At 54.8% G+C, this 47219-nt stretch carries 49 protein-coding genes; 22 read left to right on the forward strand and 27 right to left on the reverse strand.

Features of this window, described 5'->3' with window-relative positions; translation table 11 throughout:
* Positions 1-139: 139 nt before the first annotated feature.
* From Q4A85_RS07355 to leuC, 4 genes are read right to left on the reverse strand one after another with little or no spacing between them, the layout of a single operon-like run.
* The gene (locus Q4A85_RS07355) at positions 140-604 is read right to left on the reverse strand and encodes a YbjQ family protein (protein ID WP_303109025.1); all 465 of its coding nucleotides are present in this window, start codon (positions 602-604) and stop codon (positions 140-142) included.
* 9 nt (positions 605-613) lie between these two features.
* On the reverse strand, positions 614-928 hold the full coding sequence (locus tag Q4A85_RS07360; protein ID WP_303109027.1) for a YbjQ family protein: 315 nt from the start codon (positions 926-928) through the stop codon (positions 614-616).
* Positions 929-982: 54 nt separating this feature from the next.
* Entirely contained in the window at positions 983-1264 is a 282-nt protein-coding gene (locus tag Q4A85_RS07365) for a hypothetical protein (protein WP_303109029.1), read from the reverse strand.
* 9 nt (positions 1265-1273) lie between these two features.
* The gene (gene leuC, locus Q4A85_RS07370; RefSeq protein ID WP_303109030.1) at positions 1274-2680 is read right to left on the reverse strand and encodes a 3-isopropylmalate dehydratase large subunit; all 1407 of its coding nucleotides are present in this window, start codon (positions 2678-2680) and stop codon (positions 1274-1276) included.
* Between the two features lie 492 nt (positions 2681-3172).
* Here leuC and Q4A85_RS07375 point away from each other — a divergent pair, with 492 nt between their 5' ends.
* Positions 3173-3328 (forward strand): hypothetical protein, encoded by a 156-nt coding sequence (locus Q4A85_RS07375; RefSeq protein ID WP_303109031.1) that lies wholly within the window; start codon positions 3173-3175, stop codon positions 3326-3328.
* On the opposite strand, the gene Q4A85_RS07380 is transcribed toward Q4A85_RS07375, so the two are convergent.
* The 4 genes from Q4A85_RS07380 to Q4A85_RS07395 all read right to left on the reverse strand — a co-directional run bounded on the left by Q4A85_RS07380 (position 3313) and on the right by Q4A85_RS07395 (position 6039).
* Positions 3313-3891 carry a hypothetical protein gene (locus Q4A85_RS07380; protein ID WP_303109032.1) on the reverse strand — a complete coding sequence of 193 codons (579 nt, stop codon included), beginning with the start codon at positions 3889-3891 and terminating at the stop codon, positions 3313-3315. The two genes, Q4A85_RS07375 and Q4A85_RS07380, sit on opposite strands and share 16 nt — an antisense overlap.
* A 2-nt stretch (positions 3892-3893) precedes the next feature.
* The gene (locus Q4A85_RS07385) at positions 3894-4220 is read right to left on the reverse strand and encodes a hypothetical protein (protein WP_303109034.1); all 327 of its coding nucleotides are present in this window, start codon (positions 4218-4220) and stop codon (positions 3894-3896) included.
* Positions 4221-4582: 362 nt separating this feature from the next.
* Positions 4583-4792: an SEL1-like repeat protein gene (locus tag Q4A85_RS07390; protein WP_303109036.1), complete on the reverse strand. Its 210-nt coding sequence runs from the start codon at positions 4790-4792 to the stop codon at positions 4583-4585.
* Positions 4793-5061: 269 nt separating this feature from the next.
* Positions 5062-6039: an RluA family pseudouridine synthase gene (locus Q4A85_RS07395; protein WP_303109038.1), complete on the reverse strand. Its 978-nt coding sequence runs from the start codon at positions 6037-6039 to the stop codon at positions 5062-5064.
* A gap of 534 nt (positions 6040-6573) precedes the next feature.
* On the opposite strand from Q4A85_RS07395, the gene Q4A85_RS07400 reads away from it, so the two are divergent.
* The 4 genes from Q4A85_RS07400 to kdsA all read left to right on the forward strand — a co-directional run bounded on the left by Q4A85_RS07400 (position 6574) and on the right by kdsA (position 11901).
* Entirely contained in the window at positions 6574-9297 is a 2724-nt protein-coding gene (locus Q4A85_RS07400; protein WP_303109040.1) for an Rne/Rng family ribonuclease, read from the forward strand.
* A 384-nt stretch (positions 9298-9681) separates the two neighbouring features.
* Entirely contained in the window at positions 9682-10170 is a 489-nt protein-coding gene (locus Q4A85_RS07405; protein WP_303109042.1) for an adenylyltransferase/cytidyltransferase family protein, read from the forward strand.
* A gap of 341 nt (positions 10171-10511) precedes the next feature.
* On the forward strand, positions 10512-11012 hold the full coding sequence (locus Q4A85_RS07410) for a YbhB/YbcL family Raf kinase inhibitor-like protein (protein ID WP_303109044.1): 501 nt from the start codon (positions 10512-10514) through the stop codon (positions 11010-11012).
* A 49-nt stretch (positions 11013-11061) separates the two neighbouring features.
* Positions 11062-11901: a 3-deoxy-8-phosphooctulonate synthase gene (gene kdsA, locus Q4A85_RS07415; RefSeq protein ID WP_303109046.1), complete on the forward strand. Its 840-nt coding sequence runs from the start codon at positions 11062-11064 to the stop codon at positions 11899-11901.
* A gap of 34 nt (positions 11902-11935) precedes the next feature.
* Here the strand turns inward: kdsA and Q4A85_RS07420 are convergent, their stop codons facing one another.
* Positions 11936-12094: a hypothetical protein gene (locus Q4A85_RS07420; protein ID WP_303109048.1), complete on the reverse strand. Its 159-nt coding sequence runs from the start codon at positions 12092-12094 to the stop codon at positions 11936-11938.
* Between the two features lie 132 nt (positions 12095-12226).
* On the opposite strand from Q4A85_RS07420, the gene Q4A85_RS07425 reads away from it, so the two are divergent.
* From Q4A85_RS07425 to lptA, 4 genes are all read left to right on the forward strand, one after another.
* Positions 12227-12391 carry a hypothetical protein gene (locus Q4A85_RS07425; protein ID WP_303109050.1) on the forward strand — a complete coding sequence of 55 codons (165 nt, stop codon included), beginning with the start codon at positions 12227-12229 and terminating at the stop codon, positions 12389-12391.
* 112 nt (positions 12392-12503) lie between these two features.
* The gene (locus Q4A85_RS07430) at positions 12504-13043 is read left to right on the forward strand and encodes an HAD family hydrolase (protein WP_303109052.1); all 540 of its coding nucleotides are present in this window, start codon (positions 12504-12506) and stop codon (positions 13041-13043) included.
* A complete protein-coding gene (lptC, locus tag Q4A85_RS07435) occupies positions 13040-13615 on the forward strand; it encodes an LPS export ABC transporter periplasmic protein LptC (RefSeq protein WP_303109054.1) in 576 nt (191 codons plus the stop codon). Before Q4A85_RS07430 ends, lptC begins: the two co-directional genes overlap by 4 nt.
* Positions 13596-14120 carry a lipopolysaccharide transport periplasmic protein LptA gene (gene lptA, locus Q4A85_RS07440; RefSeq protein ID WP_303109055.1) on the forward strand — a complete coding sequence of 175 codons (525 nt, stop codon included), beginning with the start codon at positions 13596-13598 and terminating at the stop codon, positions 14118-14120. Before lptC ends, lptA begins: the two co-directional genes overlap by 20 nt.
* Positions 14121-14238: 118 nt before the next feature.
* Here lptA and Q4A85_RS07445 read toward each other — a convergent pair whose 3' ends face one another.
* Complete coding sequence (locus Q4A85_RS07445) at positions 14239-14394, reverse strand: hypothetical protein (RefSeq protein ID WP_303109057.1); 156 nt, start codon at positions 14392-14394, stop codon at positions 14239-14241.
* 75 nt (positions 14395-14469) lie between these two features.
* On the opposite strand from Q4A85_RS07445, the gene lptB reads away from it, so the two are divergent.
* The 3 genes from lptB (at position 14470) to raiA (ending at position 16935) form a co-directional block, all read left to right on the forward strand.
* Complete coding sequence (lptB, locus tag Q4A85_RS07450) at positions 14470-15201, forward strand: LPS export ABC transporter ATP-binding protein (protein WP_303109059.1); 732 nt, start codon at positions 14470-14472, stop codon at positions 15199-15201.
* An 11-nt stretch (positions 15202-15212) separates the two neighbouring features.
* On the forward strand, positions 15213-16574 hold the full coding sequence (rpoN, locus tag Q4A85_RS07455; RefSeq protein ID WP_303109061.1) for an RNA polymerase factor sigma-54: 1362 nt from the start codon (positions 15213-15215) through the stop codon (positions 16572-16574).
* A 67-nt stretch (positions 16575-16641) separates the two neighbouring features.
* The gene (gene raiA, locus Q4A85_RS07460; protein WP_303109063.1) at positions 16642-16935 is read left to right on the forward strand and encodes a ribosome-associated translation inhibitor RaiA; all 294 of its coding nucleotides are present in this window, start codon (positions 16642-16644) and stop codon (positions 16933-16935) included.
* Positions 16936-17062: 127 nt separating this feature from the next.
* On the opposite strand, the gene dnaG is transcribed toward raiA, so the two are convergent.
* The 3 genes from dnaG to Q4A85_RS07475 all read right to left on the reverse strand — a co-directional run bounded on the left by dnaG (position 17063) and on the right by Q4A85_RS07475 (position 20886).
* Positions 17063-18847 (reverse strand): DNA primase, encoded by a 1785-nt coding sequence (gene dnaG, locus Q4A85_RS07465; protein WP_303109066.1) that lies wholly within the window; start codon positions 18845-18847, stop codon positions 17063-17065.
* Positions 18848-19291: 444 nt separating this feature from the next.
* Positions 19292-20065: a hypothetical protein gene (locus tag Q4A85_RS07470; RefSeq protein WP_303109068.1), complete on the reverse strand. Its 774-nt coding sequence runs from the start codon at positions 20063-20065 to the stop codon at positions 19292-19294.
* Positions 20066-20181: 116 nt separating this feature from the next.
* Positions 20182-20886 (reverse strand): hypothetical protein, encoded by a 705-nt coding sequence (locus Q4A85_RS07475; protein ID WP_303109070.1) that lies wholly within the window; start codon positions 20884-20886, stop codon positions 20182-20184.
* A 258-nt stretch (positions 20887-21144) separates the two neighbouring features.
* Here Q4A85_RS07475 and Q4A85_RS07480 point away from each other — a divergent pair, with 258 nt between their 5' ends.
* Complete coding sequence (locus tag Q4A85_RS07480) at positions 21145-21276, forward strand: hypothetical protein (protein WP_303109071.1); 132 nt, start codon at positions 21145-21147, stop codon at positions 21274-21276.
* 104 nt (positions 21277-21380) lie between these two features.
* On the opposite strand, the gene hisG is transcribed toward Q4A85_RS07480, so the two are convergent.
* On the reverse strand, positions 21381-22031 hold the full coding sequence (hisG, locus tag Q4A85_RS07485) for an ATP phosphoribosyltransferase (protein WP_303109073.1): 651 nt from the start codon (positions 22029-22031) through the stop codon (positions 21381-21383).
* Here hisG and Q4A85_RS07490 point away from each other — a divergent pair.
* Complete coding sequence (locus tag Q4A85_RS07490; protein WP_303109075.1) at positions 22012-22263, forward strand: hypothetical protein; 252 nt, start codon at positions 22012-22014, stop codon at positions 22261-22263. The genes hisG and Q4A85_RS07490 overlap by 20 nt on opposite strands.
* Here the strand turns inward: Q4A85_RS07490 and Q4A85_RS07495 are convergent.
* The 4 genes from Q4A85_RS07495 to aroE all read right to left on the reverse strand — a co-directional run bounded on the left by Q4A85_RS07495 (position 22241) and on the right by aroE (position 26362).
* Positions 22241-22969 carry an SCO family protein gene (locus tag Q4A85_RS07495; protein WP_303109077.1) on the reverse strand — a complete coding sequence of 243 codons (729 nt, stop codon included), beginning with the start codon at positions 22967-22969 and terminating at the stop codon, positions 22241-22243. The genes Q4A85_RS07490 and Q4A85_RS07495 overlap by 23 nt on opposite strands.
* A 105-nt stretch (positions 22970-23074) precedes the next feature.
* Positions 23075-24700 carry a bifunctional UDP-sugar hydrolase/5'-nucleotidase UshA gene (ushA, locus tag Q4A85_RS07500; RefSeq protein ID WP_303109079.1) on the reverse strand — a complete coding sequence of 542 codons (1626 nt, stop codon included), beginning with the start codon at positions 24698-24700 and terminating at the stop codon, positions 23075-23077.
* Between the two features lie 160 nt (positions 24701-24860).
* Positions 24861-25547 carry a monofunctional biosynthetic peptidoglycan transglycosylase gene (gene mtgA / locus Q4A85_RS07505; protein ID WP_303109080.1) on the reverse strand — a complete coding sequence of 229 codons (687 nt, stop codon included), beginning with the start codon at positions 25545-25547 and terminating at the stop codon, positions 24861-24863.
* Positions 25544-26362 (reverse strand): shikimate dehydrogenase, encoded by an 819-nt coding sequence (gene aroE, locus Q4A85_RS07510; protein WP_303109082.1) that lies wholly within the window; start codon positions 26360-26362, stop codon positions 25544-25546. The genes mtgA and aroE overlap by 4 nt, the downstream gene beginning before the upstream one ends.
* 44 nt (positions 26363-26406) lie before the next feature.
* On the opposite strand from aroE, the gene Q4A85_RS07515 reads away from it, so the two are divergent.
* The gene (locus Q4A85_RS07515) at positions 26407-26535 is read left to right on the forward strand and encodes a hypothetical protein (protein ID WP_303109084.1); all 129 of its coding nucleotides are present in this window, start codon (positions 26407-26409) and stop codon (positions 26533-26535) included.
* Here the strand turns inward: Q4A85_RS07515 and hemE are convergent.
* The 3 genes from hemE to Q4A85_RS07530 all read right to left on the reverse strand — a co-directional run bounded on the left by hemE (position 26491) and on the right by Q4A85_RS07530 (position 29756).
* Positions 26491-27552, reverse strand: coding sequence for a uroporphyrinogen decarboxylase (hemE, locus tag Q4A85_RS07520; protein WP_303109086.1), 1062 nt, complete (start codon positions 27550-27552; stop codon positions 26491-26493). The genes Q4A85_RS07515 and hemE overlap by 45 nt on opposite strands.
* A gap of 375 nt (positions 27553-27927) precedes the next feature.
* Positions 27928-29544, reverse strand: a complete 1617-nt coding sequence (locus tag Q4A85_RS07525; RefSeq protein ID WP_303109088.1) for a YdgA family protein — start codon at positions 29542-29544, stop codon at positions 27928-27930.
* Positions 29545-29579: 35 nt separating this feature from the next.
* Positions 29580-29756 carry a hypothetical protein gene (locus Q4A85_RS07530; RefSeq protein ID WP_303109090.1) on the reverse strand — a complete coding sequence of 59 codons (177 nt, stop codon included), beginning with the start codon at positions 29754-29756 and terminating at the stop codon, positions 29580-29582.
* Positions 29757-29758: 2 nt separating this feature from the next.
* On the opposite strand from Q4A85_RS07530, the gene Q4A85_RS07535 reads away from it, so the two are divergent.
* The 4 genes from Q4A85_RS07535 (at position 29759) to Q4A85_RS07550 (ending at position 33925) form a co-directional block, all read left to right on the forward strand.
* Positions 29759-30184, forward strand: a complete 426-nt coding sequence (locus tag Q4A85_RS07535) for a LysR family transcriptional regulator (RefSeq protein WP_303109092.1) — start codon at positions 29759-29761, stop codon at positions 30182-30184.
* Positions 30185-30760 carry a substrate binding domain-containing protein gene (locus tag Q4A85_RS07540; RefSeq protein ID WP_303109094.1) on the forward strand — a complete coding sequence of 192 codons (576 nt, stop codon included), beginning with the start codon at positions 30185-30187 and terminating at the stop codon, positions 30758-30760.
* A 182-nt stretch (positions 30761-30942) separates the two neighbouring features.
* Positions 30943-31884, forward strand: coding sequence for a ribonuclease Z (rnz, locus tag Q4A85_RS07545; protein WP_303109096.1), 942 nt, complete (start codon positions 30943-30945; stop codon positions 31882-31884).
* A gap of 586 nt (positions 31885-32470) precedes the next feature.
* A complete protein-coding gene (locus Q4A85_RS07550) occupies positions 32471-33925 on the forward strand; it encodes a DHA2 family efflux MFS transporter permease subunit (protein WP_303109098.1) in 1455 nt (484 codons plus the stop codon).
* Positions 33926-34335: 410 nt separating this feature from the next.
* Here Q4A85_RS07550 and Q4A85_RS07555 read toward each other — a convergent pair whose 3' ends face one another.
* The 5 genes from Q4A85_RS07555 to proC all read right to left on the reverse strand — a co-directional run bounded on the left by Q4A85_RS07555 (position 34336) and on the right by proC (position 40938).
* Complete coding sequence (locus tag Q4A85_RS07555; protein WP_303109100.1) at positions 34336-35571, reverse strand: aromatic amino acid transporter; 1236 nt, start codon at positions 35569-35571, stop codon at positions 34336-34338.
* Between the two features lie 110 nt (positions 35572-35681).
* Positions 35682-35921, reverse strand: coding sequence for a hypothetical protein (locus Q4A85_RS07560; protein ID WP_303109102.1), 240 nt, complete (start codon positions 35919-35921; stop codon positions 35682-35684).
* A 94-nt stretch (positions 35922-36015) separates the two neighbouring features.
* A complete protein-coding gene (gene ubiA / locus Q4A85_RS07565; RefSeq protein ID WP_303109104.1) occupies positions 36016-36912 on the reverse strand; it encodes a 4-hydroxybenzoate octaprenyltransferase in 897 nt (298 codons plus the stop codon).
* A 789-nt stretch (positions 36913-37701) separates the two neighbouring features.
* On the reverse strand, positions 37702-39954 hold the full coding sequence (locus tag Q4A85_RS07570) for a prolyl oligopeptidase family protein (protein WP_303109106.1): 2253 nt from the start codon (positions 39952-39954) through the stop codon (positions 37702-37704).
* A gap of 186 nt (positions 39955-40140) precedes the next feature.
* A complete protein-coding gene (gene proC, locus Q4A85_RS07575; protein WP_303109108.1) occupies positions 40141-40938 on the reverse strand; it encodes a pyrroline-5-carboxylate reductase in 798 nt (265 codons plus the stop codon).
* A gap of 148 nt (positions 40939-41086) precedes the next feature.
* Between proC and hpnD the strand changes: the two genes are divergently transcribed.
* From hpnD to hpnE, 3 genes are all read left to right on the forward strand, one after another.
* Positions 41087-41938: a presqualene diphosphate synthase HpnD gene (gene hpnD, locus Q4A85_RS07580; protein ID WP_303109109.1), complete on the forward strand. Its 852-nt coding sequence runs from the start codon at positions 41087-41089 to the stop codon at positions 41936-41938.
* A 163-nt stretch (positions 41939-42101) separates the two neighbouring features.
* Positions 42102-42281: a hypothetical protein gene (locus Q4A85_RS07585; RefSeq protein ID WP_303109111.1), complete on the forward strand. Its 180-nt coding sequence runs from the start codon at positions 42102-42104 to the stop codon at positions 42279-42281.
* Between the two features lie 453 nt (positions 42282-42734).
* Positions 42735-44027 (forward strand): hydroxysqualene dehydroxylase HpnE, encoded by a 1293-nt coding sequence (gene hpnE / locus Q4A85_RS07590; protein ID WP_303109113.1) that lies wholly within the window; start codon positions 42735-42737, stop codon positions 44025-44027.
* 569 nt (positions 44028-44596) lie between these two features.
* Here the strand turns inward: hpnE and Q4A85_RS07595 are convergent.
* A partial coding sequence (locus Q4A85_RS07595; RefSeq protein ID WP_303109115.1) for a family 20 glycosylhydrolase occupies positions 44597-47219 on the reverse strand: 2623 nt, incomplete at its 5' end.

Genomic DNA, 47219 nt, shown 5'->3' on the forward strand with positions numbered 1-47219 from the left:
ATTTTAAAACAATTGGTAAGAAGTAATTTATCCTAGTTATCTAGGACAGCCCCAAGATTTATATGCTTCACTTATACCCAAATCAAAGATTTGGGCAAAGGGGCAAGGCTGCCTATTTATACACGATGCGCGTCTTGCCTTACCGCTTCATCTTACCTGCCGTGCCGTAAGCCAGCACTTCCACCGTGCCGACTGTGCCGCCCTGCTGGCGCGCGTGTATGTTGTCCAGCGACACGGTGTCAAATTTCATATTGAACACGATGTCTGCGCCGATGGCTTCGGCTTCGGCTTTCATGCGCAGGATGGCTTCGCGGCGGGCGCGGTCTAGCAGCGTTTCGTAGCTGCGGATGTTGCCGCCGAAAAAGTTGCGAAAGCCTGCCAGCATGCGGGTGAAATAATTGCTGGAAATCACCACGCTGCCGCGCACCAGTTCTTGCGTAACAAAGTTTTCGGGCGGGCGTTTGAGCGGCACCAACATGATGTTGTGCAACGCTTCTTCGCGTTCAAGAATGCTGGCGTAGTGCTTTTTTTCGTTACGGTTGCCAACAAAAAAGGCGATGATAAGCAGGATGGCGGTGAATATAAGACCGATTAAAACATCCATGTCGCGCTCCTATTCCAGCACGACTGCTGTGCCGTAGGAGAAGATTTCGGCTGCGCCTGCGGCAACGGACGATGCGGAAAAGCGCACGTTCAACACGGCGTTGGCACCTGCTTGGCGGGCTTGCTCCATCATGCGGTCTAGGGCTTGGTCGCGCGATTCGTTGAGCAGCTCGGTATAGCCTTTGAGCTCGCCGCCAACAAGGTTTTTCGGCCCTGCCATAAAGTCGCGCCCAACGTGTTTGGCGCGGACGGTTGAGCCTTGCACCAAGCCTAAATGTTTCACGATGCGGCGGTTGGGGATGGTTTCTAGGTTGCTTAACAGCATGGGGGTCTCCTGTTTGAGTGGGTTGGGAAAAGGGGAACTGCGTGAGCCGATATTTTATGCGATGGCGCGCTTTTGCGGGACAAGGCAGCCTGAAAACGGGCAAAGTGCGGGATTGCGCAGCGAAAATGAGACAGGAGTGGTGGAGTGGGGCGGCGCAACAAAGGATTGGGGATGGTTTTGAGCAGCGTTGAACTTCGTTTCAGGCTGCCTTGGATGTGGCGCAAGGCTGTTTTGCGTTTTGCTGTTGGCAAGAATAGGCAGCCTGAAAACGAGTAAAGCGCGTTTCTGCGAAGTTGAAACCACTAGGCAGCCTGAAACGGCATTCAGCGCAGCCAAAACCATTCATCACATTGTGCGCACGTCCACAAAATGCCCCGCCACCGCTGCCGCTGCCGCCATCGCGGGGCTGACCAAATGCGTGCGCCCGCCGTTGCCTTGTCGCCCTTCAAAATTGCGGTTGGATGTGGATGCGCAGCGTTGTTGCGGCTGCAAGCGGTCGGCATTCATGGCGAGACACATGGAGCACCCCGGTTCGCGCCATTCAAAGCCCGCGTCCATAAAAATTTTGTCCAAGCCTTCGGCTTCGGCTTGGCGTTTCACCAAGCCCGACCCTGGCACGATTAACACGCGCTGCACGTTGTCGGCTTTTTTGCGCCCTTTGGCGATGGCGGCGGCTTCGCGCAAATCTTCAATGCGACTGTTGGTGCATGAGCCGATGAACACAATGTCCACGGGGATTTCGGTGAGCGGCGTGCCTGCGGTTAAGCCCATGTATTCTAGGGCGCGTTCCATGCCGCTGCGTTTGACTGCGTCGGCTTCATCGGCGGGGTTGGGCACTTTGCCGTTCACGTCCAACACCATTTCGGGCGATGTGCCCCATGTGATTTGCGGCTCAATATCGGCAGCCTGAAAACGGTAAACCTTGTCAAACGCTGCGCCTTCGTCTGATACCAAGGTTTTCCAATAGGCGACGGCTTTGTCCCAATCCGCGCCTTTGGGGGCGAAGGGGCGGTCTTTCACATAATCAATCGTGGTGTCGTCCACCGCCACCATGCCGCTGCGCGCGCCCGCTTCAATCGCCATGTTGCACAGCGTCATGCGCCCTTCCATGCTCAGGCTGCGGATGGCTTCGCCGCCAAATTCAATCGCGTAGCCCGTGCCGCCTGCTGTGCCAATTTGTCCAATAATATACAACGCCACGTCTTTGGCGGTTACACCCGTTTTCAGGCTGCCTGAAACTTCAATCAGCATGGATTTGGACTTTTTGGCGGTAATGCATTGCGTTGCCATCGTGTGTTCCACTTCGCTTGTGCCAATGCCGTGCGCCAATGCGCCAAACGCACCGTGCGTGCTGGTGTGCGAATCGCCGCAGACCACGGTCATTCCCGGCAGCGTTGCGCCTTGCTCGGGTCCCATCACATGCACAATGCCTTGCCCTTTGTCCATAAACGGAAAATAGGCCAGCGCGCCAAATTCTTTGATGTTTTTGTCCAAAGTGTCCACTTGCAGCTTGGAAATCGGGTCTTGAATGCCCTGATCCCAATCGCCAGTGGGCGTGTTGTGGTCTGCGGTGGACACCACGCTGTCTATGCGCCACAGCTTGCGGTTCGCCATTTTCAAGCCTTCAAAGGCTTGCGGGCTGGTTACTTCGTGCACCAGATGGCGGTCAATATACAGCAGCACTGTGCCGTCTTCTTCTTCGCGCACAACGTGGCTGTTCCAAAGTTTGTCGTATAGGGTTTGCGGGGTCATGGTTTGTGTCTTTCTTGAATGGTTGAAATGATAAAACGGAGTGTATTTTAGACTTTTTGGATAGTTATTTCAACTATTAAATTGAAATTGTTGGATTGTGATTATTATTTTTGGACAAATTGTCTTATTTGTTTTATATGGATTTGTGGATTGAATGTGTGGGATGAGCTGTTGGCGAACAAACCAAGGCAGCCTGAAAACGAGATTTAGCAAAATTCAAAGGACATTGCTTGTGCTTCGGTTAATGTTGCTGATGGATGAGCCTTTGCGCCTTATCGCGGCGCGGACAATGAATACAGGTTCAAAGCAAAAGAAAGGCGACCCCGACGTGCAGGTTTGGCTGCGCCAAACTTCCCTCACTGCGCATCCTTTCGGCGCGTGCGAACTAGCCGCACTTCGTGCGCCGTCGAACAAGCGCACGCTTTTTCCCGAAAAAAGGATGCTTCGTTCGGCTGGACGTAGGGGAATAGGCAGTAGCATCAACCCAATGCGATGAGATTAGGCAGCCTGAAACCTTTGCAAAACCCTAAAAACAGCCTACTCCAATCCCCCAACAAAAAAACCATTTGCCGCAAGACAAAATGGTTTTGTTTTTCAGGCTGCCTTTGGGGCGTGCACACGTTTCAGGCTGTCTATTGCCGCGCCTGAATTGCTTCCAGCAGCTTCAACGCATTGGTATTCAGCTCTTGCGCATCCAGCCAGCCGCTGGATACAAACATCAACAAAAACACAAACAGCAGCAGCGAAGAAACCAGCCAATACACCAAATAAGCCCCCGCCACGCGCAAAGGACGCTGCCCGCTTATCGCCACCGCGCCCGCAAACTGCGCCCAAAAACACCAAGTGTTCCACAAGCCCACCCACGAGCGCGTTTCAGGGTAGGGCAGCGCAAACAGCGTGGGAATTACCAAGGCTTCGGTTGCCAACACATAGCCCCAAAACGGCACACGCTCGCCATCGCTCGCCCGCAACATATCCCAAAACACGCGCGTCAGCACCAAAAAGCGCGTAACCGCCGTCAAAAAACCAAAAGCAATCGCCGCATCGCTCGCGCCCAAAAACGGCTTCAATGCCACCGCGTTCACCACGCCCACCGCTGCCCACACCAATACAAACACAGGCAACCCATACGCATAAAACCGCGCAGGGCGAAAACGCAAAATTGCCGCCGTGCCCGCCTGCCGCACCAATAACCACAAATTCATATTCATTTTCAGGCTGCCTTAATCGTGCGCACAGCCGCAACCGCAGCCATGCGCGTGGGGGGGGCATCGGCATTGGCGGTATCATCCGCCAGCAAGGCTTCATAATCGCCGCTTTCAATCAGGCTAACCAATTCCACCAAACTTTCCGCGCCTTCCACCCAATCGCAAGGCTCATCGGCAGGCAAATCGGGAGGCAACACGGCAGCGATTTCAGGCTGCCATGCAATCCAATAACCATTGGCGGTGTGGTAAAACTGCGCGCTGGGCAGAAGCGGCGTGGCTGCACTTTCGTTGATACGCGCGGCGATTGCGGCGGGATAGGGGTGGGGTGTCATGGGAAATCCTTGTTGATTGGGGTGTTTTAGGCATTAGGCAGCCTGAAACCTTTGCAAAGCCCCTAACAGCAGCCTGAAAAATAAGAAATGCCGTCATTCCCGCGTAGGCGGGAATCTTGTTTGATATTCAAAAATCTGTGTAGAAACAAGCTATTGTGTAAATTTAACCAAGATTCCCGCCTACGCGGAAATGACGGAGAATTGACTATTTCTTGTGGCGTTTTTAGGTTTTGCAAAGGTTTCAGCCTGAAAATAAAAGGGCGGATTATAGTGGCAAATGGGAGCGGTGTTGTAGGTGGTTACGCATAAGGCAGCCTGAAAACCATTTTTTGGGTTTTCAGGCTGCCTAAATGGAAAAGCGGTTAGCGAACACCTTTGTTTTTTAATTCTTGCAAACTCTTGCGGGCTTTTGCCTTGGCTTCGGCATTCTCTGGCGTATCAGGCTGCGCCAGCACTTTTTGATACCATGCTTTGGCTTGTTGATAATTTTGCGCTACGCCAAAACCATTTTGATACATAAAGCCCAAATTGTTTTGCGCCAGAGCATCGCCTTGTTGTGCCAGCGGCTGCAATAATTTAAAGGCTTGGGCGTAATCACCTGATTGATAAGCTGTTACCGCCTGTTGAAGCTGAGTAGCATTATCCGCCCCGCGGGCATAGCCACAGCCAAAACCAACGCCGCCAACACCCCATTCAACAGTTTAAAAATCTTGCGTAAATCAAACATCATTGTCTCTCCAAATTCAAAATTAAACGGCATACAGCCGCCATTGAGCTAAATCACATTTCAGCCAGGCATCCAAAGACAGCCTGAAAGTTGGGTTTTGTGTTTTCAGGCTGCCTATTCCCCCGCTTCCAACCGCGCCAAAAACGCCCCCAACTCTGCAGGCAACCCCGCCACTAAATCCATCATTTCCCCCGACAACGGATGCGCCAACACCAGCCGATGCGCGTGCAAAAACATTCGCTTCAAGCCCAGCTTTTGCAGCCGCTTGTTCGCCTGATAATCGCCATAGCGTTCATCGCCCGCAATCGGGCAGCCGCTCGCCTGCATATGCACGCGAATTTGATGCGTGCGCCCCGTTTTCAGCGTCGCTTCCACAAGGCTCAACGCCGAAATGCCCACCGAATGCGTTAGGCAGCCTGAAAACGTGTCCAGCAGGCGAAAAATCGTGTGCGCCGACTGCCCCTCATCGCCCACGCGCACCATCTTCTCGCCAGCCGCGCCCGTGTATTTTACCAGCGGCAGCCGCACATGGCGGTTTTCAGGCTGCCACGCGCCCACGCCCAGCGCAAGGTAAACCTTTTTCGGGTGGTCGTTGCGCAGCATCTCATGCAGCTTCACCAACGCGCTGCGCTTTTTCGCAATCATCAGCAAGCCGCTGGTGTCCTTGTCCAGCCGATGCACCAGCTCCAAATATTTCGCTTCGGGGCGCGATTGGCGCAGCTGCTCAATCACGCCAAAGCTCACGCCGCTGCCGCCATGCACCGCGATGCTGCTGGGCTTGTTGATGACCAACAGCGCATCGTCTTCAAAAATAATTTCAAATTCGCGCGGCGGCGCAGTTTTCAGGCTGCCTGAAACGCTTTTTTCCGCCACGCGAATCGGCGGAATGCGAATATGGTCGCCATCTGCCACGCGATAATCGGGCTTGGCGCGGCGTTTGTTTACGCGCACTTCGCCCGCGCGAATAATGCGCTGAATATGGCTCTTGGGAATGCCTTTTAAAATTTTAATCAAATAGTTATCAAGGCGTTGCCCCGCTTCATGCTCGGCGATGCGGATATGATTGACTATTTCTTTGCTAAACGATGCCATTTTCTCTATAATCCGAAACTTGTTTTGGGCGGTTTCAGGCTGCCTAAAACGCCCTTTTCAGCGCATACGGCTTTGAAATAAAAGATGAATGAAACCAAACACATCGGCAGCCTGAAAATTGAATTGATTGCATACAAAGCCGTAGCCGCCCATTTTACAAAATAACGCACTTTGACGTTTCACTTTATTGGCAAACAGCCTAACCAATAAACCCAATAATCAAGTTGAACCCTAAGCCATAAGCCCGAAGACGACGGCTAACCCATTTTCTATTTGTTGCAACACAAATCAACACCCGCTCCAACCCAGCAAACCCAAGCTTTTCTATTGTTGGCATCACGAGCAGCAGCAAATCATCCCAAGGCAGCCTGAAAATCTCGTTACCCGCGATTTCAACCGCGCCGCCATCCCAGTTCTTTAATATCGCTCTTCACGCCCACACGCCGCACCGTATCGTTTTGTTTACGGCAGCACGCGGCAGGGCGGTTCAAAACTGATTATCTCAAAGTGCCCATTCATAAGGTACTGAAAAAAATGAAAAGAATGCTATTTAACGCCCGCCAAGCAGAAGAATTGCGCGTGGCGATTGTGGACGGTCAAACCCTGATTGACCTAGACATTGAAACGCTCGGCAAAGAGCAACGCAAAGGCAATATTTACACAGGCACCATCACCCGCATTGAGCCATCGCTGGAAGCCTGCTTTGTGGATTACGGCATGGACAGACACGGCTTTTTGCCGTTTAAAGAAGTCTCCCGCGCCTATTTTCAAGACTACGAAGGTGGCAAAGTGCGCATTCAAGACGTGCTCAAAGAAGGCATGCAAGTGATTGTGCAAGTGGAAAAAGACGAGCGCGGCAACAAAGGCGCGGCACTGACCACCTACATCAGCCTAGCAGGGCGTTATCTGGTGTTGATGCCCAACAACCCGCGTGGCGGTGGCGTATCGCGCCGCATTGAAGGCGAAGAGCGCGCCGAGTTAAAAGAAGCGATGGCGCAGCTAGACGTGCCGCACGGCATGAGCCTGATTGCCCGCACCGCAGGCATTGGGCGCACCGCCGAAGAATTGGCTTGGGATTTCAATTATTTATTGCAACTTTGGCGCGCCATTGAAGAAGCCGCCGCCGCCCATCCCGAGCCTTATTTGCTGTTTATGGAAAGCTCGCTGGTGATTCGCGCCATCCGCGATTATTTCCGCCCTGACGTCGGCGAAATTTTGGTGGACAACCCCGAAGTTTACGAGCAAGTGTCTGAATTCATGAGCTATGTGATGCCCAATAATTTAGGCAGGCTGAAACTGTATGACGACCATATTCCGCTGTTTTCGCGCTTGCAAATTGAGCAACAAATTGAAACCGTGTTCTCGCGCGAAGTAACGCTGCCCAGCGGCGGCGCGATTGTGATTGACCACACCGAAGCCTTGGTGTCGGTGGACGTGAACTCCGCCCGCTCCACACGCGGCGCAGACATCGAAGAAACCGCATTCCGCACCAACATGGAAGCGGCAGAAGAAGTTGCCCGCCAAATGCGCCTGCGCGACTTGGGCGGCTTGGTGGTGATTGACTTCATTGACATGGAAGACGCGAAGCACCAGCGCGAAGTGGAAAACACGCTTAAAGACGCGCTCAAACGCGACCGCGCCCGCGTGCAAATGGGCAAATTGTCCAAATTTGGCTTGCTGGAATTGTCGCGCCAACGCTTGCAACCCGCGCTGGCAGAATCCAGCCACATCGCTTGCCCACGCTGCGCGGGCACAGGCGTGATTCGCAGCATTGAATCCACTGCGCTACACGTTTTGCGCCTGATTCAAGATGCGGCGATGAAAGAAAACACGGGTGAAGTGCACGCGCAAGTGCCTGTTGATGTGGCGACGTTTTTGCTCAACGAAAAACGCGCCGAGCTGTTTGGCATGGAAGAGCGGCTGGATGTGTCGGTGTTCCTGATTCCCAATCCGCATTTAGAAAACCCGCATTACGAGATTTCGCGCATTCGCGTGGACGATTTGGACGACAACGCCGCGCCCAGCTACAAGCGCGTAACGCAGCCTGAAAGCAGCGAAACCGTGCCGTTTGCCAACAAAAAAGGCGAAAAAGCCACGCGCCCCGAGCCTGCGGTGAAAGGCGTGCATCACGCTTCGCCGCCGCCCGTGGTGGCAAGCAGCAGCCAATCTTGGTGGGAGAGCTTTAAAGGCTGGCTGAAAAAACTGTTTGGCGGCGGCGCAAGCGAACCTGCCGCGCCTGCGAAAAAATCATCCAGCCGCAACGAACGCAGCGGCGGCACAAGCAACAAACGCAGTAACCGCCGCAATAAACGCCGCGAAAACAACGCCGAAAAAGCCGACAACAGCAATGCGGGCGACAGCAGCAACGGCGAACGCAAAAATTCGCGCAATCGCAATAATGCTAACAACGCCAATGCCAACGCAGAAAACGCCGCCGCGCAAACCTTGATGCAGCCTGAAAACGCTGCCAAAGCGGAAAAAGAACCGCGCAACAGCCGCAACAAGGGCGAGCAGCGCAACCGCAATCAAACAAACGCCAACCAAGCGGCGGATGCAGCAGCAGACAACAGCGTTGCCAACGTTGCCCAAGTTGCCGAAGCACAAGGGCAGCCTGAAAAAGAGAGCGGCAAAAAATCCAGCCGCAACCGCAAGCAAAAACCTGTGGTGGTGCGCTTGGGCGATGATGGGCGCAGCGAAAGCCCCGACAACGCGCGTGAAAACAAACGCCGTCGCCGTCCGCAAAAACAAAACGATGGCGAAGCCGTGCGCGTAACCGTTGCACCTGCGCCTGATTCGGTTGCCGCGCTTGCCCAGCGCGTGCGCGATGCCGTGGCGCACGTTTTGGCGATTGAAGCGGGCGAAGTGCCGCCCAGCCACGCATCTGCGGATGAAGTAGGCAGCCTGAAAACCGAAGTGGCGGTGGAAACCGTTGCAACAACTGCCCAAGTGGAACAGGCGCAAGCGGCGGTGTTACAAGGCAGCCTGAAAGCCGAACAGGGCGACGAAACGCAAGCCGACACGGCTGCGCCCGCCATCGCCCCAGCAGCGGAAACTGCGCCCGCTGCGCCACAGTTTAATCTTGCCGAAATCGTTGCCGCATCGGGCTTGCAGTTTGTGGAAACCGATGCCGCCGCGCTGAAAGCCGCCGCCGAGCGCGTGCAACCCGAGATGGAACCCCGTTTGCGCCGCAGCGATGTGCCGCGCGTGGAAGCGGTGACTGCGCCTGCGGAGATGGTGCAAGTGGAAACGATTAAATAGTGAACACAGAAACCGCGTTGCTGGGATGGCAGCGCGGTTTTGTTTGGGCAGGATGAAAATGGGTTTTTGCTTTTGGCAACGCTCAAAGGCAGCCTGAAACCTTTGCACCTCCACAGCGGCAGCCTGAAAAATAAGAAATGCCATCATTCCCGCGTTTATGCCCGAACGGGTAAAGGCGGGAATCTGGTTTAATATTCAAAAATCGCCTTAAAAACAATTTATTGCATAAATCCAACCAAGATTCCCACCTGTACCCGTTCGGGCATAAACGCGGGAATGACGGAGAATTAACTATTTCTTGCTTTATTTTAGGTTTTGCAAAGGTTTCAGGCTGCCTAAACCCCGTTCTCCCGCTAAAATACGCCTTTTTACCAAGGACAAAACATGACCGATTACGCCCCGCCTAGCTTTGAGCAAAAAATTATCCCGCCCGAGCAGCTTGCCGCCGCGCTGGCGCAACTGCCGCGCCCGCTGGTGTTTACCAACGGCTGCTTTGACATTCTGCATCGCGGGCACGTTACCTATCTTGCCCAAGCCCGTGCGCTGGGCGCAAGCATGGTGTTGGCGTTGAACACCGATGCTTCGGTGCGGCGGCTGGGCAAGGGCGATGACCGCCCCATCAATGCGCTGGCAAACCGCGCTGCGGTGGTGGCGGCGTTGGAAAGCGTGAGCGTGGTAACGTGGTTTGATGACGACACGCCCGCCGCGCTGATTGAAGCCATTCAGCCCGATGTGTTGGTGAAAGGCGGCGATTGGCAGCCTGAAAACATTGTGGGCGCGGCGCAAACGTTGGCGCGGGGCGGCAGCGTGCATGCCATTCCGTTTTTGCATCAAACGTCCACCACGCAAACGCTGGCGAAAATTCGCGGCTAGTGGTTTGATGCTTTTCAGGCTGCCTATTGCCTATGCCGTAGCGCAGTCTCAAAGGCAGCCTGAAACGCCGTTAAACACAGCACAGGCATTATGCAAACGTTGTCAAACGGATAAAAATTTAAGCGATAGGGTTACACCACTTTTCAGGCTGCCTATTTGCCTACGCCATCGCAGCCCCAAAAGCAGCCTTATCCATTTGTCCAAATCTTATGATTTGGGTATAAGTAAGCATCTAAATCTTTGATTTAGCTATGAGAACTTATGCAGAGCTAAATGGTTATACCGAAGCGCAACACGCAAGGTTGAAACCCCCATCCACCCCAGCCCCAAGGAGACCCACCATGCAAGTTCATACCCCCGCCATAGAAAACGGCGTATTCCACGACCGCTTTGGCAAACGCGGCAGCGATTTCAGCCCCAACGGTATTATGCCCAGCCGCTCCATCCCATTTAGCATCAGCGATGCGCCCGCGGGCACGCAATCCTACGCCGTGGTGCTGGACGACAAAGACGCAGTTACCGCCGCAGGCTTTGTGTGGATACATTGGCTTATCGCCGATTTAACCGCCACCAGCGTGCCCGAAAACGACAGCATCACCGCGCAAGGCTACACGCAAGGCGCAAATTCGTGGGCAAGCGTGTTAGGCGAATTAAGCATCGCCGAAGCCAGCGCATACGGCGGCATGGCACCGCCCAACTGCCCGCATCGCTACGACTTAACCGTGTACGCGCTAGACACCCAGCTCAACCTGCCGCAAGGCTTTCGCTACAACGATTTGCACTACGCCATGCAAGGGCACATTCTCGCCACCGCCAGCGTAACAGGCACATACAGCGATTAGGCAGCCTGAAAACGGCTTCAAGCGCAAAACCCAACCCAAAGGACACCCCATGCTTTCCCACCACAACATCACCCTAAACAACCAAGCCCCGTTTGTACTCTTTGGCGGCATCAACGTGCTAGAAGACCTAACCAGCACGCTGCACGCCGCCGAACACTACATCCAAGTAACGCAAAAACTCGGCATCCCCTTCATCTTCAAAGCATCGTTTGACAAAGCCAACCGCTCGTCCATCCACTCCTATCGCGGCGTAGGGCTAGACGAAGGCCTGCGCATCTTCGCCAAAGTCAAACAAGAATTCGGCTGCCCCATCATCACCGATGTGCACGAGCCGCACCAATGCGCTCCCGTTGCCGAAGTATGCGACATCTTGCAACTGCCCGCCTTTCTCGCCCGCCAAACCGACTTGGTAACCGCCATGGCAAAAACAGAGCGCGTCATCAACGTCAAAAAACCCCAATTTCTCAGCCCCAGCCAAATGAAAAACATCGTGGAAAAATTCCACGAAGCAGGCAACGATAAAGTCATCCTATGCGAACGCGGCGCACAATTTGGCTACGACAATCTGGTGGTAGATATGCTCGGCTTTGGCGTAATGAAAAAAACCTGCCACAACCTACCGATTATTTTTGACGTAACCCACTCGCTGCAACAGCGCGAAAGCGGCGCAGCCGCATCAGGCGGACGGCGCAGCCAAGTGCTAGACCTTGCGCTGGCCGGCATGGCAACAGGCTTGGCAGGCTTGTTTTTAGAAAGCCACGCCAACCCCAGCCAAGCCAAATGCGACGGCGCATCCGCCCTGCCGCTCGCCCAGTTGGAAGACTTCCTTGCGCGCGTGAAAGCCGTGGACGACGTGGTCAAATCGTTTGCGCCGATGGAGATTGCGTAGCGCAGCGGCGCGTGGTTGCTTCGTTTTATGCGTTTCAGGCTGCCTTGTGAGCATGATTAGGCAGCCTGAAAGCGCAAATAGCGGATTGGTTTAGGTTTTGCCACGCAAATTGCCCCAACCATTGATGCAGCCTGAAACAGAACATGGCGTATCGCCGCCATACCCACTCTTTCCATTGCCGTAGCGCAAACATTTCAGGCTGCCTTTAAGCATCGCAAAGGCAGCCTGAAAACAAGATACACAATAGAACAGCAAAGCAAAACCGTTTGGTATTACGCCAAACGGTTTTGCTTTGCGGGATAGATTGGTTTTCAGACTGAAACCTTTGCAAAACCACAATGGCAGCCTGAAACCTAAAATGGAGCGGCGACGGCTCGTCGCCAAATGGTTTATTAAACAGCGCATGGCTGATTTACCAAGATGTCGGCGAGCCGCCGACGCTCCATCGGTTACAGGTTTGGCAAAAATTTCAGGCTGCCTACCCCATTAAAAGCAGCCTAAAAACTTTACCTTTCCCCATCAACGTTTGGCATAAAAAATGCTTATTCGCGCCCCAATCTGTTAGAATAAGCCCATCCCCCATTTTCAGGCTGCCCCCAACCATGTTTGCCCCCCTTTCCCCCGAACGCCAACAACGCCTACACGACATCAAACTGCTGATTCTAGACGTAGACGGCGTGCTCACCAGCGCACAACTCTTCATCGGCAGCAACGGCGAAATCATCAAAGCATTCAACACACTAGACGGGCACGGCATCAAAATGCTGCACGGCACAGGCGTGCAAACCGCCATCATCACCGCCCGCAACGACCCCGCCGTTGCCCACCGCGCCGCCCAACTGGGCATCACCCACTACCTACACGGCGTAGAAAAAAAACAGCAAGCCTTTGCCCAACTCTGCGCCCAAATCAAAATCCCACCGCGCCATTGCGCCTTTATGGGCGACGACGTGATAGACCTGCCCGTGATGACCCGCTGCGGCTTCCCCATCGCCGTTGCCAACGCCCACGATTTCGTTAAAGAACACGCGCTGTATATCACCCAAAAAAGCGGCGGCTTTGGCGCGGTGCGCGAAGTAACCGACCTGATAATGCACGCCCAAAACACCCTAAACGCCGCCCTAGCTGAGTACACCAAATGAGCCGATTTCGCAGCCTAATCTTCCCCCTTGCGCTCGCCCTGATTTTGGGCGGCTTAACCGCGTGGCTCGGGCGCGTGAGCGAAGTGGTGATTGAAGCCGTGAAGCTAGACCCCGCCAAACCGCAATACACCATGACGCAAATCCACGGCAAACGCTACGACATCGCAGGCAGCCTGAATCAAGACCTAACCGCCCCGCTCGCATGGCAGTTGCCCGACCAAAAAAACGTGTATTTTCAACAGCCCACGCTGAAAACCTACCGCGAAAACAACGAGCAATACACCGTATCCAGCCAAACCGCCCGCTACGAAATTGAAAGCAAAAAAGTCTTTTTTGAACAAAACGTCGTGCTCACCAAAACCCCCGATGCCGAACGCCCCGCAGGCAAAGTGGTAACCGATTATTTAAACGTGGACACCCAAACCGAAATCGCCGAAACCGATGCCCCCGTGCAATACGAATACGGACGCTCGCACGGCACAGCCACAGGCTTAACCTACGACAACAAAAACGGCTTGCTCAACCTAAAATCCAAAGTGAAAGCGCAAATCTATGACATCAAACGCCCTTAAAACCCTTCTTGCCGCCGCGCTCGCCTTAGGCAGCCTGAACGCCCACGCGCTAGAAAGCGACCGCCAGCAGCCCATTTCCATTGATGCCGACCAAGGCTCGCTGGACCAAAAAAACCAAGTAACCGTGTTCACAGGCAACGTCATCATCACACAAGGCACGCTCAATATGCGCGCCAACGCCGTGCGCGTGGTGAAAGACCCAAACGGCAACCAAACCATGAACGCGCAAGGCAACCCCGTTTACTTCCGCCAAGAATTAGACAACAACAAAGGCATTGCCGAAGGCTGGGGCGATAGAGCCGAATACGTCTCCGCCAACCACACCGTTAAACTGGTGGGCAACGCCAAAGTGCGCCGTGGCGGCGACGTTGCCACAGGCAACGCCATCAGCTACAACACGCAAACCGAGGTGTACACCGTGCTGGGCGGCAACGCCACAGGCAGCAAAAACAACCCGCGCGTGCATATCGTTATCCAGCCCACTACCAAAGCGGATAAGAAATAAGCATAGGCAGCCTGAAAACGAGTTAGGCGCGTTAAGCGAAACGAAAACGATTGCCACAAAATACGTTTTCAGGCTGCCTTAATCAGTAGGGTGTGTGGCTTTGCCGCGCACCATGAAATCATTGATGATGCCCTAAAAAGTATGCTGCACTGCTGTTCTCTCCCCCGCCAGCGGAAGAAGGAATAGATGGCAGAATTTCTAATCTATGCGCCTTGTCATCAACAGCAATAAAATCAGCATACTTTTTAGGACACATCCAAATCATTTCTCCCAACTATGCTTTCAGGCTGCCTTAGCCATCGCCTATCATCCAAAGGCAGCCAGAAAACCCCACAACCGAGCCAAAGCCATGCCCCAAACCGCCCATCTCCACGTATCAGGTTTACAAAAATCCTTCAAAAAACGCCAAGTGGTCAAAAACTTCTCGCTAGACATCCAAAGCGGCGAAGTCATCGGCTTGCTCGGCCCCAACGGCGCAGGCAAAACCACCAGCTTCTACATGATAGTCGGGCTGATTGCCGCCGATGCAGGCAGTATCACGCTCAACGGCGAAGAACTGCGCCACAGCCCCATCCACCAACGCGCCCAAGCAGGCATCGGCTATTTGCCACAAGAAGCATCCATCTTCCGCAAAATGACGGTGGAACAAAACATCCGCGCCATCCTAGAAATCCGCCTGCGCGATAAACACCAAATTGACACCCAGCTTAACAAGCTACTCGCCGACCTAAACATAGAACGCTTGCGCCACAGCCCCGCGCCCGCGCTATCAGGGGGCGAACGCCGCCGCGTAGAAATCGCCCGCGTGCTGGCGGTGCAACCGCGCTTTATCCTGCTGGATGAACCCTTTGCCGGCGTTGACCCCATCGCCGTGATAGACATCCAAAAAATCATAGAATTTCTCAAACAACGCGGCATCGGCGTGCTCATCACCGACCACAACGTGCGCGAAACCCTACGCATTTGCGACCGCGCCTACATCATCAGCGATGGCACCGTGCTCGCCACAGGCAAACCCGAAGAATTGGTAAACAACGAACAAGTCCGCGCCGTGTATCTAGGCGAAAACTTTGATTACTAACAACAAAAATTATGAGCAGCACCAACATCCAACTCAAACTCAGGCAAACCCAGCAACTTAGCCAAAATATGCAGCAATCGCTGCGCGTTTTGCAAATGTCGGGCATTGAAATTGAACGCGAAGTAGAAGACTGGCTCGCCGACAATCCCCTGCTAGACCGCATAGAGCAGCCTGAAAAAACCTACGAACCCCCCAACACCACCGTAGAAATCGCCAAACGCGGCATCAGCTTAGATGATGACGACAGCAGCGCATGGGAAAACCTTGCCCAAGAAGAAACGCTTAACGCCTATCTGCATAAACAAGTTACCGAACACCCGCTCACCCCATCCGAAGCCGCCCGCGTGCATATTTTGATTGATTTTTTGGACGACAAAGGCTATCTCACCGAATCCATAGAAGAAATCATTGAACACACCCCGCTGGAATGGATGCTAGAAGAAGACGACATGGAAATCGCGCTGGAACACCTACGCGCGTTTGACCCCGCAGGCATCGCCACCCCCGATTTATCCCAATCGCTGCTTTATCAGCTAGACCGTCTCCCCCTTTCAGACGCACGCCGTTGCGCCGCGCAAATCATCACGCGCCATCTTGACCAAATCACCCAAAACATGCCCAAAAATCTCAACCGATTCAGCAAATTATTGCCCGGATACAACGAAACCATCCTGCGCGACGCACTGGAAATCATCACCAACCTGCGCCCCTATCCATCCTACGGCTTTGCCAGCGAAGAACCCACCCAATACGTTCGCCCCGATGTATTCGTGCAAAAAAACGAGCAAGGCGAGTGGTACGCCGTCAGCAACGAAGAATCGCTGCCACAAATCAAAATCAACGCCGAAATCACCGAAGCCCTGCAAGAAGAACCCAACCTAGACCCCGTTTGGCGCGAAAAAATCAACGACGCAAAACAAAAAATAGATATGTTGCAACAGCGCAAAAGCACAATTCTGCGCGTTGCCGAATACATCCTTGCCCATCAGCAAGATTTTTTCTATTTTGGCGAAATTGGGCTAGTGCCCATGCTGCTCAAAGATTGCGCCAAGCATCTGGAATTGGCGGAATCCACCATATCCCGCGCGGTGAGCAATAAGTATCTTGCCTGCCCGCAAGGTTTATTTGCGCTGCGCTATTTTTTCAGTCAAAATGCCGCCATCAACGACAGCGAAACAGGGCACGCCATCAGTGCCAACGCTATCAAATCGGTGATTGCGCAAATCGTTGAACATGAAGATAAAACCAAGCCACACAGCGATTGCTCCTTGCATCGCCTGCTGCAACAACAAGGCATCAACATCGCGCGGCGCACCGTTGCCAAATACCGCGAGCAGCTGGGCATCCCCACCGTGCAACAACGCCGCGAATAGTTTTCTTTGCACCTGAAACCCGTTTTCAGGCTGCCTTTTCTAACCACTCTGTATAAGGAGTTGCATTATGAATCTGAAAATCACTGGTCTCAATTTTGATGTTACCGAAGCCATCAAAGCGCGGGTAACCGAGAAATTAGAACGCATTGCGCGCCACACCGGTGGCATGATTTCGGCAACGATTACGCTTTCGGTGGAAAAAGTGCAAAGCAAAGCCGCCGCGCAAGTGCATTTGGCGGGCAAGGATTTTCACATTGAAGCATTGGAAAATGACGACAATATGTATGCGGCAATTGACAATATGGCGGATAAACTAGACCGCGCGTTGCTGCAATATAAAGAAAAAGCGCAAAATCGTTGATGATGGCGCGTTGAAAAAGACCGAGTGATTGAGTTCATTCGGTCTTTTTTGGTTTCAGGCTGCTTTTGGGTGGTTGAGGCAGCCTGAAAACGTGGTTTGGCATTTTCAGGCTGCCTAACCCCGCCCATCACTTAATCGCCAGCAGTTGCGCTATCAGCAGGGATAGGCGTTTGCGTTCGTCTGGGGTGGTTTCAGGCTGCATTAGGCGGTGTTTGAGTTGGGCGATTTGGTTGTTTTTGAGTTCGGTGATGAGCTTGGCAATGCCGTCTTGGAACTCTTGTTGTTTTTCTGCGCTGTTGTCTTCTAGCTCTTCTTCGTGTTGCAGGGCGTGGCGGAAGATGTGGTCTATGGTGGCGGCGAAGGGGGTGGCGCGGAAGTGTTCTATGGCTTGGGCGGCGGTCATGTTGGGGTGGCTGCGGTAGCTGTGGGCTAGGGCGAGCAGGCAGGCGAAATCGCCTTGGGCGGGCAGGTAGTCGGGGATGGCGACGTGTTCTGCCCATTGGGGGTTGAGCAGCAGGGTGCGGATTTGGCGTTGCACAAGGGTGGTGGTTTCAGGCTGCCTGAAACTTTCGCGCGGCAGGGCGTAGCGTTTGGCGGTAACGTGGCGTTGCGGCGCGGCTTGCCCCATTAGGTAGGCGAGATTGGTGGGGTCTATGCCTGTTTGTTCGCTGAGATTTTGTTTGAGCAGGTAGGCAAGGGTGGGGGCTTGGCTGATTTGGGCGAGATGCGGCGCGGCGCGTTTGACCAGCTCGGCTTTACCTTCTTGGCTGGCTAGGTCTAAATCGGTGGTGAGCGCGTCCCAAAAGTATTGCGACAGCGGGCGGCTTTGGTGCAGCAGGGCTTCTTCAAAGCGGGATTTGCCAAATTGGCGCACGAAGCTGTCGGGGTCGTGTTCGGCGGGCAGGAAGAGAAAATGCAGGCTTTTGCCGTCTTTGAGCTGGGGCAGGGCGTTTTCTAGCGCGCGCCATGCGGCTTTTTGCCCTGCTGCGTCGCCGTCAAAGCAGAAATAGATGTTGTCGGTTTGGCGAAACAGGATTTTGATGTGTTCGGCGGTGGTGGCGGTGCCCAGCGCGGCAACGGCGTATCCGATGCCGTATTGGGCAAGGGCGACGGTGTCCATGTAGCCTTCCACCACAAGGATGCGCCCTGCGTCTTTGATGGCTTGTCGGGCTTCGTATAGCCCGTATAGGTTTTTGCCTTTGTCAAACAGCGGGGTGTCGGGGGAGTTTAGGTATTTGGGTTTGCTCTCGTCTAACACGCGCCCGCCAAAGCCGATGATGCTGCCTGAAATGTTGCGGATGGGGAACATCAGGCGGTGGCGGAAGCGGTCGTATTGCTTGCCGTCTTGGTCTATCACCATGCCGCTGGCGATGAGTTCGCCGTTGGGATAGGGCTGGAACACTTGGGCGAGCAGTGTCCAGCCGTCTGGGGCGTAGCCGATGCCGTAGTGGGCGATGATTTCGGGTGATAAGCCGCGTTGGGCAGCATAGGCTTGGGCGGCGGCGGAAAGCGGCAGTTGTTGCGCGTAAAAGGTGGCGGCGGCTTGCACGGTAGATTCCAGCGTTTGCTGCTGTTGCTTGCGGGCGGCGCGTTCGGCGGCGTTTTCAGGCTGTGTGCTGCTGTCGTGTGGCACGCTCATGCCCACGCGGTCGGCAAGGTTTTGCACGGCTTCGCGGAAGCTCAACCCTTGGTGTTCCATGATGAAGCCGATGGCAGAGCCGTGCGCGCCGCAGCCGAAGCAGTGGTAGAACTGTTTGCTGGGGCTCACGGAAAAGCTGGGGGATTTTTCTTTGTGAAATGGGCAGCACGCCATGTAGTTTGCGCCGCTTTTTTTCAGCGGGACGTAGTGGTCGATGATGTCCACGATGTCGGTTTTGGCGAGCAGGTCGTCGATAAAGCTGGATGGAATCATGGGCGATGGTGTTTTCAGGCTAAAACTTTTGCAAAACCTAAAACGCAACCGGAAATAGTCAATTCCCCGTCATTCCCGCGTAGGCGGGAATCTTGGTTAAATTCGCACAGTAGATTGTTTTTTCATACATTTATGAATATCGGATAAGATTCCCGCCTACGCGGGAATGACGACATTTCTTACTTTCAGGCTGCGGTTAGGGTTTTGCAAAGGTTTCAGGCTGCCTATGCCGTATGGTTAGGCAGCCTGAAAATGGAGTGGATGATGGATGGGTTCGTTTACAAGGTTTGTGTTTTTCCACAGGGATAAGGTGTGGATAAGTGCACTAGCGTGTTGTATCAACGGGGGTATTTTGGGCTGCTGATTTTTTAAGCAGAAATGGGGTGCTGGCGGGGAAAGGTTTTCAGGCTGCCTTTTGCGATATGGCAGCCTGAAAACTATGCGTCATTTTTTTTTGGCAAACAGCACATAAATCAGCAGCAGCAAGGCGATGATGATTTGCGTGTATAAACCGATGCCGTAGCCCAGCACTTCGCGCGGCGTGCCGAGCCGTTCAAAAAAGGGTTTGAGCCGCAGATAGTATTGCGCGTGCACCAGCAGGGCGAAGATGGCAGCGAGCATGATTTCGGTGTAGGCGGTGGCTTTTTCTTGCTTGTCGTCCAGCCAAACTTTGGCGGCGGTGGCGGCGAAGATGATGGTGTTCACCCACGCGAGCAGGCGGAAGTTGAGCGATGCGCCAAGGTAGCTTTTGAGCGGAGTGCTTGCCCACGGCAGCAGCCATGCGATGATGGCAAGGGCACACAGGGCGAGAATGATGTTGCGGGTGGAAAGGAGCGCGCTGCTGGCGATGGCAGGGGCGCGGCGGGTGTTGCTGGCGGCTTGGGCTGGGCGTTGTTGGGGCTGGCGTTGTTGAGTTTGGCGTTGGGCTTGACGTGGTGGCTGTTGGGCTTGCGATTGCTGTGGCTGCTTGCGGGCGGCGGGTGCGTTGGATTGTGCTGACGCGGCGGCTTTGGGCTGCGGTTGGAAAAAGGCGGGGTCGGCTTGGCGCAAGGCAGCATCGTAGGCGCGGCGTTTTTCGCTGTCGTATAGGGTGTCGCGGATTTCGTGCAGGATTTCAATCGGCACTTTGCCGCTTTGCGCGGCGAGTTTGAGCTTGCTTTGGATTTCGGTGGGGCTGGCGGTGGGGGGGAGACAGAGAAATTTGTAGTAATTGTTCATGGGTTTCCTTTGGGTTGTTTGAAATGTTTGTTGAGCCTAATAGGCAGCCTGAAAATAGGAAAACGTGCGTTTTATTTCAATTTTCAGGCTGCCTTTGAGCGGCACGCGCGGGGTGTTTAGCGATAGCGCACGTTTTCGGCGGCATCAATGTGGATTTTGCCTGCGCGTTGCAGTTCTGCAAGCATTTCTTGTGCAAGCTGGGGGTTGCTGCGTTCGGTGAGCAGGCGCACAAGGCCTTGTTTTTTCTTGGGGCGATTTTTTTTCAGCAGGGCAAGGGTGGCGGCGATGCTGGGCTTGGATTGGGCTTCTTGGGTGGCGAGCAGGGTGAACACTTGGCTGGTGGCTTTGCGCGGGGCGATTTGGGCAACGGCTTGTTGCACGCTGTGGGCGGCGTGTTCTATAACTTGTTGTTCGCTTTGCGGTTTGGGGTTTGGGCTGCGCTGAAACCCGCTGCGTTCGTTTTCAGGCTGCCTTGCTTGTTTGAGAAATTGGCGCACGCTTTTTCCGAACTTTTTCTTGTATAACAAGTTGGCTTGCGGGTATTTGATTTGCAGCGAGTAGATATACAGGTGCAGTTTTTTGCGCGCGGAGACGATGGCGATGTGCGCTTGCGGCTGGTGTTGCAGGATGTCGGCGGCGGCTTGGGCGATGCTGCGGGCGGCTTTTTTGCTGGGCAGAACGTAGATGCTGTGGGGTTCTTCGGGGGTAATCATGCGCTTGGCGGCTTTGAAGGTGGCGAATAAGCCGACTTTGGCGTGGGCAAAGGGGATTTTGCGTTTTGGGATGGGGGATTTGGCAAGGTCTAGCAGGAGATGGGGCATGGTGGGGACTCCTTGTTGGGGGGATGGGTTAGGCAGCCTGAAAACTAAAATGGAGCGGCAACGGCTCGTCGCCAAATGGCTTGTTCAATAGAGTTTTATGGGTTGGTTGGCAAGATATCGGCGAGCCGCCGCCGTTCCATTGGTTACTGCTTTTGCAAAGGTGGCAGCCTAAGAACCTGTATTCACTATTCTCATAGGCATCTTTTATGCCCTAAAAACGCGGCTACCGCGTTAAAAATGCTCGCAGGGTTGAGTGGCATGGCTGATGGGTTAGGCAGCCTGAAAATGCAGTTTAACCCAACAGCGTGTGGGGCGTTGGCGGCTCGCTGCCATCTTGTTTACAAGCGTAACGCCATTCGTAGCGACATGAAATGCGCCATTGGGCGATGAGCCGTTGCCGTTCCTTTTGCGGTTTCAGGCTGCCTGATGATTAGGCTTGGGTGGGCAACGTGCAAACCGCGTGCGTGGCAAAGTTGTGCATCCTATGCGTGTTGTTATGAGCTTTTAATCGCACCCGAAAAGGCTTCAATAATGGGATGAAGCAGGGCGTATTTGGTTTTGAGCGCGGCTTTGTTCACAATCAGGCGGCTGGATATTTCTACGATGTGTTCCACCGCTTCTAGGTTGTTGGCTTTGAGCGTGCTGCCTGTGGACACCAAATCAACGATGCAGTCGCTCAATCCCACCAGCGGGGCGAGTTCCATTGAGCCGTAGAGTTTGATGATGTCCACGTGCACGCCTTTGGCGGCAAAGTGTTCGGCGGCGATGCTGGGGTATTTGGTGGCAACGCGCAGGCGTTTGCCTGCTTGGGATGCGCGGGCGTAGTCAAAGCCTTTGGACACGGCAACCATCATGCGGCATTTGGCGATGTTTAGGTCTAGCGGTTGGTATAAGCCTTCGCCGCCGTGTTCAATCAGCACGTCTTTGCCTGCGATGCCGAAGTCGGCCGCGCCGTATTGCACATAGGTGGGCACGTCGCTGGCGCGCACGATGACGAGACGGATATGGGGCTGGTTGGTGCGGATGATGAGTTTGCGCGAGCTTTCGGGGGCTTCGCTGGGGGTGATGCCTGCGGCGGCAAGCAGCGGCAGGGTTTCTTCAAAAATGCGTCCTTTGGATAGGGCGATGGTGAGCTGTTGGGGCATGGTTTGGCTTTCGGGGGTGGGCAGCCTGAAATTTGAAATGGTGCGGGGATGGTTGGTTTTGCCAAGGTTTCAGGCTGCCTATATTGGCGAGTATTGCGATACGGTGCGTGGCAAGCCACACACCCTACTTGTGATTTTCAGGCTGCCTTTGTCAGAAGCGATTAGGCAGCCTGAAATCAGGCACACAGGCGTGTGCTATGCCATCGCGCTTATTCTGCCAGCAGTTTTTTGATGTCGGCGGCGATTTGTGGGGCTTCTGCGCCGAAGCGTTCAAAGTAGGCGGCGTTGCCTTGTTTGTCCAGCAGGTAAGTGCCTGATGAGTGGTCCACGTTGTAGAGTTTGTCGGATTTGATGTCGGCTTTGGCGGAGATGATGCGCCATAGTTGTTTGGCTAGGGCGATGTCGTTGCCGCCTGTGGTGTCGGTTAGCCCGATAAAGTCGGGGTGGAATTGTTTGACGTATTGTTTCATCAGCTCGGGGGTATCGCGCTCGGGGTCCACGCTCACGAATACCACGGCAACGTTTTTGGCATCGTCGCCCAGTTGTTTGAGCGTGTCGCTGTATGTGAGCAGCTCGGTGGGGCAGATGTCGGGGCAATGGGTGTAGCCAAAGGATAACACGACCACTTTGCCTTTCAGGCTGCTGAGTGCCATCGGTTTGCCGTTGCCATCGGTTAGGGTGAAGTCGCCGCCGATGTTGTCTTTGCGGATGTCCACGCTCATGTCGCCATTGGCTTGGGACGCGGTGGCATTGGCTGGGGATGCCGTTGCGCTGGCTGCGCTGGCGGCATCGGGCGCGCTGCTGGTGGCGGGTGCGCTGGCGGTGCTGGCTGCGGCAGGTGTGCTGCTGGTTTGCGCGGGGCTGTTGCTGGGGGCTTGCTCGCAGGCGGTTAGGATGAATGCGCTGGCGAGTAGGGCGGGGATGATTTGGAGTTTCATGGGATGTCCTTTCGGATGTGTGTTGGGATGGTGGGGATGGCGTTGCGAAATTTTATTTTCAGGCTGCCTAATCTTAATAAAGCAGCCTGAAAACGCTTTATAGCCTTATTTGGCGGCGCATTGCTCCACCAGCACGCCGTCGGGCGAGTAATCGGCGGGGTTTAGCGGCGAATGTTTGCCAAAATAGGTTTTGGTGGTGTCGGCATCCACAAAGCCTGTTTTGGTAAAGCCTGTGTGGGTTTTCAGCACAGGATAGCCGTCGCCGCCCGCTGCGATGTAATCAGGCAACACGAAGCGATAGGTGGCGGTGGGGTTGAGCGGCTTGCCTTGAATTTTCACATTGGCAATGGTTTTATCGGCGGGGCAATAGGTGAGCGACACGCCTGCTAGGTGGGGGTAGCCGCCCGAGCCTTTGTCTTTGAACACGATTTCTTGCAAATAATCAAAGGTTTCTTTGCCTGTGAGCGGCACAACGCTGAGCAGGTTGCCAAACGGTTGCACTTTGAGCACGGTTTTGTAGGTAATTGTGCCTGAGGGGATGGTGTCGCGGATGCCGCCGCCTTGCATCAGCGAGAAATCGGCTTGGGTGCGTTCTAGCTGGGCGCGGGTAATCAGTTGCCCGATGGGCATTTGTTGGCTGCGCACCAACTCGCGCGTGCCGTCAAAGGCTGCGGTGGCTTCGCCTACTTTGATGTTGAGTTTTTTGTCGCCCAAGTCTTGATATTTTTGCAGTTTGGCAAGCAGCTTGGGCTCAGCGGGGATTTCGCTGGTGTAGAAGCTGCCGTCTTTGCGTTTTAAGTTGGCAGGGATAAGTTGATAGCGCACCAGCTTGGTTACGCCGTTTTTAAATTCAAAATCGGCGCGTCCGAGAAATTTGCCCCATTCATACGCTTGCATAATCGGCATGCCGTTTTGCACATCGGGCTGGCAAGGGGTGTTAGGCACATACGGCGTTTTCAGGCTGCCGTCTTCGTTGATGCACACGGGGGTGTGCGAGTGTCCACCGATTATCATGTCAAACGATTTGGCGGGCAGGCTGCGGGCAAGGGTTACGTCCCCCGGAGCGTTGTGTCCGTGTTTGCCATCGTTGTAGTAGCCGATGTGGGTGAGTGCGATGCGTACATCGGGCTGGGCTTTGTTTACGGCGGGCAGGATTTCGCGTGCGGCTTCAATCACGGGCTGAAAGGTTACGTTGCCCAAGTATTCGGGGTTGCCGAGCTTGGCGGTGTCTTCGGTGGTTAAGCCGACTACGGCGAATTTCAAGCCACCGCGTTGGATGATGGTGTAGGGTTTGACCAGAAATTTGCCGTTTTTATAGCGCACGTTGGCGGATAGGAAGGGGAATTTTGCCCAGCGTTCTTGTTTGTCCAAGAGTTGCAAGGGGTTGTCAAACTCGTGATTGCCCAAGGCAAGGGCATCAAATTTCATGTCGTTCAGCCCTTCAATATCGGGCTTGGCGTTTTGCAGGTCGGATTCGGGCACGCCTGTGTTGAAGTCGCCCGCGTGCAGCAGGATAACAGTGCCACCTTGGGCGGCGACTTCTTTGCGCACGTCGTCGATGGCGGTTTTGAGCACGGAGAAGCCGTATTCGCCTTTGTCGTTTTTCCAGAAGCGTCCGTGGGTGTCGTTGCTGTGTAGCACGGTGAAGTGGTAGGTTTTGTCTTTCTCATACGCGTGGGCGGCAAGGCTGGCGGTGAGCAGCAGGGAAAGGGTGAGCTTTTTGGGGGACATGGTGTTGTTTCCTTTGTGGGGTGGGTTGGAAAGATTGGGGGTTTTAGCTTCGCTGAACTTTGTTTCAGGCTGCATTAGGGGGTTCGGGTTAAGGCAGCCTGAAAATGGTTTTGACTATTTTGGCGACGAGCCGTCGCCGCTCCATCGGGCTGGTTTGTGTTTACTCGGGCAAGGTTGCCGAACCCATGCGCCGTAGGATGATGTTGGTTTTGCGGCGCAAGCCTTTGTCGTTGGGGTGGTCTATGTAGAACAGGGGTTTGGGGACGCGGGCGGCGAGTTGGGCGGCTTGGGTTTTGTTGAGCTGGGCGGCGGGTTGTTGGTAGAAATATTGGCTGGCGGCTTCTGCGCCGTACACGCCGTAGCCCCATTCAATCACGTTTAAATAGAGTGTGTAGATGCGGTCTTTGTCGGTGGTGGCTTCTAGCATGGCGGTGATGGCGGCTTCTTCGGCTTTGCGCCAATAGCTGCGGCTTTCGTTTAGGAATAGGTTTTTGGCGAGCTGTTGGCTGATGGTTGAACCGCCTGCTTTGATTTTGCCGCTTTTTTCGTTTTTCTTGATGGCGTTTTTGATGCCGTTCCAGTCAAAGCCGTCGTGTTCGGCGAAGTTGGCATCTTCGGATGCAATCAGGGCTTTTTTTAGGTTTTCGGAGATTTGGTGGTAGGGCACCCATTGGTAGTCTAGGCTGATTTGGGGTTTTTCTGCGGCGATTTCGTTCATCCGCATGCTCATAAAGGCGGTGCGATGCGGGGCGAGTGCGCGGTAGCTGATGATGTTGCCATAGGCGTACACGTTAAACAGGATAAAGGCGAGAATGGGGGCGGCGATGAGCCATTTGAGTAATTTCATGCGGCAAGCTCGGCGCGTAGGGTGGCGATAACGGGGGCGATGTTGGGGGTGTAGCCGCGCCAGAGTTGATAGGCGGCGGCGGCTTGCCCAACCAGCATGCCTAAGCCATCGGCGGTTTGCGCTGCGCCGTGTTGGGCGGCGTGGGCAAGGAATGGGGAGGGGCGGGCGGCGTAGAACATATCGTAGGCGAGTTGGCAGCCTGAAAAGCAGTTATCGGGGATGGCGGGGATGCTGCGGGTTACGCTGCTGGATGTGGCGTTGATGATGATGTCGTAGGGCTGGGTTAATTGGTGGTATTCGGCGGCTTGGATGGCAAATTGCTGGGCGAGTTGTTGGGCTTTGGCGTGGGTGCGGTTGGCGATGGTGATGCTGGCGGGTTGGCAGTCGGCAAGTGGGAGAATCACGCCGCGTGCTGCGCCGCCTGCGCCGAGCAGTAGGATGTGTTTGCCTGCTAGGTTGATGCCAAGCTGCTCGGTTAAATCGCGCACCAAGCCGATGCCGTCTGTGTTGTCGCCAAGAAGCGTGCCGTCTGCTTGGCGGTGCAGGGTATTGACTGCGCCTGCGGCTTGGGCGCGGGCGGTGTGCTGGTGGGCAAGTTGGTGGGCTTGTTGTTTGTAGGGCAGGGTGATGTTTGCACCGTTGCCGCCGTGGGCGAAAAATTGGTTTAAGGCAGCCTGAAAACCGTTGGCGGCATCGGGCACTAGGGTGCGGGTGTATTCTAGGGTTGCGCCTTCTTGGGCGGCGAAAAGCTGGTGGATTTGGGGGGATTGGCTGTGGGCGATGGGGTTGCCGAATACAGTGTAGCGTGGAAGCATTTTCAGGCTGCCTTTGTTGGGGGTGTGGGTATTTTAGTTAGGTTTTGTTAAAAATCCAAGCGTGGGGGTGGATGGATTTCAGGCTGCCTACTGGTAATCACAGTAGGCAGCCTGAAAACGATTTGGGTTTATTGATGATATTGGCGCGAGACTTCGTGCACGGTTTCTACTAGGATTTCAACGTGTTCGGGCGGGGTGTGTTGGTTGATGCCGTGCCCAAGGTTGAACACATAGCCGTGTCCGTGTCCGTAGCCTGCTAGGATGTGGGCGGCTTCGGTGCAGATGGTTTTGGGCGTGCCAAATAGGGCGAGCGGGTCTAGGTTGCCTTGCAGGGCGACTTGGTCGTTTACGCGGGCGCGGGCTTGGGCGATGTCGGTTGTCCAGTCTAGCCCGATGGCATCTGCGCCGCATTGGGCAAGCTGTTCTAGCCATTGTCCGCCGCCTTTGGTGAACACGATAACGGGGATGGTTGCGCCGTTGTGGTGGCGTTTCAGGCTGCTGATGATTTGTTTGATGTAGTGCAGGCTGTATGTTTGGTAGGCTTCGTGCGAGAGCGTGCCGCCCCATGTGTCAAAGATTTGGATGGCTTGTGCGCCGTGTTCTATTTGGTGGTTTAGGTATTGGGTAATGGCTTGGGTGTTGATGTCTAACACGCGGTGCAGCAGGTCGGGGCGGGTGTAGAGCATGGTTTTGACGGTGCGCCAATCGCGGCTGCCGCTGCCTTCTATCATGTAGCAGGCAAGGGTGAAGGGGCTGCCTGAAAAGCCGATTAGCGGCACGCGCCCGCCTAGGGCTTTGCGGATGCTGGCAATGGCTTCGAAGACGTAGTTGAGCTTGTTCATATCGGGCACGGCGAGCAGTTCTATGTCTTGCTCGTGTTGCAGCGGGCGTTCAAATTTGGGGCCTTCGCCTGTTTCAAAGCGCAAGCCCAGCCCCATGGCATCGGGGATGGTTAGGATGTCGGAAAACAGGATGGCGGCATCTAGATTGAAACGGTCTATCGGTTGCAGGGTTACTTCGGTGGCTAGGTCTTTGTTGCGGCACAGCGACATAAAATCGCCTGCAAACGCGCGGGTGGCTTTGTATTCGGGCAGATAACGCCCTGCTTGGCGCATCAGCCAGATGGGGGTGTATTCGGTGGGTTGGCGCAGCAGGGCGCGGATAAAGGTGTCGTTTTGTAGATGGGACATGGTGTGGGCTTTCGTTTTGTGTTGTGGTGGGGCAGCCTGAAAGTGGGTTTTGCTGTTTTCAGGCTGCTTATTTTGGTTACAGCGATGGGCAGCCTGAAATCTGAAAATGGAGCGGCGATGGTTTGTCGCCAAATGGTGTATTAGGCAGGGCTGTGCTGGTTGGCAAGATGTCGGTGAGCCGCCGACGTTCCATTGGTTTCGGGTTGCGCAAGGGCAGCCTGAGATGAGTTTTGCTGTTTTCAGGCTGCCTTTTTGTTTACGGCAATAGGCAGCCTGAAAATGAATATTGTCGTTGGCACTTCGCTAAACCGCGTTTCAGGCTGCCTATTGATGCGAACCATCAAGGCAGCCTGAAACCGTTGCGCGACAAGATTACTACGGCGCAGCCGCTGCGGGCGCAGACGATGCCACGGCTGCGGATGCTTCGGACTGCGCGGGCGCGCTGGTATCGCTTTCCAAATCGGCGAATACGTCTTCGTTGGCTTGCAGTTGGAATGGCTTGCCGTTGAGCTTGATTTGATTATCGGCAACGGTGAGCTGGGTTTGGATGGCACCGTTTTCGCTGGCGATGTAGCCGTCTTGAATCATGGTTTTCAGGCTTTCGCTGGTGAGCAGGCGGATGGTGTCGTCCACTTCTTTTTGCTCTTGCGCGCTGTTGGGGTTTTCCATGGCAAACAGCCCGCGCGTTTGCGTGATGGCGAAGTCTTCAATGATGTTTTGCGACACGTCTAGGTTGAGCTCGGCTTGCATTTTGGCGAGCATGGGCTTGATGTCGTTTAAATCGGCAGCGGCTAAGCCGTTAAAGTTGAGCTTGCCACTGGCGTTCACATGCCCTGTGGGTGTGGTGAAGTTGAACGCGCGAATTTCAAGCTGCGGGTTGTCGGTAAACAGGGCTGCGCCTTCGTTGCGCACGGCGGCGAGTATGTGTTTTTGCTGCTCTTCGGGCGGCATTTGTTTTTCGGTGGCGATTTGTTGCCAGCGGGCTTTGAGCGCGTTCAGGCTGCCTGCGTTTAGGTGGTTGGCGGCGATGTCTATATTGAGCGGTCCGTAGGCGGCATCGCCGTAGTTGAGCTTGGCAAAGCTGAATTTGCCTGATGTGTTGAGATAGCCTGCTTCGGGTTCGCTGGTTTCGGTGGCGTAGCTTAAATTATCCACGCTGATTTTGTTGGGGGCGATGGTGCCGCGCGGATTGATAAACGCGCCGATTTGCAGGTCGGTTACGGTGTTGATTAAATCGTTGATTTTGATGTTGTAATCCATGCCTTCATTCCATGAAACGTTGAAATGGGCAAGGTTGGTGGTGGATGAGCCGAGTGTGGTTTTGCCGTCTTTGCTGTTGTAGCTGTTGGCGTTTAGGGTTAGGTTTTCTATTTTCAGGCTGCCTTTGTCGGCAAGAATGGCTTGGAAGCTGGGCATGGCGAGCTGGGTGGTGTAGCTGGCGTAGCCGTTTTGGTAGTTGATGTTGCCTGTTAGCCCTTGCCAGTTGATTTTGATGCCTGATAGTTCTTCGTAGTCAAACGGGGCAACGGTGATGTTGAGCGTGCCGCTGCCGTTGAGCTTAATCACGTTGTGCAGCTTGATGGGGATTTGCTCGCCAAAGAAGCGGGCTAGGGTTTTTTTGACTTCGGGGTCGTATTGGAATTCGGTTTCCACCACGGCGCGCACGGGCACGATGCCGTTGGCAAAGGGCTGATGGTGCACATGGTTTATCATGGTGATGGGTTTTTCCAGCACGGCGCGGATGTTGTCGGGGATGTTGTTGCCCAGATTGGCTAACACGGTGGGATGAAAGCGCAAGACGGTGGTTTCGGTGGATTCTAGCCAGCCGCTTTGGTATTGATAGGATTCAACGTCAAAAAAGAAAGTATCCGCCAAAATGCGGTGTTGGGTTTCTAGGCTTTGTTTGGCTTGGTTGCCCAGATAGAAAGGGGTGCTGATGCCTGCGGCGGCGATAAGGGCGGCGGCTGTGCCAGCGATGAATAGTTTTTTCATGTGCGAGATGCGGTTGCAAAACAAAATTGGGTGAATCATAACATAAAACGCCAAGGCAGCCTGAAAGGATGCAGCCTGAAAATGGGATGCAGCCTGAAAACGCTTATTGCGTGGGCGATTAAGGCAGCCTGAAAACCAAATTTGTAAACATAGGCAGCCTGAAACGCAAGATGGAACGGTGGAGGCTCGCCGCCAAATCGCTTTTCATTCAACAATGCTACAATCGCGTTCAACTGAAACTCTGCAATCCCAAAGGCAACCCCATGTCCCCCGACCGTTTCAAACACCTTGCTTCGTTATCCGAACCGCCAAAAGCGGCAGCTTTACCGCCGCCGCCGATGTGCTCAACCTAACCCCCGCCGCCGTGAGCAAAAACGTTGCCACGCTGGAACAATCGCTCAACGCGCGTCTGTTTAACCGCACCACACGCAGCCTGAATTTGACGGACGAAGGCAGGCCGTTTTTCGCGCAGGCGCAAACGGCGTTTGAAATGCTGGAAACCGCCGCCGAGCAAATCGGACACGCGCCCGACCACATCACAGGCACGGTGCGCGTGTCGGTGTCGTATCCCATTGGGCAGCATTTGGTGATGCCGCATTTGGGCGAACTGCTCAACCGCCATCCCGATTTGGAAGTGTAGTTGATTTACAACGACCATCTGGTTGATTTGGTTAAGGAAAATTTTGATTTGGCGATACGCGGCACGGTGAGCGAAGACAGCGCATTGATTGTGCGCCCTGTGGGCAAGCTGCACACTTGCCTTGCTGCCACGCCCGATTATCTGGCGCAATACGGCGTTCCCAAGCAAGAAAGCGACCTTGCCGCGCACCAAATTTTGAGCAGCCAAACCGCCACAGGCAAGCCCCGCGCATGGCTGCTGCAACAGCGCGATGGCACGGCAAAAGCCTATCAGCCCACGCGCAGCCGCTTTACCACATCCAACACCGATAGCCTAATTGCCGCCGCGTTGCAAGGCTTGGGCATCGCGCAACTGCCGATTTATCCCATTTGGCGGCATTTGCAAGCAGGCAGCCTGAAAACCGTGTTGAGCGACATCCACCAGCCGATGCAGTATGAATTGAGCATCCAATATCCTCACCGCACCATGCTTGCGCCGCGCGTGCGCGTGGTGCTGGATTTTTTGCTGGATGTGCTGAAAAACAACATGGGCTTGCAAGAGAACGCGAAGGATACGCGCCAGTTTGCCGCGAAATAGCGCAAAGGCAGCCTGAAAACGTTGCCGTGATGGAGCGGCGACGGCTCGTCGCCAAAATGGGCTTAACAACATAACTTGGGTAAGGGTTTCTATCCTTATGTCCCCCAATTTACCGCCCATCATTTATTCCCATTTTCAGGCTGCCTTATCATATTCAACCCCTTGTTTACACCATAAAAATCATGCATCTACACTTTCTTGGCACATCATCAGGCTCGCCCGCCATTGAGCGCAACGTCTCGTGCACCGCGCTCAACCTGTTGCCCGAAAACGGCGAAATCTGGCTGTTTGACTGCGGCGAAGCCACGCAACATCAAATCCTGCGCACCGCCATCCGCCCCAGCAAAATCCGCCGCATATTCATCACCCATCTGCACGGCGACCACATTTTCGGGCTGCTGGGTTTGCTGTGCAGCCGCTCCTTTTTATCGGGCGATAACCCCAGCCCGCTCACGCTCTACGGCGGCGCAGGCTTGCGCGAATTTGTGCAAACGGGCTTGCGCCTGTCGCACAGCTATTTAAGCTACCCCATTGAATTTGTTGAATTATACGAAGCAGGCGGCGAAATCGCGTGCGATGCCACCTTTCACGTGAAATATCGCCTGCTGGACCACGCCGTGCCATCGTTTGGCTTTCGCGTGATAGAAGCCGACCGCCAAGGCAGCCTGAAAACGGACGAACTGGAAGCCCTAGGCGTGCCCAAAGGCGCGTTATACGGCGCACTCAAACGCGGCGAAACGGTAACGCTGCCCGATGGCAAAGTGTTGAACGGCAATGATTTTATCAACCCACCGAGCAAAGGGCGCGAAGTGGTTTTGTTTGGTGACACCCGTTTTCAGGCTGCCTTTGCCGATTTTTGCGCCGATGCCAACGCGCTGGTGCACGAAGCCACCTTTGCCGCCGACGAAGCCGCCAACGCCGCCCAGTTCGGGCACAGCACTTGCGCCCAAGCCGCCGAGCTAGCCAAACTCGCCCGCGTGAACACGCTGTATTTAAGCCACATCAGCGCGAAATTTTCGGGCAACCGCGCCCAAGAATTGCTTGCCGCCGCGCGAGCCATTTTCCCCCATACCGAATTGGCGCACGATTTTATGGAAGCGGCGATTCCGTTTGCGGCGGAGTAGTTTGGGCTATTAGGCAGCCTGAAAATAGGATTACGACTGTTTTAGCTTCGCAACTCCGCTTCGCTACTCAGGCTGAAACCTTTGCAAAACCCTAACAGCAGCCTGAAAGTAAGAACCTGTATTCACTATTCTCATAGGCATCTTTTATGCCCTAAAAACGCGGCTACTGCGTTAAAAATGCTCGCAAGGTGTCCAACCTTGCTGTGCTTTTTGCCTTGTATCCGCGCTTTTATGCCATAAAATCTGTCTATGGAAATAGTGAATACAGGTTCTAAGAAATGCCGTCATTCCCGCGCAGGCGGGAATCTTGCTTGATATTCAAAAATCTACGCAAAAACAAACCATTGTGTAAATTTAACCAAGATTCCCGCCTACGCGGGAATGACGGAGCGTTTACTATTTCTTGTTGTGTTTTGGGTTTTGCAAAGGTTTCAGGCTGCCTATTGGTTCGCGCGATTAGCGAAGTAGGCAGCCTGAAACCATCATTCAACCAACCGCAACCGCCACGCCCCCCGTTTTCAGGCTGCCTTGATGCCCCCCGCGCAATCCCCTATCATTCGCCCTTTTTTGCAAGCGATTCCATCCTATGTCCCACGCCATCCCCGAAGCAGAAACCAATCCCAACGCGCATTACCACAGCGACAACCCCAATTTCCCCGCCAAGCTCATCGTGTTCACGTTGTTTATCGGCGCGTTTTTCGGCTACCTAAACGACACGCTGCTCAACGTTGCGCTCACCAAAATCATGGCGGATTTCCACATAGACAAAACCACCGTGCAATGGCTCACCACAGGCTTTTTGCTGGTGATGGGCGCGTTCACGCCGATTACCGCCAGCCTGATTCAATGGATGGAAACCCGCCGCATGGTGCTGATTACGCAAGCCGTGTTCATCATCGGCTCGTTTATCTGCGTGGTCGCGCCCAATTTCGCCGTGTTGCTCACAGGGCGGCTGTTTCAAGCCATTTCCGCCGCGCTGTTTGTGCCGATTTTGTTCAACGGCATTCTCGCCATCTATCCGCCGCACAAACGCGGCAGCGCAATGGGCATCATCACCATGATGTTCACCGCCTCGCCCGCCATCGGGCCAACCATTTCAGGCTATATCGTTGACCGTTTAAGCTGGCATTACCTGTTTGGGCTCACCATCCCCTTTATGCTGGTCGCCATGTTTTTAGTCAACAAATACTTAACCGTAAACCTAAGCGACATCACGCGCCCAAAAATAGACCTGCCATCCGCCATCGCATCGGTCATCGGTTTTGGCGGGCTGGTGTACGCCAGCAGCAATTTTGAACACCTGCCGCTGCCCAATTTTTTGAGCGTGCTGGCGGTGTCGCTGGGCATTGTCGCCTTTTTTGTGCGCCGCCAATTTACGCTGGAAACGCCGCTGCTCAACCTGCGCGTGTTCCAGCACGCCCAATTTCGCTATGCCGTGCTGATTTTGGTGTGCGCCTATTTTCTGTTTATGGGTTTGGAAATTTTGATGCCGATGTACACGCAACAAGTGCTGGGGCTCACCGCCACGGTAACAGGCTTGATTTTGATGCCCGCCAGCATCGCCCAAGCCATTGCTTCGCCGTTTTTGGGCGTGTTGCTGGACAAAAAAGGCGGCAAATTTTTGATGCTGCCCGCCGCGTTAATATTGCTGCTGTCCATCATCGCCATGTGGATGGTGCTGGATTTGCATACTAACATCGTGATTTTAAGCTGTTTGTTTACCGTGCTGGCGGTGGCGGTTTCCGCCTGCATCACAGGCGAAACGCACGGCTTAAACGCCCTACCGCGCGAACTCAACTCGCACGGCGCAAGCACGATTACCACGCTCAACCCCATCGCAGGTGCATTGGGCGCAGCGTTTATGGTGGGCATCACCAGCATGGGCGAAAAAATGGGACACGCCGCCACGCCGCAAGCCGCGTTATTAAGCGGCGTGCATCTGGCAATGGCGTGCGCGCTGGCGGTGGCGGCGGTGGCGGTGTTGTTTGCGTTGAAAATTAAGCCGAATGAATGGCGGGAGAAGGGGGAAGCGGGGCATTGATGGGGTGATGTTTTAGCTTCGCAGAAGCTCGTAAACTCGCTTTCAGGCTGCCTATGGTGCACACGCATTAAGGCAGCCTGAAAAATGCGTAGGCAAGAAAAACCGTTTGGCGCGATAGCAAACGGTTTTGTGTTTTCAGGCTGCAACCTTTGCAAAACGCCTAGAAGCAGCCTGCGTAGCGAAGCGGAGTTGCAAAGCTAAAAATAAGAAATGTCGTCATTCCCGCGTAGGCGGGAATCTTGTTTGGTATTCAAAAATCGTATAAAAAACAATTTATTGCACAAATTCAACTAAGATTCCTGCCTGCGCGTGAATGACGGAGAATTGACTATTTCTTGTTTCATTTTAAGTTTTGCAAAGGTTTCAGGCTGCCTATTATAGATAAACCCCAAAGGCAGCCTGAAAACACATCATCCTTTAAACACGGGCAAAATCTCGGCGCGGCTGAGCAATTGGGCAACAATGTTTGCCAAGCCAAACAGCAGCACCCAAATCATCAGCCATGTGCCGCCGAACACGCTAAACCCTTTGCCTGCGCCAAATTTTTTGCGCACCGCGCGCAGCATCAGCGCGGGCACAATCGCCACCCAAATGGTCGCCGCCAAGCCCACATAGCCAATCACCGCCACAAAGCCCATGGGGTAGAGCAGGCAGGCGATAAACGGCGGCAGGAAAGTGATGGCGGCGGTTTTGCTGCGCCCGCTGCGGCTGTTGTCAAAGCCAAACATATCGCTCAAATAGTCAAACAAGCCCAGAGTTACGCCCAAAAACGAAGTGGCAATCGCCATATAAGAGAAAAACGACAAGATTTTTGCCATACTGCCCGTGGGCACAAATTTGGACAGTTCGCCAATCAACACGGCAACATCGCCATCGGCTTTAATCACAGGCGCAAAGGCGTTGCGCGGCAAATTGCCTTGGATAGCAAGCTGCCACAGCGCGTAAATCACCAGCGCAATCAGCGTGCCTATCCACAAGGCGCGGGCAACTTTGGGCGCGTCGCCGTTGAAATATTTATACAAGCTGGACACGTTGCCATGAAAGCCAAACGAAGCCAAGCACACGGGCAGGGCGGTGCCAAGGTAAATCCAATAGCTCGTGCCTGCGGGGGCGGCGGTGTCTAGCAAAACGGGCAGTTGCGCGGTGCTGAGCAGCCCGCCTGTTGCCCAGATAAAGGTAATGACCATGCCGCCGATGAGTATGCTGGACAGCTTATCCACCACCCGCGCGGAATACCACACGCAGCCTGCAAAAATGATGAAAAACGCCAACTGCCCCAGCCACAGCGTGCTATCGGGGTTGACCCCCAGCGCAACGGCGGTGAGCCTGCCGCCCACGAAAATATAGGCATAAGTGAGCAGATACAGCACAAAAGCCACGCCCAGCCCGTTGACGATATTCCAGCCTTTGCCGAGCAAATCGCGCACGATGGTGTCAAAACTTGCGCCCACGGGGTAATGGGTGTTGGCTTCTAAAATCATCAACCCCGATGCGAGCATGGAAAACCATGTGTACAGCAGCACGGCGAGTGAGCTGAGAAACCATACGCCAGAAGTGGCGGTGGGGTTGGCGAGCATACCTGCGCCGATAATCGTGCCCGCGATAATCATCGCGCCGCCGAGCAGGGTAGGGGTTTTGGTGGTCATAGGGGATTCCTTGTAGATGGGGCTGCGCTGGATTTTGCTGCTGTGAGCAGGGTTTAGGCAGCCTGAAAATGGGATTTGTAAAGAAAGTATTTTACGATATTAGGCGGGATTTAACTTAACTTTGCAGAATAATTTTCAGGCTGCCTTGTGGGGGGTATCAAGGCAGCCTGAAAAGCGCGGATGGTTGAGCGATGCGGGGGTGTTGTATTTTGCGAATTGTGATACATGGGGGGCGACGGCTCGGTGCTAAATGGCGGGTTAAATGGGCTTGGCTGGTTGGCAAACCATGTCGGCGAGCCGCCGACGCATTGCGGTTTCAGGCTGCCTACTTCGTTAATCGCGCGAACCAATAGGCAGCCTGCGTAGCGAAGCGGAGTTGCGAAGCTAAAACGGGTGTAATCCTATTTTCAGGCTGCTAATCGTTGCCATTAAAGTAACCCGCGCTTAATCAAACGCGAAATGGGCGGCAATCACGGCGAGCCATAGCCAGCCGATGCGGTTGTTGTCCAAAAAGGCGGCGTGGCATTCTTGGCGGTCGCGGTTTTCCACGCGCAGATATTGTTGCCATTGCCAATACACCACCAAAATCAACGCGACCCAATACACCCACGCTGCGCCCAGTTGGCTGCCCACTTGTATCATCAAAATATCAAAAATGCCGTGGCAGAGCATGGCGGCTTCGGCATCGTAGCTGCCGAAGGTGATGGCGGAAGTTTTGATGCCGATTTTTAGGTCGTCTTCTTTGTCTGCCATGGCGTAGAGCGTGTCGTAGGCGAGTGTCCAGAACACGTTGGCGAAAAATAGCCACCATGCGATGCTGGGCACGCTGCCTGTGATGGCGATAAACGCCATGGGGATGCCAAATGAGAACGCGAGCCCGAGATAAAGCTGCGGGATGGGGAAGATGCGCTTGGCAAAGGGGTAGGTGAAGGCGAGACACAGCGCGGGAATCGCCATCAGCCATGTGGTGTAGCTAAACGGGATGAGACATAGGGCGGCGAGTAGGCATAGGATGATGATGAGCCGTTTGGCTTCGCGTGCGGTTACGGCGTTGCGGGCGAATGGGCGGTTTTGCGTGCGCGCGACGTGGCGGTCAAAGTCTTGGTCTGCCCAGTCGTTGGCGACGCAGCCTGCGCTGCGCATCAGGAATGTGCCGAGTGTGAACAGGATAACGGTGGAAAGCGGGGGGCTGCCTGCGGATGCTATCCAGATGGCCCATAGGGTAGGCCAGAGCAGCAGCAGCGTGCCGATGGGTTTGTCGGCGCGCATCAGTTGGATGTAGATGGGGATTTTGCTGTGCCAGCTTGGGGCGTGGGATGGGGTGATTGGGGTGGTGGGCATGATTATTTGGAGTAAATGTTCTTTGGTGGATTATAGTGGGTTCTGTTAGGATTTTGTTGTGTTTTGTTAAGAGATAAGCAATTTTTGTTCCATTGCGGGCGGTGGGGGGTGTAAAGATGGGGTTTGGGGTGCTTTGGATGGTGCAACATTCAAGGCAGCCTGAAAATGATTTGTGCTTTGTGGCTGGCTTTGGGCACAGCTTTAACCATGCATCTCATGCCGACGGGGCACTTACTTTTCTTTGCTTCGCCAAAGATAAGAACCTGCATTCGCTATCTGCACGGCTGCTTTTGCATTCATTGAACACGCCTACTGCGTTGCCAAGCCAAGCTAATAGTCTCGCTATTAACTTGGCTTGTCGCCTTGTATTCGTATTCACTGAATACAAAATCCGCTCGCGCAGATAACGAATACAGGTTCTGGCAAAAGAAAGGCGACCCCGACGTGCGGGTTTGGCTGCGCCAAACTTCCCTCACTGCGCATCCTTTTTTCGGCGCGTGCGAACTAGCCGCGCTTTGCGCGTCGTCGAACAAGCGCACGCTTGTTTCCGAAAAAAGGATGCTCCGTTCGGCTGGACGTAGGGGAGTGGGCGGTAGCATTAAACGGATGTGAAGAGTTAGGCAGCCTGAAAGCCAATCTAACCAGCAAAAAATGTTTAGCTAAGCACCAAATGGGTTTGTTTTTTAGCTGTGTTTAAGAACCTGTATTCATTATTTACATAGACAGATTTTATGAAATAAAATCTGTCTATGTAAATAATGAATACAGGTTCTTAAACACAGTTGTGCATCACGCCCCACCTATCGTTTCTGCCAAAAAACGCAACACGCAGGCGAGTTCTGCGGCGGTTTCTTGTTGTGTGCCGTTGCCTGTGTGTCCGCCGCTGGCGGGGGCGTAGAGCTGGCTGGGGGCGTGCTGTTCGCGCAGTTTGGCGTGGAATTTGAGCGCGTGGGCGGGGTGTACGCGGTCGTCGGCTAGGCTGGTGGTGATGAGTGCGGGCGGGTAGTTCAGGCTGCCTGAAACGTTGTGATAGGGCGATAGGGCGGCAAGGTAGTCGCGCATTGGTGGGTCGGCGGGGTCGCCGTATTCTTCTATCCAGCTTGCGCCTGCGTAGAGCTGGGGGTAGCGCAGCATATCGGTGAGCGGCACTTCGCACACCATCGCGCCGATGTTTTCAGGCTGCCTTGTGTACGCGCTGGCAACGATTAGCCCGCCGTTGCTGCCGCCTTGGATGGCGATGCGTTGGGCGCGGCTGTAACCTTGTTGGCAAAGGTGGGCAACGACGGCGAGCAGGTCGTCCACGGATTTGTGTTTGTGTTGGCGTTGGGCGGCTTCGTGCCAGCCTGCGAACTCGCCGCCGCCGCGTATGTTGGCAAGCACAAAGGCGTTGCCTTGTTCCAGCCAATGCTTGCCGATGATGCCCATATAATGCGGCAGCTCGGGCACGTTGAAGCCGCCGTAAACATAAACCAGCGTGGGCGTTTCAGGCTGCCTTGGCTGTTTGCCCACCCAGTAATACGGGATGGGCGTGCCATCGGCGGATGGGGCGTGGTGCTGTTCTACGATGATGCCTTCGGCGTTGAATTGGGCGATTTGGCGGCGCATCACGCTCAATTCCATCACGCTTAAATCCAGCGCGTAGAGCGTGAGCGGGGTGGTGAAATCGCTGGCGGCCAGATACAGCACATTGCCGCCCCAAGGCTGGTCGGTGAGCTCAATCGCGCCTTGCGGCAGGCTGGGCAGGGCAACGGCTTGCCATGCGCCGTTTTGCCATTGCCATGCTTTCAGGCTGCCTGAAACGTTGTCCAGCAGGTTGGCGATGATGTAGCGGCGCGTGGTTTCCACGCTTTCTATGGCTTGCTGCGCGTTGGGCGTGAGCAAGCATTGGGCTTCGCCGAGCACGCCTTTGTTGAGCTTCACCGCAATCAGGCTGCCTGCGGGATAGCTTTGGTTGGCACGCTGCCACGCGCTTTTAAGCTGCACCACCAGTTGCCCCGCAATATAGCCCACCATCTCGGCATCGCTGGGCAGAGCGATGGGCTGCGCTTCGCCTGTTTTGCTGATGTGGTAATAGGTTTTTTGGAAAAAGCTGGTGGCGGATTCCGCAAGGTCTATCGGCGCACCTTGCGGGTCTAAATAACGCCATGCGTGCACCATTACGCCGTTTTCAGGCTGCCTGAAAATGGCTTGCGCTTGGTCAAACGTTTGCCCGCGCCGCAGCAGCCACACTTCGCGCGGGTAGCCCGATGGCGTAAGCTGGCGTTCATCCCACGCAGGGCACACCCACACGCTGTTTTCATCGCGCCACGCAATATGATTTTTGCCCAGCGGAAAGTGAAACCCATTGGGCACAATTTGGCGCGTGGCAAGGTTAAATTCCACCGTATAAGCCGCGTCCGAACCCGCAGGCGAAAGCGTGAGCAGCGCGATTTCAGGCTGCTCCACATAATGCGACACGCCGTCTAAATACACATCATCGCCCAAAATCTCATCAAAATCCGCCACCGAAAACAGCGTTTGCCACTCGGGCAGCCCCGCGCGATAAGTGGCAGCAGTGCACACGCGATACACGCCCTTGGGGTATTCGGGCGATTGATGGAAGTGGTACATCCGCGCACGGTGTTCTTGGCAAAACGGAATTTGGCGTTCGTCTTGCAACTGGGCAAGGATGCCATCGCGCAGCGCAGCGTATTCAGGCGATTGGCACAAACGCGCCAGCGTATCAGCGTGTTCCTGCGCGATAAATTGCTGGGTGGCAGGCGCGGCAAGGTCTTCTAGCGATTGATGCGGGTCTTGCATGGGGAGCTTTCGGGGATGGGTTGAAAAGGGAGCGATTTTAGCATGGCGATGGGGTGGGGTTTCAGGCTGCCTTATCGTGCAAACAAAGGCAGCCTGCGTAGCGAAGCGGAGTTGCGAAGCTGAAACGCAAAATGGAGCGGCGACGGCTCGTCGCCAAATGGCTGTTGGGCAGCGTTGCTTACGATTGTTGGCAAAATGCCCGCGCAATTGCCCATCTTTTGCCAGCGCACGGCTTGCAAGCAAGCCGTAGGGGGCGCGGGGTGAGCGTTTCAGGCTGCCAAATGGTTGCGCCCGCGTGCAAGTGTTGTATGCGTTGGTTTGGACTTGGCTGCACCAAACGGTTTTTCAGGCTGCCTTAGACGTTGCAAAAATTAAAACCGCCATCCGCGCACACAACAAAAGCAGCCTGAAACCCATTCGCCCGCCGCCTTACCCCAACGCCCGCCCCAGCTCCACCGACCGTGCCGCCGCCGCGTTCACGCCATCGCGCAGATGCTCCGCCAAACCCCGCTGGCGGAACGTTTCCAGCGCGGCAAACGTTGTCCCGCCCTTGCTGGTAACGGCATCCTGCAACGTGGCAAAATCCGCGCCCGATTGCGCCGCCAGCTCCACCGCGCCGCGAAACGTTTGCAAGCTCAACGCCCGCGCCGCGTCCGCGCCAAAGCCCAAGCCCTGCGCCGCTTGCTGCAAGGCGTGCATCAAATAAAACACATACGCCGTGCCGCTGCCCGACACCGCCGTAACCGCGTGCATCTGCGCTTCATCGTCCAGCCAAAAGGTCAAACGGCACGACGCGGCGATAATCGCTTCCGCCTTAGCCCTATCCGCCGCGCCCACCGCGCTGTCGGCAAACAAGCCCGCCACGCCTTCGCCCACCTGCGCGGGCGTGTTCGGCATCACGCGCACCAGCCGCCGCGTGCCGCCCAAATAGCGCGACAGCGTCGCCACGCTCAACCCCGCCGCCAGCGAAATCACCAACGCGCCATTGGGCTGCACATCCGCGCACGCCGCCTGCATATCCTGCGGCTTCACCGCCAAAATCAGCACATCATCCGCCGCCATTTCAGGCTGCCTTGCCGATACCGCCACGCCATATTGCGCTGCCAAGGCTTCGCGCTTTGCCGCGCCGCGATTGGTAACGTGCACTTCGCCCGCCCGCCCCGCGCGGTGCAATCCCGCCACAATCGCCGCCGCCATGTTGCCGCCGCCGAGAAAATAAATCGTCATCGCGTTGTCCTTTGCTGGTTGTTAAAACGCTGCATTATAAAGGCAGCCTGAAAATAGGTTTACGCCTGTTTCAGGCTGCCAATTTTACCAATCACTAGGGCGTTAAAAACCGTTAAAATATGCCACTTCCCAACCTATCCCCACCGCCATGCAACCCCTAGACTACTGCCGCGAAAAAGCCCAAACCAGTCAATCCAATTTTCTCGCCAGCTTCCGCTTCCTATCCGCGCCGCAACGCGATGCCATGACCATACTCTACGCCTATTGCCGCGAGCTAGACGACATCGTGGACGACAGCCGCGACCCCAGTATCGCCCGCACCACGCTCGCATGGTGGCGACAAGATTTAGCCAAAGCCTACCAAGCCCACGCCATGCCCGAGCATCCCGTAAACCAAGCCCTGCGCAGCATCCACCCCGTTTTCAGGCTGCCTGAAAGCGAACTTACCGACATCATCAACGGCATGGAAATGGACTTGCACCACAGCCGCTACGCCACCTTTAACGACCTAAAATACTACTGCTACCGCGTAGCGGGCGTAGTCGGGCGGCTGATTGCCCGCATCCTAGGCTACACCCAAGATGCCACCCTGCAATACGCCGAAACACTCGGGCTCGCCCTGCAACTGACCAACATCATCCGCGACGTAGGCGAGGACGCACGCATGGGGCGCATCTACCTGCCGCAAGACGAATTCGCCCAATTTGGCGTACCCGAAAACAGCATCCTAGCCGTCCAGCCCAGCCCCCAATTTGCCGCCCTAATGCAACACCAATTCAACCGCGCCCGCGACACCTACCGCCAAGCCATCGTCCTGCTGCCCGATGCCGACAAAAAAGCACAAAAAGCAGGGCTCATCATGGCAAGCATCTATTACGCCCTGCTGCAAGAAATAAAACGCGACGGCTTGGCAAACGTATTGCGTTACAAAATCCGCATCCCCACCCCCCGAAAAATGCGCATCGCCCTGAAAACATGGCTGTTTGGGTTTAAACCATAAAGCGTTGTGGTTTCGCTAAACCACGTTTCAGGCTGCCCAAACAGGGAACGTCGACGGCTCGTCGACACAGTTGCCAACCAGCGCAACACCTTTCACACCGCCATTGAGCAGCGAACCGCCGCCCCACAATACACAAGATTTCAACCATAGAACGATTTTCAGGTTGCCTTTAATCCCCCCTAAAAGGCAGCCTGAAACGCCCAATCACCCAATCATCCCACACCCAATTTCGCCAGTGCACGGCTTGCAAGCAAGCCGTAGGAGCGCGGGGCAAACATTTCAGGCTGCCAACATCCGCACCCGCGTTCAATCAACGCAACCATCTACGCCACGCCGAATGTAGGGTGTGTGGCTTTGCCACGCACGCCGTTTCCCATGCCGCACATTCCCGCTGCGGTCGCTGCATTTTTATATTTTCAGGCTGCCTTGGATGGTGCGAAAATTGCGTAATGTTTAATAAAACCTGAAACCTTTGCAAAACTTAGAACCTGTATTCATTATTTGCATAGGCATCTTTTATGCCATAAAAGATGCCTATGCAAATAATGAATACAGGTTCTTAAAATAAAACCAGAAACAGTAACGTCCGTCATTCCCGCGTAGGCGGGAATCTTGGTTAATTTTATGCAATGAATTGTTTTTCAAAATTTTTTTAGCTATCAAACAAGATTTCCGCCTACGCGGGAATGACGGCATTTCTTGTGTTTCAGGCTGCTGTTAGGAGTTTTGCAAAGGTTTCAACCTGTATTCATAGAAAAAGGCTTGCCCAAGGCAGCCTGAAAATGATGGCACGATAATGAGTAAACCTAAAATTGCGATTATTGGCGCGGGCTGGGCGGGCTTATCCGCCGCTGCGCATTTGGCGGAACACGCGGATGTGGCGTTGTATGAAGCGGGGCGCGTGGCGGGCGGGCGGGCGCGGGGCGTGCCGTGCGATGATTTTTCGTTTTTGGACAACGGGCAGCATTTGCTGATTGGCGCGTATCAGGGCGTTTTCAGGCTGCTGGATAAGGTGGGCGCGGATTGGCGGCGGTGTTTTTTTCATCAGCCGCTGCGTTGGTATTTGCACGATGGGCTGCGCTTTGAAGCGGCTTGGTCGCTGCCTGCGCCGTTGAATTTGCTCACGGGGCTGTTGCGCGGGGAAAATGCGTTATTTGGGGAAAAGATGGCGTTGGTGCAGCAGTTGAAGCATTTGCAGGTGCATCATAAGCGGCAGTTGCCCGACCAAAGCGTGCAGTCGTGGCTGGACGCGCAGGGCGTGTCGCCCAAATGGCTGGCGGAATTTTGGCAGCCGATGGTGTGGGGGGCGTTGAATACGCCGTTGGACGAAGCGAGCTTGAATGTGCTGTGTCATGTGTTGGCGGATGGGGTGTGGGCGAAGTGCGAGCTGAGCGATTATTTTGTGCCCAGGGTGGATTTAACGCGGGCGTTTGCTGCGCCGATTGTGGCGTATTTGCAGCAGCAGGGGGCGGCTTGGCTGCCCAATCAGCGGGTGAAGCGGGTGTTTTTGGATAATCGGCGCGGGGTGCGCGTGGATGGCGAGCGGTTTGATGGGGTGGTGATTGCGACTGCGCCGTATCATGTGGAAAGCGTGTTGCCGCCTTCGCTGGGGGGCGAAGTTCGCTTGGCAATCGGTGATTTGCAGTATTACCCGATTACCACGGTGTATTTGAAATACGCGCACGCTTTCAGGCTGCCTGCGCTGATGACGGGCTTTGCCGATGGCACGGCGCAATGGTTGATTGACCGCCGCCGTTTAACGGGGGTGAACGAAATCGCGGCGGTGGTGAGCTTGTCGCATCGCATCCGCGCCACGCCGTTGCAATGGGCGCAGCGCGTGCATAGGGATGTGCTGCGGGTGTGCCCCGATGTGGGCAAGCCTGTGGCTTGGCGGGCGATTACGGAGAAGCGGGCGACGATTGCTTCGCAGGTGGGGCGCGTTGTGCCATCGCAGGCATCGTTGAACCAGCACGCGATTTGGCTGGCGGGGGATTGGCTGCATCCGCGCTATCCTGCGACGCTGGAAGCGGCGGTGCAATCGGGGGAGATGATGGCGCAGGCGGTGGTGGAGCGGTTTGATGCAGCCTGAAAGCGGGGGATGGCTTAGCGGTTTGCGAAGTTGAAAGTGAATACGGGTTTTAATCTATCCAGTAAAAAACCGTTTGGCATGATGCTGAACGGTTTTGTTTTTTTAGGCTAAAACCTTTGCAAAACTCCTAACAGCAGCCTGAAACACAAGAAATGCCGTCATTCCCGCGTAGGCGGGAATCTTAATTTGATATTCAAAAATCCACGTAAAAACAAACCACTGTGCAAATTTAACCAAGATTCCCGCCTGCGCCTTGTTGTGTTTTGGGTTTTGCAAAGGTTTCAGGCTGCCTTAACGCGGGTGGGATGGTTGGGCAGCCTGAAAACTGTCTTCGCGCTCCTACGGCTTGCTGGCAAGCCGTGCACTGGGCAAATAAATAGGAACAGTGGTGGTTTGCTCATAGCTTGCCCAAACGCATCTCATTTATCGTGGCATCAATCCAGCCATATCCGATTTAATCGGCGCGTTATATCGCGCTATGGCGTGGGCGTGGTTTAAAGGCAGCCTGCGGAGCGTCGCGGAGTTGCGAAGCTAAAAACGGTCAATCGCTGTTTCAGGCCGCCTTTGCTTTACTGCTCGGCTTCGTGAACCTTATCCACCACGGCTTTTAGATGCGGGAAGATGTAGCCGCGCAGGGTTTCGCTGCTGATGGCGTGGGGCGCGTCTTCGTCTGCCCACACGGCAACGGCTGCGCCGCCCATCAGCGAAGCATCCACGGCGTTGTTGCTGTTTTGCTCGTCCCAAATGCCGATGTGCCAGTTTGCGGCACGCACGGCTTGGGCATCGTGTTGCGCGTCGCTTTGCGAATCCGCGCTGATGATGTGGTAAAGATAATAATGATTGTAATTCAATACGTTGTAGCCTTTCTGGATTAAATCCAGCACGGTGGCGCGGTGGGCGATGTTTTCCGCGCGTTCGGCTTGGCTGGCGCGGTTGCCGTCTCTGTCCCAATAGGTGATTTCCACGCTGCTATCCAATCGGGCGAGACTGGTTTTGAGTATGGCATCGTTCCACACGCGCACGATGAGATTTTTGTTTTTCAGGTGCAACACGATGTTGTTCACATAGGCGATGTAGTGTGGATTCTGGCTGATGCTGCCTGAAAACTCGTCGCCGCCGATGTGAAAATGCGTGCCGCTGCCAGCAAACATATCGGCTGCTTCGTCATAAAGCTGCTGGATAAATTGCTGCGCTTCGGCGCTTTCGTAGCGCAATTCGTTGTTGGCATTGAATATTTGGCTGGCTTGGGTGCTGTTTTCACGTTGCAGCAGGCTGTGGATGGCGCTCATGTGCGCGGGCGCATCAATTTCGGGTACAAGTTCTATGCCTTTTTGCTTGGCATAGCGCACCAGCTCTTGAATTTGCGCGGCGCTGTAAAACGATTTGCCTGTGGCGGGATTGGTGTAGCTGCCATCGGCGTTTTGTTTGGCGTTGCGCGCGAGTTGCCCCAGCATAGCGCTTTCTAGCGCGTAGTTTTGGTCGTCCGACAAATGCAGATGGAAGAATGTGCCGCCTGCGCGGGCGATGTCGTCCACATAGCCTTTGAGCGTGTTCAAAGGATAGAACTGTCGCGCCACATCCAGCATTAAGCCGCTGTGTTTACGAGATTGTGGCATGGGCAGGGATGGAGCGTTTTCAGGCTGCCTTTGTGGCTCGGGAGCGGGTGCAGGCGCAGGAATGCTGGCTTGCGGCGCAGCGCTTGGCGCAGGCTCGGATTGGTTATTGCTGGTGGCGATTTGGGCTTTTTCATCGGCTGGTTTTTCAGCTGTTGGGGCTTCTTTTTCTGGGTCGAACAGATTTTCCAGCGCTGCGATGCCTGCCAATGGACCTAGCCCCAGCACTGCGCCCATGCCTGCGCGCATAGCCTGTTTCAGGCTGCTTGTATTGTTGGGCAATGTGGTGGTGTTGCTTGGAGTGGCGGCGTTGTTACGCGCAGCGGCAATCTCTGCCAATGCAGCCTGAATGCCGGGCGAGGCAGCGTTGGCGTCATGACCGGAATAACCGGGTTTCACCCATACGGTTTTTTCCCATGGGAATTTGTTGATGTCCTTATTCAAACGCGATGCGGCAGCTTTCAACTCGGGATCGCTGTCATACGGATTGTTTTTAAACGAAAGCGGCGATTCAACGTTCAGCGCCATGCACCAGAAATTCTGGTCGGCAACATAGCCGCCGTACTGCTGCACGGCTTTGAGCACGGCTGCCATTTCGGCGCTTGCGTTGTTTTCCTTCACCCATGCGTCCACATCAAAATTGGGCGGCAGGGTAAACATCTGACCTGCGTACGGCGCATCGGCATCGTCCAGTTTGCCATCGCTCACCTTGGCGGGGAAAACGGCGTCGCGGCGGTAAGACGGGAAGGTAAACGACAAGGCATGGTTGATTTTGGCAGCCTTCAATTCTGCCAAGCCAAGCTGCATCAGCTCAGTGGCGCTGCCGGTAACGGTAGAGGTGCCTGATAGGTGGGACAGCCAGTAGTTGCTTGTGCTGCGGGTGTTCGGGTCAAAGCGTTGATAGCCTGCCGACGAATAGTTCATGCTGCCGTCGGGATTGGCGGTAACTTTGAAATAGCTGCGCCAAATACCGGTGGCAACGTCGTAAATCGCCAGCGCACGGTCGCCGCCTTCGCTGGGCACAGCCCATGAAGGCAGGGGAATCTTGCCGCTGGTGGCTTTGACTAGATCAGGGAAACTGGTTACCCGCGCATCGGTGCTGGCAAACTGGCGGTATTCTTGGTGCGGATTAGACGAATCAACGGTGTACACCGGGATATTGTCTTTGGCACCACCGCCGTTCGGACCGGTGTTGAGCGAAGTGCGCAGCCAATGGAAACGCCCGGGCAAAAAGCGCTTGGGCAGGGCACTGACAAATTCTGCCGTTTTCTGCGAATTGGGCGCGACGGGTGCAGACTGGATGTTGCGCGTTGCCAGCGTGTTTTTGCCCAGATACATGCCGGGGGTGAGCGGGCTGATCATCTGCACTTCTTGCAAATCGTTCAGCGTTTTGGACTGGTTGACAGACGCCAGCCAAGGCAGGGTAGCCGCCAAGGGATCTTCTGCCGAATAAGCCATGGGCTTGGGCGCGATCTTGTCGGGGATGGTGGCTTCGTAGTTGCTGCCGGGGATGGGTTTTCCGTCTTTGTTTACGGCATCGGTTGTTTTGTTGTCGGGTTTCGGATCAGGTTTCGGATCA

Origin of the sequence: Kingella sp. (in: b-proteobacteria) (genome assembly GCF_030527935.1) — a bacterium.
Classification (GTDB): Bacteria; Pseudomonadota; Gammaproteobacteria; order Burkholderiales; family Neisseriaceae; genus Kingella_B.

Coding starts and splice junctions, on each gene's coding strand:
- Q4A85_RS07355 (WP_303109025.1), bottom strand. CDS start 604: ATGGATGTTTTAATCGGTCTTATATTCACCGCCATCCTGCTTATCATC.
- Q4A85_RS07360 (WP_303109027.1), bottom strand. CDS start 928: ATGCTGTTAAGCAACCTAGAAACCATCCCCAACCGCCGCATCGTGAAA.
- leuC (WP_303109030.1), bottom strand. CDS start 2,680: ATGACCCCGCAAACCCTATACGACAAACTTTGGAACAGCCACGTTGTG.
- Q4A85_RS07375 (WP_303109031.1), top strand. CDS start 3,173: ATGAGATTAGGCAGCCTGAAACCTTTGCAAAACCCTAAAAACAGCCTA.
- Q4A85_RS07380 (WP_303109032.1), bottom strand. CDS start 3,891: ATGAATATGAATTTGTGGTTATTGGTGCGGCAGGCGGGCACGGCGGCA.
- Q4A85_RS07385 (WP_303109034.1), bottom strand. CDS start 4,220: ATGACACCCCACCCCTATCCCGCCGCAATCGCCGCGCGTATCAACGAA.
- Q4A85_RS07395 (WP_303109038.1), bottom strand. CDS start 6,039: ATGGCATCGTTTAGCAAAGAAATAGTCAATCATATCCGCATCGCCGAG.
- Q4A85_RS07400 (WP_303109040.1), top strand. CDS start 6,574: ATGAAAAGAATGCTATTTAACGCCCGCCAAGCAGAAGAATTGCGCGTG.
- Q4A85_RS07405 (WP_303109042.1), top strand. CDS start 9,682: ATGACCGATTACGCCCCGCCTAGCTTTGAGCAAAAAATTATCCCGCCC.
- Q4A85_RS07410 (WP_303109044.1), top strand. CDS start 10,512: ATGCAAGTTCATACCCCCGCCATAGAAAACGGCGTATTCCACGACCGC.
- kdsA (WP_303109046.1), top strand. CDS start 11,062: ATGCTTTCCCACCACAACATCACCCTAAACAACCAAGCCCCGTTTGTA.
- Q4A85_RS07420 (WP_303109048.1), bottom strand. CDS start 12,094: ATGTTTGCGCTACGGCAATGGAAAGAGTGGGTATGGCGGCGATACGCC.
- Q4A85_RS07430 (WP_303109052.1), top strand. CDS start 12,504: ATGTTTGCCCCCCTTTCCCCCGAACGCCAACAACGCCTACACGACATC.
- lptC (WP_303109054.1), top strand. CDS start 13,040: ATGAGCCGATTTCGCAGCCTAATCTTCCCCCTTGCGCTCGCCCTGATT.
- lptA (WP_303109055.1), top strand. CDS start 13,596: ATGACATCAAACGCCCTTAAAACCCTTCTTGCCGCCGCGCTCGCCTTA.
- lptB (WP_303109059.1), top strand. CDS start 14,470: ATGCCCCAAACCGCCCATCTCCACGTATCAGGTTTACAAAAATCCTTC.
- rpoN (WP_303109061.1), top strand. CDS start 15,213: ATGAGCAGCACCAACATCCAACTCAAACTCAGGCAAACCCAGCAACTT.
- raiA (WP_303109063.1), top strand. CDS start 16,642: ATGAATCTGAAAATCACTGGTCTCAATTTTGATGTTACCGAAGCCATC.
- dnaG (WP_303109066.1), bottom strand. CDS start 18,847: ATGATTCCATCCAGCTTTATCGACGACCTGCTCGCCAAAACCGACATC.
- Q4A85_RS07470 (WP_303109068.1), bottom strand. CDS start 20,065: ATGAACAATTACTACAAATTTCTCTGTCTCCCCCCCACCGCCAGCCCC.
- Q4A85_RS07475 (WP_303109070.1), bottom strand. CDS start 20,886: ATGCCCCATCTCCTGCTAGACCTTGCCAAATCCCCCATCCCAAAACGC.
- Q4A85_RS07480 (WP_303109071.1), top strand. CDS start 21,145: ATGGCTGATGGGTTAGGCAGCCTGAAAATGCAGTTTAACCCAACAGCG.
- Q4A85_RS07490 (WP_303109075.1), top strand. CDS start 22,012: ATGGTGAGCTGTTGGGGCATGGTTTGGCTTTCGGGGGTGGGCAGCCTG.
- hisG (WP_303109073.1), bottom strand. CDS start 22,031: ATGCCCCAACAGCTCACCATCGCCCTATCCAAAGGACGCATTTTTGAA.
- Q4A85_RS07495 (WP_303109077.1), bottom strand. CDS start 22,969: ATGAAACTCCAAATCATCCCCGCCCTACTCGCCAGCGCATTCATCCTA.
- ushA (WP_303109079.1), bottom strand. CDS start 24,700: ATGTCCCCCAAAAAGCTCACCCTTTCCCTGCTGCTCACCGCCAGCCTT.
- mtgA (WP_303109080.1), bottom strand. CDS start 25,547: ATGAAATTACTCAAATGGCTCATCGCCGCCCCCATTCTCGCCTTTATC.
- aroE (WP_303109082.1), bottom strand. CDS start 26,362: ATGCTTCCACGCTACACTGTATTCGGCAACCCCATCGCCCACAGCCAA.
- hemE (WP_303109086.1), bottom strand. CDS start 27,552: ATGTCCCATCTACAAAACGACACCTTTATCCGCGCCCTGCTGCGCCAA.
- Q4A85_RS07525 (WP_303109088.1), bottom strand. CDS start 29,544: ATGAAAAAACTATTCATCGCTGGCACAGCCGCCGCCCTTATCGCCGCC.
- Q4A85_RS07535 (WP_303109092.1), top strand. CDS start 29,759: ATGCTACAATCGCGTTCAACTGAAACTCTGCAATCCCAAAGGCAACCC.
- rnz (WP_303109096.1), top strand. CDS start 30,943: ATGCATCTACACTTTCTTGGCACATCATCAGGCTCGCCCGCCATTGAG.
- Q4A85_RS07550 (WP_303109098.1), top strand. CDS start 32,471: ATGTCCCACGCCATCCCCGAAGCAGAAACCAATCCCAACGCGCATTAC.
- Q4A85_RS07555 (WP_303109100.1), bottom strand. CDS start 35,571: ATGACCACCAAAACCCCTACCCTGCTCGGCGGCGCGATGATTATCGCG.
- ubiA (WP_303109104.1), bottom strand. CDS start 36,912: ATGCCCACCACCCCAATCACCCCATCCCACGCCCCAAGCTGGCACAGC.
- proC (WP_303109108.1), bottom strand. CDS start 40,938: ATGACGATTTATTTTCTCGGCGGCGGCAACATGGCGGCGGCGATTGTG.
- hpnD (WP_303109109.1), top strand. CDS start 41,087: ATGCAACCCCTAGACTACTGCCGCGAAAAAGCCCAAACCAGTCAATCC.
- hpnE (WP_303109113.1), top strand. CDS start 42,735: ATGAGTAAACCTAAAATTGCGATTATTGGCGCGGGCTGGGCGGGCTTA.